General features: G+C 58.8%; 41 protein-coding genes (1 of these 41 running past the window's edge). 30 read left to right on the forward strand and 11 right to left on the reverse strand.

The features are described from left to right. Positions 1 to 252 precede the first annotated feature (252 nt). From KUW67_RS00005 to KUW67_RS00015, 3 genes are all read left to right on the forward strand, one after another. A complete protein-coding gene (locus KUW67_RS00005) occupies positions 253 to 468 on the forward strand; it encodes a DUF2945 domain-containing protein (RefSeq protein WP_224823212.1) in 216 nt (71 codons plus the stop codon). A gap of 29 nt (positions 469 to 497) precedes the next feature. After that, positions 498 to 692: a PLDc N-terminal domain-containing protein gene (locus KUW67_RS00010; protein WP_224823213.1), complete on the forward strand. Its 195-nt coding sequence runs from the start codon at positions 498 to 500 to the stop codon at positions 690 to 692. A gap of 103 nt (positions 693 to 795) precedes the next feature. Further along, a complete protein-coding gene (locus KUW67_RS00015; RefSeq protein ID WP_224823214.1) occupies positions 796 to 1,788 on the forward strand; it encodes a DNA topoisomerase IB in 993 nt (330 codons plus the stop codon). On the opposite strand, the gene KUW67_RS00020 is transcribed toward KUW67_RS00015, so the two are convergent. Continuing rightward, a complete protein-coding gene (locus KUW67_RS00020) occupies positions 1,785 to 3,101 on the reverse strand; it encodes an MATE family efflux transporter (protein ID WP_224823215.1) in 1,317 nt (438 codons plus the stop codon). The genes KUW67_RS00015 and KUW67_RS00020 overlap by 4 nt on opposite strands. Positions 3,102 to 3,377: 276 nt before the next feature. On the opposite strand from KUW67_RS00020, the gene gdhA reads away from it, so the two are divergent. The 3 genes from gdhA (at position 3,378) to KUW67_RS00035 (ending at position 7,494) form a co-directional block, all read left to right on the forward strand. Continuing rightward, a complete protein-coding gene (gdhA, locus tag KUW67_RS00025) occupies positions 3,378 to 4,721 on the forward strand; it encodes an NADP-specific glutamate dehydrogenase (protein ID WP_224823216.1) in 1,344 nt (447 codons plus the stop codon). Beyond that, complete coding sequence (locus KUW67_RS00030; protein ID WP_224823217.1) at positions 4,722 to 6,383, forward strand: acetolactate synthase large subunit; 1,662 nt, start codon at positions 4,722 to 4,724, stop codon at positions 6,381 to 6,383. Positions 6,384 to 6,483: 100 nt separating this feature from the next. After that, positions 6,484 to 7,494, forward strand: a complete 1,011-nt coding sequence (locus KUW67_RS00035) for a serine hydrolase (RefSeq protein WP_224823218.1) — start codon at positions 6,484 to 6,486, stop codon at positions 7,492 to 7,494. A gap of 36 nt (positions 7,495 to 7,530) precedes the next feature. On the opposite strand, the gene KUW67_RS00040 is transcribed toward KUW67_RS00035, so the two are convergent. Next, a complete protein-coding gene (locus KUW67_RS00040) occupies positions 7,531 to 9,138 on the reverse strand; it encodes a choline dehydrogenase (protein ID WP_224823219.1) in 1,608 nt (535 codons plus the stop codon). A 105-nt stretch (positions 9,139 to 9,243) separates the two neighbouring features. Between KUW67_RS00040 and KUW67_RS00045 the strand changes: the two genes are divergently transcribed. The 8 genes from KUW67_RS00045 to KUW67_RS00080 all read left to right on the forward strand — a co-directional run bounded on the left by KUW67_RS00045 (position 9,244) and on the right by KUW67_RS00080 (position 34,075). After that, positions 9,244 to 10,473 (forward strand): TRAP transporter substrate-binding protein, encoded by a 1,230-nt coding sequence (locus KUW67_RS00045; protein ID WP_224823220.1) that lies wholly within the window; start codon positions 9,244 to 9,246, stop codon positions 10,471 to 10,473. A 126-nt stretch (positions 10,474 to 10,599) separates the two neighbouring features. Then, the gene (locus KUW67_RS00050; protein ID WP_224823221.1) at positions 10,600 to 11,268 is read left to right on the forward strand and encodes a TRAP transporter small permease; all 669 of its coding nucleotides are present in this window, start codon (positions 10,600 to 10,602) and stop codon (positions 11,266 to 11,268) included. Beyond that, the gene (locus KUW67_RS00055; RefSeq protein ID WP_224823222.1) at positions 11,268 to 12,626 is read left to right on the forward strand and encodes a TRAP transporter large permease; all 1,359 of its coding nucleotides are present in this window, start codon (positions 11,268 to 11,270) and stop codon (positions 12,624 to 12,626) included. Before KUW67_RS00050 ends, KUW67_RS00055 begins: the two co-directional genes overlap by 1 nt. A gap of 11 nt (positions 12,627 to 12,637) precedes the next feature. Beyond that, positions 12,638 to 13,432 carry an IclR family transcriptional regulator gene (locus KUW67_RS00060; protein ID WP_224823223.1) on the forward strand — a complete coding sequence of 265 codons (795 nt, stop codon included), beginning with the start codon at positions 12,638 to 12,640 and terminating at the stop codon, positions 13,430 to 13,432. 293 nt (positions 13,433 to 13,725) lie between these two features. Further along, positions 13,726 to 14,214, forward strand: a complete 489-nt coding sequence (locus KUW67_RS00065) for an invasion associated locus B family protein (protein WP_224823224.1) — start codon at positions 13,726 to 13,728, stop codon at positions 14,212 to 14,214. Further along, on the forward strand, positions 14,211 to 15,725 hold the full coding sequence (locus tag KUW67_RS00070) for a ShlB/FhaC/HecB family hemolysin secretion/activation protein (RefSeq protein WP_224823225.1): 1,515 nt from the start codon (positions 14,211 to 14,213) through the stop codon (positions 15,723 to 15,725). Before KUW67_RS00065 ends, KUW67_RS00070 begins: the two co-directional genes overlap by 4 nt. 14 nt (positions 15,726 to 15,739) lie before the next feature. Beyond that, positions 15,740 to 16,282 carry an invasion associated locus B family protein gene (locus KUW67_RS00075; RefSeq protein ID WP_224823226.1) on the forward strand — a complete coding sequence of 181 codons (543 nt, stop codon included), beginning with the start codon at positions 15,740 to 15,742 and terminating at the stop codon, positions 16,280 to 16,282. A gap of 9 nt (positions 16,283 to 16,291) precedes the next feature. Beyond that, positions 16,292 to 34,075, forward strand: a complete 17,784-nt coding sequence (locus KUW67_RS00080; protein WP_224823227.1) for a leukotoxin LktA family filamentous adhesin — start codon at positions 16,292 to 16,294, stop codon at positions 34,073 to 34,075. Positions 34,076 to 34,129: 54 nt separating this feature from the next. Here KUW67_RS00080 and KUW67_RS00085 read toward each other — a convergent pair whose 3' ends face one another. Further along, complete coding sequence (locus KUW67_RS00085) at positions 34,130 to 34,426, reverse strand: hypothetical protein (protein ID WP_224823228.1); 297 nt, start codon at positions 34,424 to 34,426, stop codon at positions 34,130 to 34,132. Positions 34,427 to 34,586: 160 nt separating this feature from the next. Between KUW67_RS00085 and KUW67_RS00090 the strand changes: the two genes are divergently transcribed. Next, positions 34,587 to 34,772 carry a PLD nuclease N-terminal domain-containing protein gene (locus KUW67_RS00090; protein ID WP_224823229.1) on the forward strand — a complete coding sequence of 62 codons (186 nt, stop codon included), beginning with the start codon at positions 34,587 to 34,589 and terminating at the stop codon, positions 34,770 to 34,772. 50 nt (positions 34,773 to 34,822) lie between these two features. Here KUW67_RS00090 and KUW67_RS00095 read toward each other — a convergent pair whose 3' ends face one another. Further along, on the reverse strand, positions 34,823 to 36,046 hold the full coding sequence (locus KUW67_RS00095; RefSeq protein ID WP_224823230.1) for a sigma-54 dependent transcriptional regulator: 1,224 nt from the start codon (positions 36,044 to 36,046) through the stop codon (positions 34,823 to 34,825). After that, positions 36,043 to 37,791 carry an ATP-binding protein gene (locus tag KUW67_RS00100; RefSeq protein WP_224823231.1) on the reverse strand — a complete coding sequence of 583 codons (1,749 nt, stop codon included), beginning with the start codon at positions 37,789 to 37,791 and terminating at the stop codon, positions 36,043 to 36,045. The genes KUW67_RS00095 and KUW67_RS00100 overlap by 4 nt, the downstream gene beginning before the upstream one ends. Before the next feature lie 235 nt (positions 37,792 to 38,026). On the opposite strand from KUW67_RS00100, the gene KUW67_RS00105 reads away from it, so the two are divergent. The 3 genes from KUW67_RS00105 (at position 38,027) to KUW67_RS00115 (ending at position 41,178) form a co-directional block, all read left to right on the forward strand. Next, a complete protein-coding gene (locus tag KUW67_RS00105) occupies positions 38,027 to 39,028 on the forward strand; it encodes a DctP family TRAP transporter solute-binding subunit (RefSeq protein ID WP_370634847.1) in 1,002 nt (333 codons plus the stop codon). A 96-nt stretch (positions 39,029 to 39,124) separates the two neighbouring features. Beyond that, positions 39,125 to 39,802, forward strand: coding sequence for a TRAP transporter small permease (locus tag KUW67_RS00110; protein ID WP_224823232.1), 678 nt, complete (start codon positions 39,125 to 39,127; stop codon positions 39,800 to 39,802). Then, complete coding sequence (locus KUW67_RS00115) at positions 39,802 to 41,178, forward strand: TRAP transporter large permease (RefSeq protein ID WP_224823233.1); 1,377 nt, start codon at positions 39,802 to 39,804, stop codon at positions 41,176 to 41,178. The genes KUW67_RS00110 and KUW67_RS00115 overlap by 1 nt, the downstream gene beginning before the upstream one ends. Before the next feature lie 131 nt (positions 41,179 to 41,309). On the opposite strand, the gene KUW67_RS00120 is transcribed toward KUW67_RS00115, so the two are convergent. After that, positions 41,310 to 41,474 carry a hypothetical protein gene (locus tag KUW67_RS00120; protein WP_224823234.1) on the reverse strand — a complete coding sequence of 55 codons (165 nt, stop codon included), beginning with the start codon at positions 41,472 to 41,474 and terminating at the stop codon, positions 41,310 to 41,312. Positions 41,475 to 41,529: 55 nt separating this feature from the next. Then, positions 41,530 to 42,885 (reverse strand): oxygen-independent coproporphyrinogen III oxidase, encoded by a 1,356-nt coding sequence (gene hemN / locus KUW67_RS00125; protein WP_224823235.1) that lies wholly within the window; start codon positions 42,883 to 42,885, stop codon positions 41,530 to 41,532. Between the two features lie 80 nt (positions 42,886 to 42,965). On the opposite strand from hemN, the gene fnrL reads away from it, so the two are divergent. Next, entirely contained in the window at positions 42,966 to 43,691 is a 726-nt protein-coding gene (gene fnrL, locus KUW67_RS00130; RefSeq protein ID WP_304522385.1) for a transcriptional regulator FnrL, read from the forward strand. A gap of 39 nt (positions 43,692 to 43,730) precedes the next feature. On the opposite strand, the gene KUW67_RS00135 is transcribed toward fnrL, so the two are convergent. After that, a complete protein-coding gene (locus KUW67_RS00135; protein WP_224823237.1) occupies positions 43,731 to 44,567 on the reverse strand; it encodes a universal stress protein in 837 nt (278 codons plus the stop codon). A gap of 188 nt (positions 44,568 to 44,755) precedes the next feature. Between KUW67_RS00135 and ccoN the strand changes: the two genes are divergently transcribed. The 5 genes from ccoN to KUW67_RS00160 all read left to right on the forward strand — a co-directional run bounded on the left by ccoN (position 44,756) and on the right by KUW67_RS00160 (position 49,827). After that, entirely contained in the window at positions 44,756 to 46,357 is a 1,602-nt protein-coding gene (ccoN, locus tag KUW67_RS00140) for a cytochrome-c oxidase, cbb3-type subunit I (RefSeq protein ID WP_224823238.1), read from the forward strand. Positions 46,358 to 46,369: 12 nt separating this feature from the next. Further along, complete coding sequence (gene ccoO / locus KUW67_RS00145) at positions 46,370 to 47,095, forward strand: cytochrome-c oxidase, cbb3-type subunit II (RefSeq protein WP_224823239.1); 726 nt, start codon at positions 46,370 to 46,372, stop codon at positions 47,093 to 47,095. Positions 47,096 to 47,107: 12 nt separating this feature from the next. Then, complete coding sequence (locus KUW67_RS00150; protein WP_224823240.1) at positions 47,108 to 47,320, forward strand: cbb3-type cytochrome c oxidase subunit 3; 213 nt, start codon at positions 47,108 to 47,110, stop codon at positions 47,318 to 47,320. After that, positions 47,317 to 48,198 (forward strand): cytochrome-c oxidase, cbb3-type subunit III, encoded by an 882-nt coding sequence (gene ccoP, locus KUW67_RS00155; protein WP_224823241.1) that lies wholly within the window; start codon positions 47,317 to 47,319, stop codon positions 48,196 to 48,198. Before KUW67_RS00150 ends, ccoP begins: the two co-directional genes overlap by 4 nt. Before the next feature lie 363 nt (positions 48,199 to 48,561). Continuing rightward, positions 48,562 to 49,827 (forward strand): GGDEF domain-containing protein, encoded by a 1,266-nt coding sequence (locus tag KUW67_RS00160; protein ID WP_224823242.1) that lies wholly within the window; start codon positions 48,562 to 48,564, stop codon positions 49,825 to 49,827. A 51-nt stretch (positions 49,828 to 49,878) separates the two neighbouring features. On the opposite strand, the gene KUW67_RS00165 is transcribed toward KUW67_RS00160, so the two are convergent. Next, positions 49,879 to 50,250 carry a hypothetical protein gene (locus KUW67_RS00165; RefSeq protein ID WP_224823243.1) on the reverse strand — a complete coding sequence of 124 codons (372 nt, stop codon included), beginning with the start codon at positions 50,248 to 50,250 and terminating at the stop codon, positions 49,879 to 49,881. A 369-nt stretch (positions 50,251 to 50,619) separates the two neighbouring features. Between KUW67_RS00165 and ccoG the strand changes: the two genes are divergently transcribed. From ccoG to ccoS, 4 genes are read left to right on the forward strand one after another with little or no spacing between them, the layout of a single operon-like run. Then, positions 50,620 to 52,032, forward strand: coding sequence for a cytochrome c oxidase accessory protein CcoG (ccoG, locus tag KUW67_RS00170; RefSeq protein WP_224823244.1), 1,413 nt, complete (start codon positions 50,620 to 50,622; stop codon positions 52,030 to 52,032). Between the two features lies 1 nt (position 52,033). Next, positions 52,034 to 52,498 (forward strand): FixH family protein, encoded by a 465-nt coding sequence (locus KUW67_RS00175; protein ID WP_224823245.1) that lies wholly within the window; start codon positions 52,034 to 52,036, stop codon positions 52,496 to 52,498. A gap of 1 nt (position 52,499) precedes the next feature. Continuing rightward, complete coding sequence (locus KUW67_RS00180) at positions 52,500 to 54,692, forward strand: heavy metal translocating P-type ATPase (RefSeq protein ID WP_224823246.1); 2,193 nt, start codon at positions 52,500 to 52,502, stop codon at positions 54,690 to 54,692. Then, positions 54,692 to 54,850, forward strand: coding sequence for a cbb3-type cytochrome oxidase assembly protein CcoS (ccoS, locus tag KUW67_RS00185; RefSeq protein ID WP_224823247.1), 159 nt, complete (start codon positions 54,692 to 54,694; stop codon positions 54,848 to 54,850). Before KUW67_RS00180 ends, ccoS begins: the two co-directional genes overlap by 1 nt. On the opposite strand, the gene KUW67_RS00190 is transcribed toward ccoS, so the two are convergent. Beyond that, positions 54,847 to 55,854, reverse strand: coding sequence for a Gfo/Idh/MocA family protein (locus tag KUW67_RS00190; RefSeq protein ID WP_224823248.1), 1,008 nt, complete (start codon positions 55,852 to 55,854; stop codon positions 54,847 to 54,849). The two genes, ccoS and KUW67_RS00190, sit on opposite strands and share 4 nt — an antisense overlap. Next, positions 55,851 to 56,924: an isocitrate/isopropylmalate dehydrogenase family protein gene (locus tag KUW67_RS00195; RefSeq protein WP_224823249.1), complete on the reverse strand. Its 1,074-nt coding sequence runs from the start codon at positions 56,922 to 56,924 to the stop codon at positions 55,851 to 55,853. Before KUW67_RS00195 ends, KUW67_RS00190 begins: the two co-directional genes overlap by 4 nt. Positions 56,925 to 57,035: 111 nt before the next feature. Between KUW67_RS00195 and KUW67_RS00200 the strand changes: the two genes are divergently transcribed. Both KUW67_RS00200 and KUW67_RS00205 read left to right on the forward strand, forming a co-directional pair. Further along, entirely contained in the window at positions 57,036 to 57,323 is a 288-nt protein-coding gene (locus KUW67_RS00200; RefSeq protein WP_224823250.1) for a putative quinol monooxygenase, read from the forward strand. Continuing rightward, positions 57,323 to 57,671, forward strand: partial view of an N-acyl homoserine lactonase family protein gene (locus KUW67_RS00205; RefSeq protein WP_224823251.1) — the 5' end (the start) only. It continues 446 nt past the right edge of the window; only the first 349 of its 795 coding nucleotides appear in the window; its start codon is at positions 57,323 to 57,325; its stop codon lies off the right edge, out of view. The genes KUW67_RS00200 and KUW67_RS00205 overlap by 1 nt, the downstream gene beginning before the upstream one ends.

Genomic DNA, 57,671 nt, shown 5'->3' on the forward strand with positions numbered 1-57,671 from the left:
CTTCTCGCCGTGGCTCTTACGTGTTCCGGGTTTCTGTCTCATCTCCACTCCTTGGTGGTTACGATGTGCCAGAAACCCTCTCTTATCAAATCAACCTAAACTGTCCCATTGGTGCTGACGTCAGACATTTTCTTCAAGATTTCCGGGTCACCGTTTGCGATGAATGTATCCGGAGAGTGCCTGTTCGCGGGTATCTTGGGAACTTTCCCGATGTCTTCCGCGTTCGTCCTGAAATCAATCGGAGATAGAGATATGGCACATCCGCAGGAAGGTGACACCGTCCAATGGGATTGGGGGAACGGCACCGGCAAGGGTGAAGTGGTCAAACGCTACACCCAGAAGATTACACTGAAAATCAAAGGCACCGAGGTGACGCGCGACGCAAGTGACGACTGCCCGGCCTACAGGATCGAACAGGAAGACGGCGACGAAGTGCTGAAATCCGCAAGCGAAATCGAACGCGCCTGACAGGCGCTGCAAAGCGAAAGGAACATCTCATGGGGATCGAAGTTGCAGGGCTGGGAAGCCTCATTCTGCTGGGTCTGAACATTTGGGCTTTCATTTCCATCATCAGCTCAAGTGAGGGCACGGGCGCAAAAGTGCTCTGGTGCCTTTTGGTCTTGGTGCTGCCTTTGCTGGGCTTCATCATCTGGTTCTTCGCTGGTCCGCGCGCACGCACCCGCGCGGCATAGACCGCACCACTGTCCCACCGCACGGGATCGTCGTTCTGCGGCCCTATTGCCTCGCGCATCGGGCTGCAGGACGTCGATCTCTTTTCATTTGTGAGTGTTGTCTATGAATGTGCCTGCTTCCATTCCCGGACTGACCTATTATCCTGATAATCGTCCCGGGATTGCCCGGAAACGCCGTGGTCGTGGCTTTAGCTACATCGCGCCGGACGGCACGCGGATCGAGGATGCAACCGAGCGGAAGCGATTGGCGGCAATGGCGGTTCCGCCGGCCTATGAGGACGTCTGGATGTCGCCGCTGCCTGATGGGCATTTGTTGGCCACAGGACGCGATGCGGCGAAGCGAAAACAATACCGCTATCATCCTGATTGGACAGCGGCGCGATCAGAGACCAAGTTTGATCAGCTTGGCGCTTTTGGCGAGGTACTTCCCCGGATCCGTCGGTGGATCACCATCAATCTGTCAGAGGATATTGGCGCGCCGCAGACCGCTCTTGCGGCGACATTGGCGTTGCTTGATCGCGGGTCACTTCGGCCCGGTCATCCAGAATATTCGGACGAGAACGGCAGTTTCGGGGCGACGACTTTGCAGGCGCGACACGTAGATCTGATCGCCGGCGGTGTTGCGCTTGATTACACGGCAAAAGGCGGTAAGCGAGTGCAAAAGACGGTGCCCGGTGCCAAGCTGAACCGGGTTCTGGGGCGCATAATGGATTTGCCCGGGGCCGAGCTGATTTCGTGGATCGACGGGCAGGGGGAGCCACGCGCGGTACGATCTGAAATGCTGAACGCGTGTTTGTTCGAGCTGACGGACGGGATTGCGACTGCCAAAACATTCCGCACATGGAACGGCAGTCATGCGGCGTTGAACGTATTGCTGCGCAAGCCGGATGCGACGATCACTGCCTGCGCGGAAGCTGCGTCCGAGCGGTTGCACAACACGCCTGCAATTGCGCGGACCGGATATATTCATCCTGACATTCTGGACCTCGTTGGTGGCGATGCGGCTGTTTTGAAGCGTCTCGAACAGCGCGCGTCTCGGTTTGCCAACGGCTTGCTGCGACAAGGCGAGGCGGAACTGCGCGCGCTGCTTTCCTAGCCGCTGAATGCTTCTTGTAGTGGCACGCGTTTGGTGCTGATCAGACCTGTGCGCTTGGCCATCCAGATAGCAGCAACCACGCTGAGCAAATTGGCAGCGATTGCTGCAGCAAGAACGCCAGTATAGCCGAACAGCCATACGCCGAGCCAAGCGCCGGGCAGGTAGATGGCAAAGACACGACCAATGCTGAGCGACATCGAGTAAAGCGCTTTGGAGCGTGCGTTCATAGCGGCGTTGATCGTGACAACGACACCGTAGCCAAACAGGCTCCAGCTTACGATGCGCAAATATTGCGCGGTAAAGGCTCTTTCCTCTTCCGCCGGTGCGATGAGGCCCGCGATTGGCTCCGCGAAGAAAAAGAGTAGGGTTGCTGCGGCGAGCCCGTAAGTCAGGCAGATGCCCCACGCGCTGAAAAGCGCGGCGCGGGCGCGGTTGTATTTCTCGGCTCCCCAGTTTTGGCCGACGACAGGGCCAATGCCGGCGGAAAGGGCTAAAAGCACCACCAAAGCGACGGATTGCACGCGCGTAGCTGCGCCAAAGCCGGCAACGGCAGCGTCACCCAAGGTCGCCACGGCGGCGGTCACAGCGGCCATGCCTGCAGGGTTGATCGCGTTGGAAAACGCCGCAGGCAAGCCGACATCGCCTATGGTTTTCACCGAGGAAAGCGCACCTTTGGTCGGCGATTTCCCGATACACAGAAGCCCTTTGCGATGCGCCCAATAGATGATGAAGCCTGCACCTGCTGCGCGGGCAATGAATGTTGCAAGGGCGGCGCCGCCAGTCTCCATCGCGGGGACAGGGCCCCATCCGAAAATGAACAATGGATCAAGCGCGATGTTGATGATCGCGACGCCCAGCATTGTGAGGGCAGCGGTTATGCTGTCCCCATGGGCGCGGAAAACAGCGTTGGTGATCATCATCAGCACAAGGAATGGAAAGGACAGCGCCCAGAACGGGGCGTAGTCCGCGATCTCTTTCAGGACCGCATCTGACGCGCCCATCAGCGAAAAGAGCAGAGGCGAAAAGAGCCAGAAGGCCAACCCGACCAGTAAGGCAAGCGCGCCGCCCAAAGCGAAGGCATGCAGCGCGAGGCGGCCCGTAGTCGTCTCGTCTTGGCCCCCACCTATCGCTTGCGATATCGCGCTATTGGCCCCGGCAGAAAGGCCGATGGACAGCGACGTGATCGCCGCCGTGACCGGGTAGATAAAGCCGACCGCTGCCAAAGGTGTGCCGCCGAGTTGGCCTAAAAAGTAGGCATCAGCGATTCCGACGCTTAGCACGCCAAAAATGCCCAGAGACATTGGAGCAGACATGCGGGCGAGAACCCAGAAGACGGGCCCTTGGGTAAGGTCTCGGGATGCCATCAGGTGAGGGGCCGTGTAGACCGGGTCTTAAAAACGGGGGTCATAAATCGCGTCTGCGTCCTTGAGGAATATCATGGGTAATGCATCAGATCGGGAGAGGTTCCGTCCGATGCTAGGATTTCTGTGATGCCGCCCGGGGGCGTGGATGTGGAACCAATGCCGCGCTGGGCACGTTACGTGTAACAGCCTTGGTGCATATCGCATGGGTAAACTCCGGAGTATTAGATGACCGATAGCAGCCGTCTCGTTGAGACTTTCATGGAGAATGTGCGCCGCCGAAACGAAGGACAGGATGCCTTTTTGCAAGCGGTCGAAGAGGTTGCTACCGACGTTCTGACGATTGAGAAGAATGATCCCGGCTTTGCACGGGCGCGGGTGCTAGAGCGTTTGACCGAGCCAGACAGGATTATCGGTTTTCGGGTGACGTGGGCTGACGACAGAGGCGACGTGCAGATCAACCGTGGTTGGCGCGTTCAAATGTCAAACGCGATAGGCCCTTACAAGGGCGGGCTGCGGTTTCACCCGACTGTCTCGCCCTCGATCCTGAAATTTTTGGGTTTTGAACAGGTCTTCAAGAATGCGCTGACGGGGCTGCCGCTGGGCGGTGGCAAAGGCGGATCGGATTTTGATCCGAAGGGCCGCAGCGATGAAGAGATCATGCGTTTTTGTCAGGCCTTCATGCGGGAGCTGTCGCGATACATCGGGCCAGACACCGACGTGCCTGCAGGCGATATCAATGTTGGCGCGCGCGAGATTGGATACCTCTTCGGGGCGTATAAAGCACTCAAAGGTCAGTTTAATGGTGCGATCACCGGCAAGGGCGAAGCATTTGGCGGCAGCGAAATGCGCGTGGAAGCGACGGGCTATGGTTTGATCTATTTCGTCGAGAACATGCTTGAGACGCTGGGTGAAACGATTGAAGACAAACGTATCGTGATCTCTGGCAAGGGGAATGTGGCCACCCACGCCGCCGAGAAGGCAATTTGCGAAGGGGCGAGGGTGATCACGCTTTCAGATACATCCGGCACTCTGGTGGCAGAGAATGGGTTCAGCCAAGAAGCGGTGAAATGGGTGCGTGCGCAGAAAGCAGCGGGGGAGGACGTCTCAGATCCGCCCAAAGACTTGGAGTTGCAGTTCAAGGAAGGTGCGCTGCCATGGGAGGTTGAGGCCGACATTGCCTTACCCTGCGCCACGCAGAACGAGATTGACGAGGACGCAGCAAAGGCGCTGAACGATACGGGAGTCCGGTTGCTGGCAGAAGGCGCAAACATGCCGCTGACCGCCGGGGCGATGCGCAAGATTGGTGAAAGCAATATGCTCTATGCGCCGGGTAAAGCGACCAATGCAGGCGGTGTCGCGATCTCGGGTCTAGAAATGAGCCAGAACGCCCATGGTCGCTTTGACAGCGCCGACGAGGTGGACCGCAGCCTGAAAGAGATCATGGGCAACATCCATGATCGCATCGCGGCAGAAGGGCGCGAAGGCAACCGCATCAATTACCGACGCGGGGCGAATGTGGCCGGATACCGCAAAGTCGCCACCGCAATCAGCGCCTATGGTGTCGTTTAGATGACCGGTGCAGAGCTGCTGGTGCGCTGCCTTTCCGAGGCAGGTATCGACGTTATTTATGGTGTTCCGGGGGAAGAGAATACCGACCTTATGCTGGCGCTTGAGGCATCCGATATTCGGTTTGTGTTGACCCGTCACGAACAGGCGGCCGCTTTCATGGCGTCAGTGTATGGGCGGCTGACAGGCAGGCCTGCGGGATGTCTTTCGACACTTGGGCCTGGAGCGACTAACCTGTTAACGGGCGTGGCGGATGCGACGCTGGATTTCGTGCCGCTTGTTGCCATTACGGCGCAGGCAAACCGGGAACGAATGGCGCTGTCAGAGAGCCATCAGGTCATTGACCTCGAAGCTCTCTTCCGTCCGGTTACGAAGGTCAGCCAGACATTGATGACCGCTCAGGCGATACCCGGTGTCGTCGCCGAAGCGCTCCGTCAGGCATGTGCGCCTCGGCCCGGAGCTGTTCATCTTTCACTTCCCGAAGATGTCGCCGCAGCAGAGGTTACTGCATCGCCCCTGAATGTCCCGGAAACAACACCCCCATTGCCCGCGCCGGGCGCGGTTCTGGAGGCAATTCGCGTGTTGCGCCAAGCCGAAAGACCAGTGTTGATGGTCGGTAACGGTGTCATCCGCGCAGGTGTTTCAAGTACCGTGCAATATCTGGCCGAGGCGTTGAATATCCCGGTCGTAACCAGCTTCATGGCGGCAGGCGTGCTGCCGAAAGAGCATGGTTTGAACATGTTCACACTGGGTCAGCCATTCGTTGATCATATCGACCGTGCTGTGGCACAGTCCGATCTGATTGTTGCAATCGGATTTGATCCTATCGAATATCCTCCGACAAAATTGACGAATAATGGGACAATCCCCGTTATCACCTTGTCAGAGCAGCCTGGGGCTGCTGACGTCGGCTGGCCGCTTAAGGCCGAAATCGTGGGGGGCTTGGCGGCGTCGATGAAGGCGATTGCAGCGGGGCTGACTGGACATGTCTGGAAAGTCTCCGCCGAAATGACAACGGCGCGCGACAAGATGCTTGAGATGCTCGCGAAGACTTCGACCGAAGCCGAGGACAACTCCTTCCGCGCCGAGGATGTTCTGTCTGTGGTTGAGAGCAATCTAAACGCAACGGATGTTATTTTGTCCGGGGTTGGCACGCACAAGATGAAGGTTGCGCGGTCGCTCATTCCAAAACGACCTGGTCAGATGATCATCGCCAATGGTTTGGCGGGCATGGGGCTGGCGTTGCCTGGTGCGATTGCGGCGGCAGAATTGACGCCCGAGGGCCATGTTCTGGCGATCTGTGGGGACGGCGATTTCCTGATGAATGTCCAGGACATGGAGACAGCCGCCAGACTGGGGCATCCGCTGACGGTGATGGTTTGGGAAGATGGTGGTTATGGTCTGATTGAGGCAAAGCAGGAAGACGATACCGATACACATACGGCGCTAGGTTTCTCAAATCCGGACTGGGGCCATCTGGCAAAGGCGTTTGGATGGCAGCATATGCCGGTTGCTCAATTCAAGGATTTGGACGGGGCCCTTAAAACGGCGAAGGCCGCGGACGGGCCGACGCTCTTGACGCTTTGCATCAGCTATTCCGAGCCGCTGCGGGACCGCGTGGAAATGCCCGGGGGTAGCGCGAAAGAGAGCGGTGGATCCCGGTAACTGCGGGATCACAGACATGCGATGTGCTGTGAGCGTGGTTTAGCTATTCTCGCATGTGCTCACGCCTAGATATTTGGCAAGCTCAACGAAAGGATCCTCCATGCCGCGCGTCACGCGTCGTTTGTTTGTCACTGGGGCGACGGCTTGTCTGGCATGGCCTGTAGGTGCGCAAGATGACCCATGGCAGGCTGTGGCTGCGCGGGCTGCTGGGTTGGATCAATGTCATGCATTGATGGTCCAGCAAGGCGGCGTGACCCGGCTTCAAAGCGTATTTCGCGGTCCAGCTTTGGGGCGGGTTGTGCCGGTCAAGTCCGTATCGAAAACGCTGGTCGCTGCGCTGACGGGTGCCGCGCTGGACCGGGGAGAATTACCGTCGATTGAAGCGCGACTTGGCGATGTGGCTCCGGCGCTGATCCCACGCGGTGTCGACCCCCGTGTGGCTGAGATCACCGTGGAAGACCTTGTTACCATGCAAGCCGGGTTGGAGCGTACATCAGGGGTCAATTACGGGGGCTGGATCAGTAGCCGCGATTGGGTCGCCGATGCGCTGTCGCGTCCTTTCGTGGCGGAGCCGGGCGCGCGGATGCTGTATTCGACCGGTTCGTTTCATGTATTGGGCGCGGTGTTAAGCGCGGTTTCGGGTGAGAGCTTGCTGACCCTTGCGCGGGAGCGACTTGGGCGGCCTTTGGGGATTGATCTCCCGGCTTGGACCCGCGATCCGCAAGGCCGCTATCTGGGCGGCAACGAGATGGCGCTGAGCTTGCCGGACATGATCCGGTTTGGCGAGATGTATCGTCAGGGCGGGCGCTGGAATGTCACGCAGGTGCTGAGCGCCGATTGGGTTGCGCGGTCTTTGCAGACTCACACACGTTCACCATTTTCTGGGCTTGATTATGGATATGGCTGGTTTTTGGGACGCGCGGGCCGGGACGACTATGCGCTGGCGCGCGGCTATGGCGGGCAGATCATCTGCATCGTGCCAAGCCTTGATCTGACGGTGGCGATCACATCTGACCCGACGCGTCCGGCCCGCAGCGGTGGGTATTTCGGTGATCTGATGGGTTTGATTGAAGACGCCATCCTTCCCGTAGCGCGTGATGGGATGGCATAAGCCGCGACGCCTTTCACAGGGCTATCTTCGTTTAGTTTAAGCGCTTTCACGGATCAGATCAGACACTTTTTCGCCGATCATGATGGCGGGCGCGTTGGTGTTGCCCGACACGATCTCGGGCATGATCGAACAATCCGCGACGCGCAGCCCCTCGACCCCGTGCACCTTCAAAGCCGGGTCGGTTACCGCATCCTTACCGGTGCCCATTTTGCAGGTTCCGGTCGGGTGGTAAATCGAAACGCTGTTATTGCGCGCCCAATCCAGTGTGCCGTCGTAATCCTCTATAGCAAGGTCCGGCTTGGGGCGGAACTCTTTCGCAATTTTCGAGCTGAGTGGCGCGTGTTGCGCGATGCCGCGGGCGATGTTGATGCCGTCCACGATGGTTCGGCAATCGGTCTCGGTCGACAGGTAGCGTGGCACGATCTTGGGGTAGGCTTTCGGGTCTGGTCCGCTGAGTTGAATTTCGCCCCGGCTTTCCGGGCGTAGCTGACAGACCGACATCGTGAAGGCAGAAAACGGGTGCACCCCTTCGCCCGGGCTGTCGGCAGACCACGGCTGCACATGGAACTGGATATCAGGTGAGGCCAGATCGGGTCGCGTTTTCATAAAGCCGGTCGCAAGGCTGGCCGCCATGGTCATGGGTCCGGCGCGGAAAAGAGCGTATTTCAAGGCGATCCGCGCCTGATTGTAGAGGCTGCGGACCTCGTCATTAAGCGTAGGCTCGTTGCACTTATAGACCAGACGGGCCTGCAGATGGTCCTGCATGTTCTTACCGACGCCGGGCAGGTGGTGGGCCGTCTCGATGCCATTGGCTTTAAGCTGTTCGCCGTCGCCAATACCCGAAAGCATCAGCACTTGGGGCGAGTTGATCGCCCCGCCACACAGCACAATTTCGCGCTGGGCGGTGATGGTTTGCACCGCGCCACTTTTGTCAGTGTAGGACACGCTGACCGCACGTTTGCCCTGCATATTTACCTTGGTGACCTGGGCGTTGGTCACGATCTGAAGGTTCTCGCGGCTGCGCACGGGCTTGAGATATGCGACTGCGGCACTGCAACGCCGCCCGTTTCTGGTCGTCAGTTGGAAATAGCCCACGCCTTCCTGCTCGGCCCCGTTGTAATCCGGGTTGAACGGATAGCCCGCAGCTTGGGCCGCCGCGACCCATGCGTCGCAAATCGGGCGCTGGATGCGCATGTTGGAAACCGCCAGCGGGCCGTCATCGCCGTGAAACGCGTCTGCCCCGCGTTCATTGTTTTCCGCGCGTTTGAAAAGCGGCAACACCTCGTCCCAGCCCCAGCCTGTATTGCCCATCTGACGCCAGCGATCATAATCCTCGGGCTGGCCACGGACATAGAGCAGCCCGTTCAGTGACGAAGACCCACCCAGCACCTTGCCGCGCGGCCAGTCGATGGAGCGCCCGTTCAGACCAGGATCTGGTTCAGTTTTATAGCACCAATCCACCTTGGGATTATGCATCGTTTTGAAATAACCGACGGGAATGTGAATCCATGGATTCGTATCTGCTGGTCCGGCCTCAAGCAGCACAACGCGGGTCTTCGGATCGGCGCTGAGGCGGTTTGCCACAACACAACCAGCCGATCCGGCCCCCACCACGACGAAATCTGCATCTTGTTTTGCGTCCACGGTCTTTTTCCTCCCAATTGGAAAAAACCCTATGCAGAACGTGAAAGCTCTTCTAGTCTTTTCTGAGACGTTACGTCTCAATAATTGTCAAAATGGGAGGACAACATGGGAATTTACGATCGCGTAAAAGGTGTGTCACGCCGAGATTTCTTCAGGATCGCAGGGACTTACGGCATGAGCTCCACGCTCCTGGCTGCAGGCACCTTCGGTGGGGCAATGACAGCAGCTAACCTCGCAAAAGCTGCGGAATCAACCTACAACAAGCGCTTCTCGAAGGAGGCCAAACACACGCTGAAGTTTGGCGCGGCTGGTTTCAACCCGCAGAACCTTTTGATTGAACGCGCAGGCTGTCTTGAGTTCGCCCGCGATCTTGAAGAGCGCACGGATGGCGAAATTCGCATCGAATTCATCGGCAATAACCAGATTTGTGGTCAGCTGTCCTGTGTTGAAAAAGCCCAGCAGGGTATCATCGACATCTATGCCGCATCCACCCAAAACTCTGCCGGTGGTGCGCCCTATCTGAATGTGCTCGACTATGCGTATATGTTCCGCAGCCGCGCGGACCAGTATTACTTCATGTACAGCCCGGAATCGCAGCGCATCCTGCGCGAGCCGTTTGAGCAGCGTCATGGCCTGAAGTTCCTGTTCACCCACGCCGAATTGCGCGGGATTATGATGGGTCAGAACTTTGCCGACAAGCCGACGGTGACGAAGCTTGAAGACATCATGGGCACCAAGAACCGTGTGACGGGCACCCAGCTGGGCCGGATCGCGATGGAAGCGCTGAACCTCAACCCGGTGCCGGTGGCATGGGAAGAGACGCTTGACGGTCTCAAGCAGGGTCTGATCGACGGTGCGGAAACATGGGCTTCGGCTGTGGCTTATGCAAACATGTCTCCTGTGGTTTCGCAGTGTGTTGACCTGCGCTTCTTCTGCGGCACCGAGCACACGGCGATGACCGCGTCGACCTTTGACAGCCTTGGTGGCGACTTGCAGGACGCTGTGATGGAATCGTCATATCTGACACAGGTTCACGTTCAGGCCGCCAACGAGGCCGCCCTTGTGAACACTGTTGGTCACTCGACCCCGCAACTGCCCAACACGATCTTTGCGCAAAACGATGTACGCGTCGCGAACCTGTCGGACGAAGAGGTGCGCAAGGCCGAAGAGATGTGTTCGCCCGAGTTCCAGCCGCAGCTGTGGGAGCAGTGGCGCGAGCGGATCAACGGCTGGGCAGGTGGCATTGACACCTACCAGGACATCTACAACGAAGTGCGCAACAACCCGCACACACTGGCTGAAAACGTCGAGCCGCGTCGTTGGTGGAAAGGCTAAGTCTAGCCTGCTGAAAATAATGCTAGCCCCACCGCGTGCGGGGCTGGCATGCTTGCCTTCAGATAAATTGCAGATGTGGAAGACCGATCTAATCCGGCGCGCATCTCACATGGGAGGAGGGACCTCATGTCCGTATTGTCCGACTTCGGTACGCTGATGGCGGCCTTTGGCAGTCAGGATTCGTTCGAAATCCGAAACGCATTGCGCCCGCAGACGATGTACGTGATCGGGGCGGTCTTCCTGTTGATCTCTGGGCTTGTGATGGCTTGGATTTACCACCGCGTTCCCGTGATTGAGCGGTATTTTGAGCGCACAATTATGGTGACAAGCTATCTGGCGATTGCCCTGATCATCTTCTGGGGCGTGATTGACCGCTTTGTCTTTTCCAACCAGCAGCCGTGGTCTACGACGATCCCCCCGTTCCTGTTCATGGTGATGGCGTGGTTTGGCGCCGCCTATAATATCCGCGTCCGCACCCATCTGAGCTTTTCCGAGTTTCGCACGATGATGCCGCGCACTGGCCAGTTCTTCTGCTTGTGCATCGACTTTGTGCTGTGGTTCGGCTTCGCGTTGATTTTTCTGGTCACGACTCTTCGCGTAGTCGCCCTGTCGGCGTCAAACTTCCAGATTGTGCTGGGCACCGACAACACCATGCAGTGGTGGTTCATCCTTGCCGCCCCTGTTGCCGGGGTTCTGATGGCCGCGCGCGCCGTTGAAAACCTTGAGGACGACATCAAGAACTACCGCACCGGAAAGCCCTTGATTAAGCAAGCTGTGATCGGGGGGGATGTCTGATGGCTGACGGAACGCTTATCACGCTGATCTCTGTCGGGGTCACCTTCCTGTTCATGCTGGGTGTGCCGGTCTTTCTGGTCATCGGCTATTGGGTCATTGGCTGCTCGTTTGTGCTGGGCCTCACGCTTGACAATATGGGTGCCGAGTTACTCAACGTTTTCAACAAAGGCTTTGCGCTGCTCGCGATGCCGTTGTTCATCCTGACGGGGGACTTGATCAACAAATCAGGGATTGCCCGACGGCTATCCGACTTTGCCTATTCGTGTCTGGGCTGGCTGAGGGGCGGTCTTGCGATGGCCTCGCTAGGGGCTTGTGGTCTGTTCGCTGCGATCTCGGGCTCAAACTCCGCCACCACGGCGACCATCGGATCGATGCTGCATCCTGAAATGGTCAAAGGTGGCTACGACGAACGTTTTTCGGCGGCGACGGCTGCTGCGGGCGGCACGGTGGGGATCATCATCCCGCCGTCGATCATCTTCATCGTCTACGGTTTCCTGATGAACCTGCCGATTTCAGACCTCTTCGTGGCGGGCATCATCCCCGGCGCGCTGATGGTTGTCGGCATGCAGCTCGCCTGCTGGATCATCTGCCGCATCAACGGCTGGGGGTATCTGATCCCACTTCAACTGAACCGCGTTCTGAAGACCGCGTTTGGCGCGTGGCTGGGCTTTTTTGCAATCGGTCTGGTGCTTTGGGGCATTTACACCGGCAAGTTCTCCCCCACTGAGGCGGCTGGTGTGACCGTTGGTTTCTGTATCATTGCGGGTCTGGTGTCTTATGTCATCACCAACACGCTGGGCCTGAAATCCGGCAAAACCTGGGAAGAAAAATCCTATGCCGAACAACTGGTTGTGGAAGGTTTCACCCTCAAGCAGATCCCCGGCATCACCATGCGCTCGGCTGAGATCACGGGTATTCTGGCGCCGCTGATCGCGATTTCGGTCGTAATGCAGCAAATCCTGTCGCTGCTCGGTGCTCAGCAGGTTATCGGTGACTTCGTGACATCCATGGGAGGCTATTATGCGGTCCTATTCACGGCGATGGTCATCGTTTTCTTTTCGGGCATGGTGCTAGAGTCGCTGCCGGTCACCATCATCTTAGCGCCTATTTTGGCGCCAATTGCGGCCAGTGTGGGCGTCGATCCGATCCATTTCTCGGTGATTTTCCTTGTGGGCGCTTCAATCGGGTTCATTACGCCACCTTATGGGCTTAACCTTTACGTAGCGTCTGGTGTGACAGGCGTTCCGTATTTCAGGTTGCTGCGTTACACGGTGCCCTATCTGTTTGCGTTGATCAGCGTTTGGTTCCTTGTTGCGCTGACCCCGGATCTTGCACTGGCGCTGCTGCCCAACCGTTAAGGCCTTACCCCATGCCAGATGACCGTTTGATAAACGAGCCTGCGCTGGAAACGAAAGACCAGATACCGACAACTTTGCGGCTTCTGGTGTTGATCGAGGAAGTTGCGCAGGCGGGGGTGCCTCTGACCCCCGTTGCGCTGTCCGAGGCCCTTGGCCTGCCCAAGCCGACCATTCACCGTTTGCTGACCACCGCCGAGGCGGAAGGTTTCTTGCAGCGTGACGTGGATGGGCGGTCTTACGGGCCGGGCAAGCGGATGCGGTGGCTGGCGTCAAACACGCTGTCGTCACAACGCATCCGCACGGAACGTTTGATGATCATGAAGGCGTTGGCCAGGGAAGTGGGCGAGACCTGCAATCTGGCGGCTCCAGGGCGCTACGGGATGGTCTATCTCGACCGGGTTGAGACGCACTGGCCGCTGCGTATTCAATTGCCGGTGGGCACGCAGGTGCCGTTTCATTGCACCGCAAGCGGCAAGATGTATCTGTCGTCGTTGCGGCCTGACAAGCTCGAGCGGCTGATCGGTTCGCTTGGGTTGGAACGCCATACGGCTCAGACGTTGATCGATCCTCAGGCACTTCGGGATGAGCTGACTTTGACCCGCGAGCGCGGATATTCCACCGATGACGAAGAGTTCATGGAGGGCATGACAGCCATCGCTGTGGCGATCCGGGACACGCAAAATCGGCTGCTCACAACCTTGTCTTTGCATGCCCCGATGCAGCGCAGTTCGGTCAAAGGACTGGTGCGGCATTTTGCGACGCTAAAGGATGCGGCACTGAAGCTGGAACAGCTTGCGCAAGACTAGTCTTGGCGTGATTCCCCACGACGCTTGAACGGTATTCTCTTTTAAGTTGTGAGAGGTCCTTGAGCGCTTTACCTACACGTCATCGGCAATTTTCCGCTTAACGTATTGATACTACTAAAAAACCGTCCTTTGCCGAACATCATAGATGTGAGCAGGACAGTACACGTTAACTAAAATCTTTATAAAACCTTAAAATTCCTTAGAAATTTTAATCTCATCGCGTATTATGCCGCCGATAGCTCAAGTATTTCTGATTATGGATTTGCCGAGTAACAGCGACATGACGGAGGGTCATGGCTCGTATGAAGTGTATTTTACAGACTGGCCTTGCATTGGGTCTTTGTCTTTTTAACTCGGGTGCTCTGCTGGCGTCAGAGCCTGAAGCGTTTCAGGATTGGTCGGTCGTTTGCCAGAACGAGATCTGCATTGCATCGCAAACCAACTATGGCCCGCAGGAAACGTGGCTGGCCACGGTGCGTTTGCGTCAGGAGATGGACGGCTCTGCTGCCGTTCAAGTGCTGGTGCCGGCGGGTGTTCATCTGGGCTCAGGCCTCTATGTGCAGCTCAACGCGGGCAAGCCGGTGGAAGTGCCTTACGTGACCTGTTCGGCCGAGAGCTGTCAGGCCGTGGCGCGCCTATCTGCGGACACGCTAGATGGCTGGAAACGCGCGCGCGCGGTATCCATGCGCTATCGCCCGGCGCTGAGCGCCCCGCCAATTGCGTTTGATATCTCGATGATGGGCGTGACCGCCGCGTTGCAACAGACAGGCGAACGCGGATGAGCATGTGGCGTATTTTCTGCATGGCGTTTGCGCCATGGTTTGCTCTGACCGGAGCAGCGTTTGCGCAGAGCTTCCAGATCAAGGGGATCGAGTTCTCTGACAGCGCCTATCTGAGCGATGCTGACTTACAAGCGATCGAGCTGCAGTATGTTGACCGTCCCTTGGTCTTCGCCGATCTGGAAAAGATGCTGGGCGATGTGCAAACGCTTTATTCCCGCGCGGGTGTTTTGACGGCTCAGGCGCTGTTGCCGCCGCAAGATGTCGAAGATGGAATCCTCAAAGTCTCGCTGGTCGAGGCGGATATTCAAAGCGTCGCGATTGACGGGCTGGACCGAACAAACCCCGCGTTCCTGCGCCGCACGATCAGTTTGCGTGAAAACGAGCGCCCGGATTTCGATCAGCTTGAGCGTGACCTGCGCATCTATGAGGTCATGCACGACATTCGCCCGCGCCTGTCTTTCGCGCCGGGTACCGAGGTTGGCACGACAATCGCAACGATTTCCGGCGAAGAAACCGATCCGTTTACCTCGACCTTCTCGCTCGACAATTTCGGACGCGAGGAGACAGGGGAGCTGCGCGCGGCATATTTCGGGCGCTGGACAAGTGTGACCGGCGTGCGTGACACGCTGTCATTCAAGCTGCAACGCTCTGAGTCCTCGCAGAGTTTCTCGGCCGGGTATTCACGACCTGTCGGCCCTTATAGCGGGCGCGTGGAAGCGACGCTGTCTTACTCGGACGCTGAAGTCATCAACGGACCGTTTCAGGCACTTGAGATCCTATCGGAATCCTCAGGCGCGACGTTATCTTATCGCCAGCCGTTCCGGGTCGGCCCGTTCAGTCATTGGACGTGGGAAGCCGGGCTCGCATATGAGACCTCTGAATCCACACTACTGGGTCTGACTTTCAGCGACATCGAAATTCAAGAGTTTTACGGTGCTGTCAGCTATACTGAACGCGCCGAAAACTACGTGATCAGCGCGACGGGCGGCTTCCGGGTTGGCGAGGCGGATACCGCGCAGATCTCGGAAACGGAAGGCAGCTATGCGCTGCTTTATGGCTCGCTTGCCTATACGCGCCCTCTTGGGAAAAAGCTGCTCTTTGAGACGAATGTTATCGGGCAATATGCCGAAGGTGAAAACCTGCCGGTGGCGCGGCTCTTTACGGGCGGTGGGCCGGATATTCTGCGTGGCTATCCCAACAATGTGCGCAGTGGTGACAGCGGTTTCGTCGCCCGTATGCAGATCAGCGGACGCGAGGCGATCTCTCTGGGTGAGAGCGATTTCAAGGCGCGTCCTTTTGGGTTTCTTGATGTCGGGCTGATCGTGCCGTTCCGCCCCGACGGGGGCATTGAGTCCGACCAGGATTTTCTGGCCTCTGCCGGCGCGGGCACGCGGATCAGCTACCGCGATAACGCCAGCATGTTGCTGATGGCGGGACTGCCTTTGCGAGAGACGCTTGGGTTCGAAGATGGCGAAGCAACGGTATATTTTGGATTGGATTATACGTTCTGATGGAGACACGACGCGTGATAAGAAAGCTCTTTTTGTCTTTCGGCCTGCTGACCGCATTGGCCGCAGCGCCTGCCTTGGCGCAAGAGACCGAGGCGGAGACTGACACTGATTTAGCCAACAACACGGCTTTCGGGGATTGGGTTGTCAGCTGTCAGGCAGCGACCGTACAGCGCAATATCTGCCAGTTGGTGCAAGTCCAGACTTTGCGCGACACCGGGCAAATGCTGGCGCGATTTGTGGCACTTCCGGTTGAGGATGGTGCGATCTTGCTGGCGCAAATGCCGATGGGCGTCTACCTGCCGGGCGGTGCGGTCTACCGCTTCGCCGAAAACGAAGATCTGGAGCAACGCGAGATGATCTGGCAGCGCTGCTTGGGCGAAGTGTGCGAAGCCGCAGCACCGCTGGACACCGATGAACTGGCGCTTTTTGCCGAGCATGATCAGATTCTCGTCGGCTTTCGGATGCGTGCCGAGGACGAGCCGATCATCCTTGGCGTCGACATTTCGCGATTCAATGAAGCCCTTGAGGCGCTTGAACGCGCCAACACGCAGGAATAGCGCCCTTAAATGACTGACACCGCAACATTCACCCCAAAGCTGCGACGCATGCCGTCGCACGCCGCGCGTTTGCTCGCGGCCGGGGCTGTCGTTGCGGCGTCTTTTGCGGGGCAGGCCGATGCCCAGATGATCGTGACCGACGGGGTCTCCGCCACACTGGTGGACACTAACGGTAACATCACGGATATCACGACCTCCACTGTGCGGGACGGATCGGCCTTCAACACGTTCAGCAAGTTTGATGTGGATGCAGGCAAAACCGTCAATGTCTATCAGCCGGGCTCCGCGCAGCGAGTGATTAGCGTGGTGAATGGTTCTGCCGCGTCGATGATAAACGGCACGCTAAACGGCCATATTGGTATCCCCGGCGCGTCAACAATTGGTGGCAACCATTTCTTCGTAAACCCCAACGGATTTGTCGTAGGCGCAGGCGGTGTCATTAACGCGGGCAATCTGACGCTTTCGGCGTCCAGCCCCGATTTTGCCGAAGATCTGCGTGATTATGCGGGCGGTGGTGTGGTTGTCGGCACCAATCCGGTGACCGCTTTGCTGGCAGGCGAGGAATCCCTCACTGGCGGTGGCGATATCGAGGTTTACGGCCGGATCAACGCGCGCAAATTGGATTTGCGGGCTGGGGCGCGGATGGTGCTGAACGGCAATATCATCGTTCAGGAAAGCAATATTGCCCCTGCGTCTGGCACGATCAAGCCTGCCGTGAACCTCAAGGGGATGCCCGTCGCGGGCGGCGCAGTCCTTGAAGGCGGCAAGTTGCGCATCCTGTCCAAAGGCGACATGCAGCTGCGCGGGAAAATCACCGCAAAGCGCAATGGTTCTGGCGGGTTGGTTGAGGCGCAGACGGAAGGCAATCTGAATGTCTCTGCCTCGATTGATGTCGAGGGGCGCGGCAACGGCCCGCTGAATACTGACTCTGGCTCGGTTGTGCTCTTTGCCGAAGGCACTGCCGTGATCGAGCAAAGCACAAAGATCGAAGCACGTTCGGTTGCGGGCGATGCTGGCTTCTTCATGTTGACATCCGAAGGGGACGCAACCGTCTCTGGCAAGTTCGACATGGGCGTCGATGGCTCCGGCGATGTGGGCGAGATCGTCCTGCGCGGCCCAAATGTGACTGTCGACGGCACACTGAACACCTATGGCGGTGATATCGCGATTCAGGCGGCGCAAACCGATAATCCGGCGACGGTTACAGTCACGACGGGCAGCGTGATCAACACGCGCCAAGTGGCCGATACACAGCCGACAGCGACACCGCCTTTCACCGATGGCGATCCGGTCAATGACCCCCTGACCGGGGCGTCGGGCGATTTGTTGATCACCGGCAATGTGATCAACGTGCAAAGCGGGGCCACGCTGCAAGCCAGCGCGCCCGGTGCCGACCAAGGCGGGATGGTGGCACTTCTGGCCAGTGATCAGATCACCCGTGCCGTCTGGGCCATTGATGTGCCGACCTCGACCGCGACGATCAATATCGACAGGGCAGTGATCGATGGCGGTGCGATCATCGTGAACGCGGTCGCGCGCGCGACCAACACGATCGAAACGCTCGCTCAGGAAGAGGCGATGGCCGACAGCCCACAGACGGCTGAGGCTAAGCTGGAATCCTTCCTCGACGAGGCCGAGGTTCTGATTACCAACACATTCAACCGGACGGTTGATACAGTAAATCGTATTTTGCCGGTGCAGGTTGCGGTGCAGAATGCGACCGCGAAGGTGACGGTCACCAACAGCACATTGACGGCTGGTGGCAACTGGAAAAACGCCGATCAATTCGCCGATACCACCCAAAAAGCTGATCTGGCAGACAGTGGCGCCTTAACGGCAGCGGGACTGGGGCGCGAGCAGTTTACCTTCCTGAACGACCGCAACCCGCTTATTCCAAGCCCGTTGCCAACGCCTTTCGATCCGGTTGACGGGGTCGTCGATATCGCGGTGAATCTGCCATCCGCTTTCGAGGCAACAACCGACAGCATTCATATCCATTCGCATGCTGAAACGGTCGTCAATATCTCACCCGTCTCATTGGGTCTTGGCGTTGCCGTGTCGGTGACAGATACCGACAGCCGCACCAAGATCACCAACAGCGCTCTGACCGCGGCGACAGGCAATATCAACGTGCTCAGCACTGCCTCCGAGACCTCGTCGATCACGTTGAACCCCAAGAAAGCACCGGGCGCTGCACCATCTGCAATCAAGGATATTGCGCTTGGGATCATCGTGGCGAACCGGTCGCTGACAAACCAATTGAAGATTGGAGGCGGCTCGATCACTGCGACGGATGGCACGATCCGGGCTGCGGCTTTGACCGGCAAAAACCACGTTCAGTCGATCACGTCCAATGCGGGCAAGGACGGCAAGTTCGGCTTGGCGATTAACTTGGATATCAACACCTCGCTGACCGAAGCGGCGGTGGGAGGCACGATCACCGCGCGTAGCGGGTTCGATCAAGACGCCGAGACGCTCTATTTCGCCAAGAACCACACGACAGCTGCGACGATGGGGATTGGCTCTGTCGCGTCGGCGGCGCGAAAGAACAGTGCAGCCTATCAGCAGGCCCAGGCTTTCCAGAAGCAAATCCGCGGGAAATCAACGACTGGCAAGGCCCCGACATCCACCAAGGTGTCTTGGGGTGGCGGCGTTGCGATTGATCTGCAACTGGACAATGACCGCACCTACGCGTCCTTGGGCGGAAAGTACCGCGATCTGGACAATAACGAAACACTGACGGAAATCGGCCCGGCCATCGTTAACGTCTCCGCCGGGGCGGTTGATGTGAACGCGAGCACGCGCTTTGCCGCCCCGGTCGAGGGGGGCACGAAGCTGACCCGCAATGTCAGCGCAGCGATGGGTAAGCTTACGCAGTCGCTGAAAAAAGAAGCTCAGAAGAAGGGCATCTCCGAGGATCAGCTCAAAGGTGATTTCGAGAATGCTGTGATGATGACCGTGTCGGTCAGCTCGATGGTCGGTGACACACAGGTCGAGATTGGCGCAGGCGCTGATATTCAAAGCGCTGGTGCTGTCAATGTCGGCGCGCTGACGCGCTATCCGAATACAGATATTCCAGGCGATATCAGAGCCTTGTGGCTTGATTTTACCGATCAGGTGAGCGCGTATAGCCCGGTCGGTGTCCTGAACGACAATCCCGCTGATGACATTCCTCCAGCGCCGCCCGATCTGTTTGCGGTGCTGAATCCATTGGCTTATCTGACGACCGAGACAAAGACGAAAAGTGTCTCGCCCGGTGCCGGGAGCACAGATGGCAATACGGCGACGGATAACGGCAAACCCAAAGCCGAGGATCAGAAGCTCGCCATCGGTCTATCCGTCAACTACTTCTCGACCGATAACACCACGACAGCCGTTGTGCGCGATGGGGCCACGATCAATCTGCCCGCCGCTGATGTCGAGGTCACGGCCAAGTCCGAAGCGTTCTTTACTCATGTCTCGAACCTGCCCAAGTCGAACCCGCTGAGCGGGGGCGAGAAGGTCAATGATGCCGTCGGCGGGGCGATTGATCTGGCGCGCGCCAAGAACCTCACGACAGCCCTGATTGAAAACGGTGCCGATATCACCGCGCGTGATCTGAAGGTCGATGCGGAGACGAAGGTCACTCAAGGCACCTTGGCCTATTCCGGCGGCTCCTCGAGCAATATCGCCATTAACGGCGCGATTGCGGTCAACATTCAGGAAAGCACGACCCGCGCCCGGATTGGAGAGGCGGCAGACATCACCGCGCGTGACATTCGGGTCGAGGCGCATGACAAGTCGGTCAATTGGGGCCTGTCCGGCGCAATCTCAGGGTCCGAGAATACAGGCATCGGCGTCTCTGGTGTCGTGAACTTCGCCACGCGCGAGGTCTATGCTGGGATCGGTCCCGCAACCGGTGTCGCCGCTGTCACGCCGACAGCTGATCCATTCATCTCAGCGCGCAATGTCACGGTCTTTGCGGACAATCAGGCGCTTGATATCGCTGTTTCCGTCGCCGGGGCCAAGGTTGCTGGCGGCACGGCGGAAGAGCCGGAACCAGCCAATAACGAGAATAACGAAGATACGATTATTCCCAGCTGGCTGTTCTCGGATGACGAAGACGATGCGCTGCAAGACCAGAGCAATGTCGACACGCCGGAAGATCAGCAAGGTAACCGCCGCAAGACCGGGTGGAGCGTCGCTGGCGCGGCCTCGGTCAACCTTGCCTTGGGCAATAAGACAATTGCGGAGGTCGCGTCTCCGGGCACGATTGACCTGACGGGCAATCTTTATGTCGCCGCGCAAAACAGTGGCGTAGGTGTCACTGTTGGCGGTGCGGTTGCCGCAGGTTTGAACAAGACCCAAGACACAAATGCGCTGGCCGGGGCCTTTGCGGTGCATGTGGACACGCGCGAGGTACACGCGCGCATTCTGGACGCGACGATCACGGCGAACCGGGTTGACGTTTATGCTTATGATCGCGCGACCGTTGCCAATATCGCCGTGGGCGGGGCAGGCACCTCCAAAGGCAATGCGGCGGTTGCTGGATCGGTCGCGGTCGCGGTTCTCGATGGCGCGACCGAGGCAACGCTCAGCGGTACCATCACCAGTGTAACCGATACGATCGCGCGCAGCCGTGACGATTCCCTGACGATCGGCGTGGCCGGGGCTGTGTCGGTCAATATGTCGGCCAATAACGGGTATGGGGTCGGGCTTGGCGTGGCCGTGAATACGGTCAATCGCAGCGCGATCACGCGCATCCTTGCAGGCACGCAGATCACCACAAATGCGTTCAACGCGACCAGCGACGCCAATCAGGATATCTACGGCTTTGGCACCTCTGTCGGTGTCGGCAAGACAGGCTTTGCAGGCTCTGTTTCCGTCAACACAATCACCGGCGGCGCGAAGGTTCTGATCGGCGCCAGCACTGGCGCGCGCACGGCGATCAACGCGACCTCTGTCGCGGTGGCTGCGCGCGAGACCAACACGATCTTCTCGCTTGCAGGTGCGTTGTCCGGCGGGCGCGCGGCCGCGATTGGGGCTGCAATTTCCACGAATGTCATCGTGGCAGGCACCGAAGCGTCGCTTTTGCAGACCGATTTGCGCGAGCGTGATGCGGGTAACATGCTGGGGCTCGTCTCGGTCAACGCGGCCTCGTCGAGCGACATCCGCAGCTGGTCTGTCGCCGGTGCGGCCAGTGGTAATAAGGTTGCGGTTGGTGCGGCTCTGTCGGTCAATGTCATTACGGCAGACAGTTCGGTTGATCTGACCGGATTGAACATCGGCACCGCGGATACAATCACGCTGAGTGCTTTGAACGGTCGCAAAATTTTCGCGCTGGGTGGCGGCGTCGCTGGATCAGGTCGTGGCGCTGCTGGGTTTGCCGCCACGATCAACGTGATCTATGGCAACGACACGCTGGTGACGCTGAATAATGCGTCGGTCGACTCGCGCTCGAACGTGACTGCAACGGCCACTTCAAATGGTGAAATCAAATCTGCCGCCGTGGCGATCTCGGCCTCGGGCGACAAGGCCTCTGGTGGCGCGATCACAGTTAATGTGACCACTGCTAAGACCGGCATCTCTGCGAACAACGCCACCCTTGCAGGCGAGACAGGGATCATTCTGACCGCCACGGACAGTGCAGCGATTAACAGCCTGGCAGGTGGGGCCGCCTTTAGCGGCGGCAACGCCGTTGGCGCGGCGATTTCCGCGAATTTTATTGCCCATGAGGCATCAATTGTCTCCAACGCGGGTAGCTTCACGACGCTGAACGGCGATGTGACGGCCTCCGCCTCCAACACCGCGAAACTGAAAAGTGCCGCGATTGCGCTGGGCGCGTCGGGCAATAATGCGATCAGCGGCTCTATTGCGATTGGTGATATCGGCAATACCACCAAAGTCGCGCTGACCAATACCAGTATCGACGCGGGCACCGGGGCGGTGACACTCTCGACCAACAAAAGCTCCGAGATCGGGATCCTATCCGGTGGGGCTGCGGGCGGTGGCGGCAATGCGTTTGGCGTCGCGCTGACGGTTGCGACAATTCATGACGGTGTCACAAGTGATCTGGCTACGGCCAATACAGTCACGGCAGGCAATTTGGCCGTGACGGCGGCCAATAGTGCCAAGGTTGAGGCTTGGGCGGTTGCTGGGGCCGGTGGGGGCTCCAACGCGGGCGCAGGATCGCTGGTCTATACGCAAATTGGCCGCAAAACCGCCAGCGGGCCGACGGTCGATCCGATTTCCGGTGACACGGGGCAAGACCCGGTTGGTGACGCGCAAACCACGGTCAAGACAAGCCGCGACGATGGTGTGTCCGCCCTAAATACGGCGCTAGGCCGCAATGATCTGCAGATCAATCTGAACAGCGAAGACGTGACCCGCGCGCGGGTGCAATTGACTGATCCAAACGCATCTCTGGGTGATGTGACGATCACGGCGACGGATAGCTCGACCACGTCTTCGCGGGCGGGCGCGATTGCCATTGGTGGCAGCAATGGCGGGGGCGCGGCGCTGACCGTGAACCTGCTGCTTGGCACGACCGAGGCAGAGCTGCTTTTGCCAACTGTCACCAATCTGGCTGATGCCAATCAGATCGGAAAGATCGCCCTGAACACGACCCAAACCGGATCTATGAACACATGGGCCGTTGCGGGTGGCGGCGGCGGCACAATCGGCGGCTCGGGCTCTATCATCGTGAATGTGATGAACCGTCGCGCGGCTGCACGGATTGCATCGTCTGGCGCTGGGTCTGCGGTCAATACCGGGATCGAGGATGTCGCGGTCACGGTCACCCAAAGCGGTACGATTGATGCCTTTGCGGGTGCTGTCAGCGGGGGCGGCACAGGGGCGGCAGGTGGTGCGATTGCAGTGAACGTCATCTCGGATAATGCCGCAGCGGATATCGAAAACACGACCCTTGATCTGCGCGACAGCGCAGCGGTGGCAGCTAACCCCTTGGCGGGGGCGGGCGATGTGACGCTGACTGCCAATCAGACCTTCAACGTGAACGCCAACTCCGGCGCGGGTGCGGGCGCAGGCTCGGGTGCCTTTGCTGGCAGCTTCTCGGTCAATGTGGTGGACGGAGAGGTGCGCGCCAAGCAATCGGGCAACACGCTCTACGTCGGCGCGCTGACCCAACGCGCAAAGGCGACCAACACGCTGGGCGTGATCGCGGGCGCGGTGGCCGGTTCCGGTGGTGGGTCTGTTGGCGTGGGCATTGGCACGAACGTGTCCCGCTCGACAGTGACTGCAGAGGCGCTGGGTACGACCATGCGCGCGGGTGATGCTGTCCTCCTTGAGGCCGACGCCAATACCCGGATGAACAGCCTTGCCGCCGCAGGGGCCGTTGGCGCGGTGGGCGTGACGGGCACGGCGGTGGCCAATTCAGCTATTAACACAGTGCGCGCGCGGCTTTCCGGCGGATCGGATGTCGCGACCCGAGGCACAGCGATCCTTGATGCGCGCGCCAGCACGATTGTCGGGCTTCAAGGCGGAACAAACAGAACGCCGTCGATTAATATGAGCTTCGCGGGCGGCGGCACGGTGGGCGTCGGCGCGGCTGTGTCGGTGAACACGACCGAGAACGATGTCGCCGCGATCGTTGATGGCGATTCCTCCGTCACTGGTCTGGGGTATTCGACTGCCGTTCTGAACGGCGTGGCCCGCCGGGGTGTGGCGATCAACGCACAGGTCTCGGCCACGCAGAATATCGTGACGGCGAACGGGGCCGTCGGCGGCGTAGCTGGGGTCACGGCGCTTTTCGCGTTCAACAAGATCAGTGACAGAGCACGGGTTCTCATTGGTGGCGCGGGTGCGAATAATCGCGGCACGGTTAATGCCTTGACCCTTGCCAGCGCCATCACCGAGCTGGGGACAGGCACCGCAAATGCGGGTCAGGATGCCTATCTGCGCGCTGATATCTCGAACACGTTGGACAGCTTTGCGTTTACCGCTGCGATCGGGGCCAAGGCGGGTGCCGGGGCGGCCGCCAGCACCAGCTTTGTCGACAGTACAGCCGAGATCGCATTGACCAAATCGCGCGTCTACGCGCAGGACAAAGTGACCGTGGCGGCCCGCGCCAAGACCGATCTGGAGACCTATGTCGCCGGTGTTGGCGGCGGTTTTGTGGGCGTGTCAGCCAGTGCAAACGTGAACCGGATCGCCAGCCAGGCGCTGGTGTCTGTGCTGGGCTCTGACATTGACGCAGGCGGCGCAACCGGTGCGTCCGGCTCGAATGTCACGATCACCAGCGATGTGGACAATGACGCAACAACTTTTGTAGGCGGCGTGGCTGCCGGTGCGGTTGGTGCGGCAGGTGCCGCGCTGGTCAATCTCTTCGAAAGCAGCTCGTTCGTTACGGTGGCCGCGTCCGGCACCGAAAACTCGGCGATTACTGCAAGCGGCACCGCAACGCTGGATGCAACGACCGATCTGAACACCTCGGCCTTGGCGATTTCCGGCGCGGGCGGTGGCTTTGCCGGAGCCATTTCCGCCAATGTGACGTTGGCTGAGTCCAAAACAAAGGTTGAGGTTGGTGCAAATCAGGTCGTCCGTGCGACAGGCGCTGTGACCCTGAATGCCAATGAGGCAATCAATATCAGTGGCACTGTCGGCTCTGTCGCTGTGGGAGGGGTTAGCGTCGGGGCATCGCTCGATTACGCGCGCTTTGGCGGCTCGGTTCGGGTCGTCACCGGCAATGGCGCGCGGGTGCAGTCGCAAGGCAATGTCAATCTGTTGGCCAGCAGTTCCCGCGCTATCGGGTCGTCCGTGGTTGTGGGCTCTGTGGGTGGTTCGGCTTTGGCGGCAGCGGTCAGTCTGGCTTCGGTCGGTGCTACCGCGACCGACAGCGATGCGACAACGATGCTGGGCGATGTGAACAGCGAATTGAATGGCTCGCAGGATGGTACCAGCGGAAACGCGAGCAATGATCGCAGTTCAGCCGGAAAGCTGACTGCCTATGCCGGAGGCGCGGGATCAGCGAGTACCGTCAAGGCCGAGCGTCGCGGGATCAACGTTCTGGCAGGCGCATCTGCAGACCGGATCGCGGTAGAGATCGGCGGCGGAAGCCGGATCCTTGCTGGTCAAAACCTGACGACCACAGCCACAGCGACCACGTCGCTGAAGCAACTTGGCGGTGCGTTGTCTTTGAGTGCCTCTGCCGGTGTGGTGAGCGGCACGGTTGTGTCCAATGTCGGCACGACTGCGATTGTCAGCGTCGGCGCCGGGGCCAATGTTCTGGCGGACCGCACCATCACGATGACGGCAAGCACGGGCGGGATCAGCGGCCGCGATAGCGGCAACGTCATTACGGCGGATGCAGCAACGGTGGGGGCCTCTGCCGGGATTGCCGCTGGCGTTGGTGTTGTGACCGCCAAGCTGAGTGGCAGAGCTGAGGTCAGCCTTGCCAATACCGCGACCGTGGGCGGCAACTCGCAAACCTTGGCCAATGCTTTGAACATCAATGCCACCCGCAGCGACACGGTCGATGCAGAGGTCTACAATCTCACGCTTGGCTTAGTCGGGGGTGTCGGCGCTGCAGTGGTCACGGCAGAGAACACAGGCGTTGCGCGGGTCCGTATCGGCACCACTGCGGCCACACCCGCCAATGTCTTCGCGCTGAACCTGAGCGCTTTGGCGCAGGATACGGGGCGTGTAAAAGCGAAGGCCGTCGGCTCCACCGGTGGGATCGGGATCGCTTTGAACGGCGTGGTCTCAACCGCGCGCAACAATGCCAGAACAGAGGTGTTGTTCAACGGTGCCAATATCGCGGCCACTAACATTACCGTCACCAACGACAACCGCGCCCGGTCCGAGGCAACTGCGACCGGCGTTGCGGTGGGCGCGGTGGCTGTCGGCGCCTCTGTTGCGCGCAGCTCGACAAATGCTACCGCGTTGACGCAGGTAAACGGCAATATCATCGCCTCCAATATCAGCTTTGTGACTAAGGTTAGCGACGCGTCGGGCCGCAATTCCTATGCCAGTGCGAAATCGACCGCAGGGGGTTTCCTGTCGGGCAGCGGCGCGGATGCGCGGTCTTATCTGAACTACAACGTGCTGACCGAAGTCGGGGGCAACATCGCCGCCAGCAATACTCTGACCATTCTCAGCGATGCCGCAGGAGCAAGTGCGCAGTCGGATGCCAGCGGCAAGCTGGGCGGTGCCGTTGCGATTGGTGTCGTGATTTCCCACGCAGGGCAGGGCGGTAGCGGCAACCCGATCAGTGGGGCCAATGTCACAACGCGCATCAAGGACTTCGCGACGATCTATGCGGGCGGCGTTGGCCGGATCGAGGCGTCCAATTCTCCGGATATTCAGGCTTACTCCGAGGCCGGTTCGGGTGGTGTCCTGTCGGGCTCCGGGTCCGAGGGGCGTCTGACGCTGAACAGTGTCACCCTGACCGAGATCGGACGCCGCGGCACCACCAGCACGGGCGACGCCATGGGGGTCATGGCCGATGATCTGACGATCTCGGCCGCGCATCGCGCTGATTTGCAAGGCAAGGTCGACAGCTCGAACGCCAGCCTCGTGGGCGCGTCGGGCGCGGATTACCGGACACGGGCCGATGCGAAGGTGGACCTGATCTTCAAAAGCAATTCACTTGTGCAAGCAGGAGAGATCAACATCTCTGGCGTGAATGCCATCAAACGTCCGCGCAATGGCTGGAATGTCCAGTCCGGCTCGGGCGGCGCGCTGGATGTGGCGGCGATGGTGTCGAAAGTGGATGTCTACGCGGACATGAACATGACCTTTGCAAATGGCGCGAAGGTTCAGCAGGTTTCGCGCGCCAGTGACAACCGCCCGTTCGCCATGGGCCTCTTTACCGATATCGAGCTGATTGACCGCCAGCGTCTGGACAGTGGTGGCGCAATTGCCATTCCGATCGGCAACAGCGACGTAATCGTGCATCGCAACAACGCGATCATCACGATCAATAATGCCGATATCCTCGCCACCGGCGATCTGACGATCTATTCGGGCGGCGATGCCAATTTGTTGTCCGAAGTAGATACCAAATCCTACGGTCTGGCGGGGGCTGCATCTTCGCTAACGGATGCCGATTACAACGCCGATCATTCAATCTTGATCCGGGCCGGTGCGAAGGTGGAGTCGCTGGGCAATGTGACGATCAAGTCGGGCCATGGCCGCAACGGTCAGCAAACCATCAAGGTCAACGCCGAAAGCCGCGTCTACAACAAGACCGCGATCCCGATCAAAACGCGCCCCAATGCCGACGCGTTCTCGAATGTGAAAACCCAGGTGAATGTCGCCGCCGGGGCTGAGGTTCTGGCCGTGCGCGATGTGAACATCTTTGCCGAGGCCGGTAATCAGACTGTGCGCGGTTACGGGCGCGGCAAGGATTTCTACCGCGAGATCCTTGCAGCCATTGGCAGCTTCTTCTCGAACCTTGTGGGTGGCGGTGATCTGAGCCTCGATATCATCACCGGAAGCTCCACCAAGACCCAAGACAATGGCATCGTGGTCAACGGTCTGGTGCGCGCGGGCTCGCGCAACCAGCAGGTGCTGTATCTCGATGCGGGCAACAACCTGCGCAACGACGTGCTGGGCTTCAGCAATGATCTGGCGCAGGACATCACCTATACGATCACGCCGAACGTCAACGCGGCGGCGCAATTGCAGCAGCGGATTGATCTGATCCAAAGCTGGCTGGACAATACGGGTCTAAACAAGGACCCAGAAGCCGTCGCCGCTTGGAACTCGGAAATTTCGCAGTTGCGCATCCGTCAGGCAGCTGCGGCCTCCGAGGTTGGTGACAAGATTTCGCTGGGTCCGATCCTGGCGGTGGAAGGCAATATCAACCTGCGGTCCGACTATGTGAAAGGCGCGGCCACCGGATTGTTGAAAGCACCGGGTGATGCGCTGGTGAAGGTTTGGATCCGCTCGGACAGCTTCCTTGAAGTGGGCGACATCACGATCCCCACCGCCGAGGGCGGTATCATTCGCTATAACGATACGGTTGTGAGCACGCCCGACGACATCAAGGCGCTTTCGACCCGTAAGACCGGACCGTTCGACTTCAAGATGGAATCCGCCGCCAGCAGTGATAGCCCATTGATCGAGGTCGTGACCTTTGGCGAAAACCTTGGCACGCTGACGGTTGAAGGCGATCTGCTGAACCGGCGCGGTACGATCCGGTTGCGGTCGAACTTTGGTGATCTGGATGTTCGCGGCGACGTCAGCGGACTGGATGTTGACCTTTACGCGGGCCGCGACTTTATCTTTGGCTATATTCCAGGTGTGCGAAACTCAGGCGGTGACCCGCTGGCCACCTATGGCAACCAGTTTGCGTTCCGCGAGTGGTTGTATCGGAACACCACCGAATTGGGCGGCTCCATCCGAAATATCGGCGGTGGGTTTGGCCCGTTTGGAGTAGCGACCGTCAAGCAGCAGCCCAGCACGTCAAGCATTGTGGCTGGGCGAAATGTCTACATCACGGCTGACATGATTAACATCAACGGCCTGATTCAGGCCGGTCGGGGCAGCTATAACGTCAAGCTGGCAGCAGCGCTTGATACCGAGATTGCAGGCATCCGGAACACTAAGACCACTGGTCTGACAACACTTTACAATCCGGCAGAGCCCTTCGTGCCGGGTGTCACCTATCGCAGCCCACATATCAGCGGCGACACTTTCGTGAAGTTCAACCACGAGACCCAGAAGGTCGAAATCTCGCCGATGATCGTGCAGGGCGGCAATATCAACATCGTCGGCAAGGTCATCTCGACCGGTTCGGGTATTCTGCGCGCCCTTGATGGCTTTGGATCGGTCATCGTAGATTCCGATATCCTAACCGATGTCGTGATCAAGCGCGTTGACTTGGGCACCTCGGATATTGTGGGCGCAGGTCTGGAAGGCACAGTGCGGATCACCGACACGTCCAAACTGCGCAATGGCAATATCAATGACCCTGAACCGTTCCTGACGACCGAGTATCGCCGCATCGGCACGCAATTGCAGGAATGGAATACGGCGACGTTCGACATCGTGACAGATGTCTATGCGACGACCGACCCCGTGACGGGGGTTGTCGATCCCGAGGGCCTCAAGATTGATCGCGTCGTGCCGACAAACCTCGTCAACGTGTCTACCGCTGCGTCTGGTCGCGTGGGCACCTATAACCCGGTGGCCAACCGCGATCTGATCTATGTGAAAGCCGAAGAGACGGTCAAAGAGCAGGACATCACCAAGTGGACCTTCTACATCTTCAACGACAATAAGATTTGGGAGGCCACGGCGACCAAGCCTGAGGAAGTCGCCTCGCGCAGTGATATCACGTCTGACCTCGGTCTTGCTCCCTATCTTGGCAGCACCCTTCGCGATGGGGCCAATAATCCTTATGACTATTTCTACGCTTTTGAGTCTCGGCGCGTCTCATTTAATGTCAAAGAAGAGGTGACCAAAGTCACGAATGTTGGTGGTCTTGGCTTCATTGGCGGTTGGGTCGCAGAGCAACGTCTGCGCACAACGACAACCCGGCAACTTTATAAGCACCGCCTCAAAGCAGATTACGGCATCCGCATCGAATTTGACGGGCGCGACACGGGCTTTCTGGATCTTAAGAGCAAAGGCAACCTGATCCTGTCGGACACAGTGTTGAATCAGTCCGGGACCAGCACCTTCACCTCGGCACAGCGGTCTGTTCAGACGGCGTCCAAGCAGGTGCGGATCAACACCGCCACGACAACGATCACGGCGGATGACTATATCAACGGTCTTGAAGGCGCGTTCCGTCTCGATCAGGTGGATGGCACATCCCTGACCGCCAGCGCTAATTTTGGCATAGATATCAGAGAAATGTCGGGCGACATGAATGTAAGTTCCGTCTCGGCTCTTTTGCCTGTCGTGACAGATGGAACGGCTATTCTGGGTAAGGTGAAGTTGCAGGCTGAGGGCAGCATCCTGAACGCCAGCGCCGGGACAGCCGTTTCGGGCAGCTCGATTGATCTGCTGGCGGAGTCCGGCACAATCGGTACCGATGCGAAGGCTCTGACCATTGATACGCAAGGGGGCCGTTTGGTCGCCAAGGCCAATGGCAATGCCGCGATCACGGAAGTTGCGGGCGATCTGCTGCTGAACCGTGTCGAAAGTCAAACCGGCAATGTCACTCTGCGCGTGCCGGATGGCAGCGTGCTGGACAGCAACGACATCGAACAGCGCGACATCAAGACTGAGGCTGAGTTGTTCAATCTTTGGGAAACGGAACTGGGCCTCTATGGCGCTGGTCTGACAGCCCGGGGAGACGCACAGGTTGCGGCCCTCAAAGCGGAACGCGAGCGGGAGTTCACTGCGTATTGGGATGCGCGTCAGGCTGCTGGCGGTGCTGAGGTGACATTCACGTTGGATGCTGCCACCGAGGCCTCGTTGCTGTCGGATACAACGCTGGATGACGGCACAGTCGTTGAAGGCTGGAGCCAGGCACAACTGGACGCCTACAAAGCCGAGCGTGAGGCGCTTTATACCAAATGGAACGGTGACTACCTCGTCTGGGATGTGAGCGCCCCACCGTCGCGCACAATCGACTACACTCCTGACGTCGCTGAAATTGCCGCGATCAAAGATGGGATCGAGTTCACGCAAGAACAGTTGCAGCGCTCGATCCGTGACAGCCTCGTGCGTCAGACAGCCGATACGCAAATTCGGATCGAGGATCCTAATGTCATCGCGCTTGGCGACATCACAATTGAGGCCCGCGACAGCGTGGGTGAGCTTCTGGATCCATACGTCCTGACCAAGAAGGCCGATGGCGATCTGACCGCAGAAGATTTGCGCCGTATTTCGGCGGCAGATGCGGCTGATATCGTTGTGGATACCGCCAACGACGAAGTGCGCATCACTCAGCGCGACGATGTGAATTTTGCGTTCAGCGGCGTTGATGCAGATGGTCGCGCCTCTGGTAAGTTGCGCATCAAGACCGACAGCGCCGAGATTTTCCTTGGCTCGGAAGGGGCTGCGCAGATTGCGACGGTCGATTCCGCGACAGATGTCCAGATCAAGACCGATGGCCTGATGTCGCAAGCCCAAGACGGAACATGGGCTGTGCGCGGCTCTGCGATCCTGCTGGAAAGCGGCAATCAGGACAACCCGCTGGATAATCCATCCATCGGTGAGGCCAGCGCTCCGCTGACGGTCAATGTACGTCCGGGTGGCAGCGTGACGGCGCGGGCGGGCAAGGACCTGTTCCTGAGCGCCCCCGTCGGGGATCTACCGCTGGCCAGTGTCTTTGCTGCCGACAATGCTGTGCTGACCTCCGTCGGGGCGATTACCGATACAATTGGCGCAGACGTGGCGCGGATCATTGCGGATGACATCACTCTGGATGGTGAGACCATCGCCACCAACACTGCGCAGCTTGGCCTGACGATCAATGACGCAACCAATGGTCGTGTGCGCATCACCTCGGTCGGTGACAGCTTCGTCAAAGCCCATGGCGTGCTGCCGCTGGAGGCCGTGCGCATCGGCAAAGGGGGGCGCCTTGTTGCGACCGAACGCGCGTCGCTACATGGTGCGGATACGGTTCAGTTTGGGACCACAGCAACCCTCAAGCTGGAGTTTGCCAAGGGTCTGGGCAACACCGCATCGACTGGCACGGATATTACCGGCGGCACGCTTGACGTGACCTCAGGCGGGGCCTTTGGCACAGCAGCCAAGCCGCTGACAACTGGTCTGACCCAGCTTAGCTACGGCTTCACAGGCACTGATCCAACGCCGCTTTATGTCGAAGAAACGGACGATCTGCGGGTTGAAACCGTGACCCAAGGCACAAATGCGGGGTCTCAAACATTTATTGAAGCAGCGGGCGATATGTCTGTTGGCACAATTACCAGCGGAGCCGAAGTCCGCCTGAAAGCGCGCAACATCACCGAGGCCCGCGTCACCGGCACGCGGGTTCAGTTGAACGCCGCAGAGAGCCTTGGCGTGCTGTCTGCGCTCAACATCACCTCAGATCGCTTCTTTGCTGAGGCAATCGCGGGCGACGCATGGCTGCAACTGACGGGCCGGGCGACGGAGATTGAAGAGATTGACGTTCAAGGTGCGGGCAAGACGCTCCGTTTGACGGCCGATATCCCAGTGACGCTGCTGGCAGGTCCGGGCATCCAGACCAACGCGGGTGACATGACGCTGGTGACAAAAGACGTGACTGCGCGTGCGGATATTAACAGCACCGGAGGCAATGTTGATCTGCAGACCACAGGTGATTTCACGCAAGTGGCAGACACCAAGCTGTCGTCGGGTGCAGGCACTCTGAAAGCAACAATCAGTGATGATCTTGTCGTCGGCACGTTCGAAAGCCTGAATGCGACCGCGACGGCGTTTGATCTGACCGTTGGCGGCACTGTGTTCCGCGCGCCCAATTCAAATGAGATCAACCTTGTGGCCAATTCGGTCGGCTCTCAGACCAAACTCGACTTCGGTGCGGTTGATCCGGTCGGCCCCGAAGGATTGCGGACAGCGTTAAATGACCTGACCGCGCTCGTGCGCACGGGGGATCTGCACTTCAAGGAAGAGGACGGCGCGCGTCTGCGGGACATCAAAGCCACCGGTGGCGCGATTGATATCTTTGCAGGTGGTGATCTGACGCTGAACACTCTGGAAGCTGGCCCCGGTGCGGCGATGACGATCTCGTCTGACGGGTCGATCAAAGGCACGGGCACGACGCTGTCGGGGGGGGGTGTACGCCTCTTTGCATTCGGTGGCGCGCTCACTGGCGAGACAGGCGACACGTTCACGGGCGATACCGCGTCCGGTGTCACGACCTACTTCGTAGCCCGCGATGATCTGCGCTACACCGAGCTTGCTGGCGATCTGCGCACCGGCTTTGCGCTGAGCGACCGGGGCAATCTGGAACTCAAGACGGTCAGCGGCACACTCACGACCGGCATTCTGGGCGCGACCGGCGCTGTGACACTCACCGCAAATGGGGATCTGAACGTCAATGTCATTGGCCGGGTGCAGGTTGATCTAGCGGACGAGGATGCCCTGCAGCTCATCAATCCTGAGCGTTATGGCCGCCGTCTGGCCCGCTCTCCGCGTGCTGTGACACTGACGGCACGCCCGACAAATGCGACCATCACCGCAGGGCTGATCAACGTCAAACGCAACTTGACCCTGCGGGCCGATCAGATGGACGTCTACGCCTATGATGCGACGGCCAAGGACGGGCTACGCGCAGTTGTCGAAGATCCCAATGGCAGCTTTGCCGAGAACGTCGATATCCGCTTTATCGGCGATGGCCCGGTTCTCTTTTTTGCTGATCCGTTTGCCTCTGTCCGCCCGCGCGTCGCAGGCCGCTTGGCCAAAACTTCCTCCAGCACCGTGACGCTGACGCGCGCGCGTCTGGGCGCGCCCAGCGATCTGGACAACCAGATCACCCATGCCGGTCCGCGCTTCGTCGGCAAGAACATCATCATCAATGGCGATATGCGGTTCCGTCAGCGCAGCTTTGATCTATTCGCGCACACGGTATTCCGCAGCACATCCACGATTGATGACACGCAGATTTTTGCGGTGAACGGTGGACGTCTGAGCTTCGATATCGAAGACGAGATCACGCTGATCACGAAGGATACGCTGCAGCTGAACCGCAAGCTGGGCGGTGTTGATCTAAACGGCGGGCAAGGATTTGTGTATGAAGTCGGGGTGGAAACGGGCATCAAAGCGGATCCGTTTATTCGCGATCGCCGAGCACCTGGTACAACCGGCTTTATTTTCAATGACGACAGCGATGAGCTGTTCGGTCTTGATGAGGAAGTTATCAAACTGCCCTTGATCGTGGCATCCTTGCCGTAAACAAGAAAGGCCCCGGACATACCGGGGCCTTTGCTCATACGTTACTCAGATCGCTTAGTTCGTCGCGGTGTCACCTTCGGGAGGTGTCACCTCAAGACCGGGAACGCTGATCGTCTCTTCATTGCTGCTGACTTCTACGTCTACATCAGGCACATCGACAGTCACTTGCTCTTCGGTCAACGAGATCGAACCAGTTTCGGCGGTGAATTCGGGCAGATTGCCCCCCTCGACATTCACATCAACGTCCGGGAGGCGTGTTTCCTCGGTCTGGTCGATATCCACCATGTAGATGCCACCGGCGACAACCAACGCCGCCACGACGAGACCTGTTGCTGCAAGACCCTTGTTCATATTCTTTCTCCTTAGACGTTTTGATGCCCAAATTTGGGCGGCTCGAGGCACAAACTGAGAGACCGCGAAAAAAGTTCCGAAACGATTGTTCAAGGCGATCCGGGAACTCTGGAGCGGTTGCGCGAGTTAAGTTGGCAATCGATCACAACGGAGCAAAACAATGGAATATGGTATTCTGGGCCTGCTGGTCCTCATCGCAAACATCTACGCAATCATCCAGATCTTTTCGTCTGGCGCATCGACCGGAGCCAAAGTGATTTGGACGCTGGTCATCCTGATCCTGCCGGTCGTGGGCTTCATCGCCTGGCTTGTGGCAGGCCCCAAATCGAGCGCCGCCACCGTCTAAGGTTGGTATGATTTTTTCAGAAAAAGCCGGGCCAATGCGCCCGGCTTTTTTTATGCGCGACGATAGTCTTTGGGGCGCAGCCCATGCCGGGCAAGCTTGTCGTAAAAGGTCTTGCGGGGCAGGCCCAACGCTTCGGCCGCTTGGGTCGCCTTGCCGTCCTTGCGCCGTAGCGTGTCGATCAGGATCACGCGTTCAAACGCGTCCATCTGTTCGCTCAACGAAGTTTCAGCGGCGAAGGGCTGCTCTGTCAGACCCAAAGCAAAAGAGTTCGCAAAGCTACGCAACTCGGCCAGATTTCCGGGCCAGTCGCGGGTCAGAACTTCGGTGAAAAGGCCTTCGGGAATGACCGGCATATCACCATTCATCGACCGCACGGCCTGCCGCACCAGCCCTTCAAAAATCACTCGCAGATCACCTTTGCGCTGTGCAAGGGTCGGTACTGTGATCTCCATCAGATTGAGTGTGAAATACAGCTCTTCACTAAGCCCCGCATCGCGCAACTGCATCAGATCGAGCGTGCTGGACGTGATGACCCGCAACTGCGGATGTGCTTCCATCAGGCTGAGAAGCTGAACCATCTGTGTCGGCGTCGCGGCTTCCAGGTTTTTTAGAGAAAGCGTGCAGGGCAGGGTGGGGATATCCAGAGTGGTCAGCGCGTCATCTGCTGCGCCGCGCAGGGATAGCCCGATTTGCATGTCGCGGTCCGCCGAAAGCGCGTGCACGGTATAGGCTGCCAACCGTTTGCCCGAGCCTGCAGCACCATTGATATGTAGATGCACGGGTAATGCAGCGGCCCTGCGCAAGGCCTCGCGCAAGGTATCAATCACGGGCGCATCACCCGGAAAATGTGTCGCCGCTGCATCGGATCGGCGCAGGCGCGCCTCAGTTGCGCGGTTTTTAAGCACCAGCTTGCGATGCTCCAGCGCGCGGTTGAGAACCTCAACCAGATGATCCGGCGCACAGGGCTTTTCGAGAAAGTCATGCGCCCCCTCCGACATCGCGCGCACTGCGGTCGGCACATCGCCTTCACCGGTCAGCAGGATCACCGGCAGATCGGTGTCGCATGCTTGCGCGGCGCCCAAAACGTCAAAGCCGTCCTTTCCAGGCATGCGAATATCGCTAAGGATCACGCCGTCGAACTGGGCGCTGATATGATCCACAGCTTCGATATAGCTGGCGGCTTGGGTGACCGTGATATCTTCCAGCTCAAGGGTCTGGGCGACGGACGCGCGCAAAGCGGCGTCATCTTCGATCAACAATACGGCTTTGCTCATGACGCCTCACTTGCGTGCAGGGTGACGCGGAAGCCTGCGCCACCGCTTTCCAAATTACGGGCCGACAGATCGCCGCCAAAGCTACCGATGATCCCATAGGAAATCGACAGACCCAGCCCGAGACCTTTGGAGGCACCTATATCCTTTGTGGAATAAAACGGTTCGAAAACGCGGTCCGGATCGCTGAGACCCGCGCCCGTATCGCGGATATCAAGGCTCACGGCTTTGCCGTCGCGCGTGATTTCCAACGTAATCTCGCGGGTATCCTGATCACTCATCGCATCCATCGCATTGCCGAGCAGATTAACGATCACCTGTTGCAGTCGCACTTGACCGCCCATGACCCAGACGGGGCCATTAAGCCCTGCGCGCTGAACCGTGACGCGCTTTTTGTCGAGCCGGTCACGCACAAGGCCGAGCGCCGCCTCGACCACAGCGTTGAGATCAACGGGCTCAATGGGGCCGGGTTCTTTGTGAGCAAAGGCGCGCAGATTGCGGATGATCCGGCTCATCCGGTCGGTCTGGGCCGAGATCGCGCCAAGATTTTCGATGGCTTTTTCTGGGTGGTCCCGATTGATGAATTTCTGCGAGTTCGCCGCGAAATTCTGAATGGCGGCAAGGGGTTGGTTCAGCTCATGGCTGATAGCGGCAGACATTTGGCCCAAGGCAGATAGCTTGCCCGCCTGTACCAGCTCGTCCTGGGCCTGACGCAATTGCCCGGTGCGCTCTTCCACGCGGGCCTCAAGCCGCGCATTCGCGGCGGCCTCGATCTCCAACTGATCGGACAAGCGCTGACGGCGTTGGGCAAGCAGGAACAACACAAGCCCGATCACGGCGAGCAGCGCGGCGGTCAACATCGCTTGCAGGCGGGCAGAGGCATGGGTCGTGGCGGTCGAGATGAAGACGCGGGCGGTCATGTCGATCTGTGGCAGGGCGCGGGTCAGCACAAGCGAGGCACTGGGCAGAACGCCGGTGACCGATTGGGTCCAGATTTCATGAGGGCCAAAGCGGGTCTTCTCGTGATCGAAGAAGGGTAGGATACGGTCGGCGGGGTAGTGGTAGGGCGCGGGCTTTGGGTCGCGCATTCCCCCATCCCGGCGCAGGATCAGGCCGGGGCGGTTCGATGAAAAGACCACGTCGTTTTCATCAAAGAAGGCCACCACGTCCTCGTCGATGCGCCACTCAAATTCGAGCTGCGCGATATCTACTTTCACCACCACAACGCCCTTGGGCCGCCCGCTGGCCGTATGCACGCCGCGCGCCAGGAAGAAATCGCGCGTGTCGTCGGAAACCTCGATGGCGTGGAAGACGCCCAATGCGCCAGACATCGCCGCGACCACATCGGGGCGCGTGGCGAAATTGCGGTCCAGAAAGCTGACAGGTTCCTCGTAATCCGAAGAAGCAATCACGGTGCCATCCGGATCGAGGAGATAGATGTCGTCCGCACCCGAGGTCAACGCGGCCGCCGCAAGCAGTTCGTGAGTGCCCTCGACCGGGCGATCGCGCAGGGCGCGAATCACGTCGGGGTGACGCGCAAGGTAGTTGGGCAGCTCTCGGTAGTTTTCCAATTGGCCCAGTAGACGGTCTGATGCCTGCGCGAGGCGAATCGTTCCGGCTTGGCTTAACTGTCTGATATCGTTGTTGAATGACAGAAGGTAAGACGCTGCCGTCAGAGCCCCTGAAAGGACCAGGAACAGGATCAACGGTACCCCCGGCAGGCCCAAAGAGAATCGATTCGATTTCATGTTGTGCGAAACATCGCACTTTTTCGGGTAAGCGCCTATGGGTCGTGCGGATATCCGCACAAAATGCTGCACTCGACATTCAAAATTCGGTTCTAACCTTTTGGAAAGAAACAGAATATAGCGCTATCTCAGGGCGCCCTGTTGCAATGCGAGGCTCCGGCGGCAAATCTAGATCCCGTATCGGTCAAGAGGAGTTGGCCGAACAGGTATGAACAGCGTTTCTTGGGAGGAAACCATGAAAAACCTAATGAAAGCGGCTTGCGTCGCCGCAGTCGCTCTGGTTCCCGGTGTTGCATTTGCAGCCTGTGACGACGGCGAAATGGTCATCAAATTCAGCCACGTGACCAACACCGACAAACACCCCAAAGGCATCGCCGCGTCCCTGCTTCAGCAGCGCGTCAATGATGAGATGAACGGCACCGCCTGCATGGAAGTGTTCCCCAACTCGACCCTTTATAACGACGATAAAGTCCTTGAAGCGATGCTTCAGGGGGATGTTCAACTCGCCGCACCGTCCCTGTCGAAGTTCGAGAAGTTCACCAAGCAGTTCCGCCTGTTTGATCTGCCCTTTATGTTCAAGAACATCGAAGCAGTGGATGCATTCCAAGCGTCCGATAATGGTCAGGCGTTGAAAGACAGCATGCAGCGCCGCGGCCTTCAGGGGCTAGCCTTCTGGCACAATGGCATGAAGCAGATGTCGGCCAATGTACCGCTGGTTAGCCCGATGGATGCGGAGGGTTTGAAGTTCCGCGTGCAGTCGTCTGATGTGCTTGTAGCGCAGATGGAGGCCATCGGTGGATCGCCCCAGAAAATGGCATTCTCGGAAGTGTATGGCGCGCTGCAGCAGGGCGTTGTGGACGGTCAGGAAAACACTTGGTCCAACATCTATGGCCGCAAGTTCTTTGAAGTGCAGGACGGCATCACCGAGACCAATCACGGCATCATCGACTATCTGGTCGTGACCTCCGTGGACTGGATGGACAGCCTTGACCCCGCCGTGCGTGATCAGTTTCTCACGATCGTTGGTGAAGTGACTGAAGCCCGCAATGGCGAAAGCTTCAACGTCAACCAAGAAGCCCGTGAGGCCATCATCGACGCTGGTGGCACCATTCGCGAGCTGACACCTGAGCAGCGCGAAGAATGGGTCTCGGCTATGAAGCCGGTTTGGGAACAGTTCGCCGGTGACGTGGGTCAGGACATGATCGACGCCGCACAGGCTATCAACGCGGGCATGTAAGCCACTGTTGAACCAACGGGCAGGGGCGTGCCATCGGCGCGCCCTTTCTCATAAATTCTTCAAAAATAACCATCCGAAAACGGGGGTGTGGGGACAATGAATAGCGGACAGAGTTCCGGAAAAACCGGCTTTATAGACCAGATCGAGGAGACGCTGATCGCGCTTCTTCTGGGCATGATGACCCTCGTGACATTCGCAAATGTCGTGGCGCGGTTCATGAACTCAAACATCCTCTGGGCGCTCGAAGCGACAGTCTTCATGTTTGGCTGGCTTGTGCTCTTGGGCGCATCCTATGCTGTCAAGAAGCACTCTCATCTGGGTGTGGATGCCATCGTCAACCTGTTGCCCCCGTCTGGGCGCCGGACGCTGGCGCTGATCTCTGCGGGGGTCTGTATCATGTTCTCGTTTTTGCTGCTCAAGGGGTCCTACGATTATTGGGCGGTCTTTGCCGATCTTCCCCCGACCGAAGGCCGCTGGTTCCCGCTGGGATTTGCCGAGAACTTTCGTTCGCAATCCTTCTATGAGGTCGATGACATCCCGATGATTGGCGCGCTGCGCTTTCTGGAGGGTTGGATCAACTACGGCGACGCCTACGAGAAACTGCCGAAAGTGGTGCCCTATCTGGTGATGCCGCTCTCCATGAGCTTGCTACTGTTCCGCTTCTGTCAGGTCGCCCTGCAAATCTGGCGCGGAGAGGTCGACCGGCTTGTTGCCTCCCATGAGGTCGAGGACGAGTTGGAAGAAGTACGCGCGAGCCACGGGGAGAAGCTGTAATGGACGTCGCTCTCCTCTTTGGGATGATCATCGGCCTGCTGCTGCTGGGCGTGCCAATCGCCGTCTCGCTTGGCCTGAGCTCGACCCTGTTCCTGTTGATCTATTCCGACAGCTCGCTGGCCTCCATCGCACAGACCCTGTTTGAGGCGTTTGAGGGCCACTTCACCCTGCTGGCGATCCCCTTTTTCATTCTTGCCTCGTCTTTCATGACAACAGGCGGTGTGGCGCGGCGGATCATCCGATTCTCCATCGCTTGCGTGGGCCATCTGCCGGGCGGCCTCGCCATCGCGGGCGTCTTCGCCTGTATGCTCTTTGCCGCGCTGTCGGGCTCGTCCCCGGCCACAGTGGTGGCCATCGGCACAATCGTCATCGCGGGTATGCGGCAGGTGGGCTACACCAAGGAATTCGCCGCGGGCGTGATCTGTAATGCAGGCACGCTGGGCATTCTAATCCCGCCGTCCATCGTGATGGTGGTCTATGCGGCTGCGGTCGAGGTCTCCGTCGGGCGCATGTTCCTTGCAGGGGTCATTCCCGGCCTTCTGGCAGGCTTTATGCTGATGGTCACGATCTACATCATGGCGAAGGTCAAGGACCTGCCGAAAGGGGAATGGAAAGGTTATGGCGAGATCTGGCGCTCGGGCCTGAACGCCGGGTGGGGGCTGTTCCTGATCGTCATCATTCTGGGCGGTATCTACGGCGGTATCTTCACCCCGACAGAGGCCGCTGCGGTCGCCGCCGTCTATTCCTTTTTCATCGCGTGCTTTGTCTATCGCGACATGGGGCCGCTGGCGACAGACGGTCCGGACGCGAATACATCGCTTTTGAAAAAGCCTTGGGCTATCGTGACAGCGTTCGTGCACCCGGACACCAAGCGGACCTTGCTGGATGCGGGCAAGCTGACGGTAACGCTGCTTTTCGTCATCGCCAACGCGCTGATCCTGAAGCATGTGCTGACGGATGAACAGGTGCCGCAGCATATCGCCTCTGCGATGCTGGGCGCGGGCTTCGGGCCGGTGACGTTCCTGATCGTCGTGAACATCATCTTGTTGATCGGTGGTCAGTTCATGGAGCCTTCGGGCCTTCTGGTCATCGTCGCCCCGCTGGTCTTCCCCATCGCGATTGAGCTGGGGATCGACCCGATCCATCTGGGTATCATCATGGTCGTCAATATGGAGATCGGGATGATTACGCCGCCGGTGGGTCTCAACTTGTTTGTGACCTCAGGCGTGGCTGGAATGCCGATGATGGCCGTCGTCAAAGCAGCACTTCCCTTTCTTGGGGTGCTCTTCATTTTCCTGATCATGGTCACCTATATCCCGTGGCTATCGACCTATCTGCCCAACTCGATCATGGGACCAGAGATCATAACGCGATAGAGCATCGGGGCCTTGCTGAGCGAGGCCCCGGATCACGTCCGGGGCAGGTCGCGCTGGACTTGTGCCGTGTGATGGGAAAGGCAATCGACGTTGCAGTCTCAGACATGCTCTGGGCGTTACGTAGGCCGCGTCTAGCCGCCATAGACCATCGCAGCCAGATAGGGCAGGGCTGTTGCGGCAAGGACGCCGACAGCGGCGCCAACAGCAAGCCGGGGGCCTCTGCCGCCCAGTTTCGGGGCAAAGAGGCTCAGCACGGCGCAAACCACCGCGTAAAAGATCAGTGTGAGCGGATCCATGCCTCAAGCCTAGCCATTTCGCGCCACGGGTCAAACCCGCTACCAAAGGCCGTGCTTAAATTGCGGGCGAATGCCCTGTTTTTTCGGCTTCATAAGGGTCCAGGCCCTTGGCGATCACGCGCGCCAGGGGATGACCTTCGGGTCGGATCGAAAACTGCGTCGACGTCAGTTTGACGACTTGGGCGAAATCCTTGGCCAAAGGCGCAAGCCGGGCATGCAAGTCCTTGCGCGGCTCGTCCAGTGCTTTCGAGAGATGTTCCAGGTCAATCTTGAAATCACACATCAGCGCTTCAATCATCGCCCCGCGGATGGTGTCTTCCCGGGTCAGCCGATGGCCCTGCGCGGTCGAGAAATGGCCAGCTTCAATGGCGACCTGATGGGCGGCCGTGGCTGGCGCGTTATGCGCGTAGCCTTGCGGGTATTGCGAGATGGCCGAGGCCCCGACGCCGATCAGATAAGGCGCGCTGTCCTCGGTATAGCCCTGAAAGTTGCGCCGCATGGTGCCTGCGTCTTGGGCAAGGCTCAGGCTGTCATCAGGATGAGCGAAATGGTCGATGCCGATCTGGCGGTAGCCGTCCCACTCAAAAAGCTGGCGCGCGGTCTCGAAGAGCTCTAGCCGCGCCTCGTTGGAGGGCAGGGCCTCGGACGGGATGAGCGCTTGGCGTTTGGCCATCCACGGCACATGCGCGTAGCCAAAAAGCGCAACGCGATCAGGGGCGAGCGACAGCACGCGCTGCACCGAATCCGCGATGCGTTCGGTCGTCTGGTGGGGCAGGCCGTACAGGATATCCATGTTCAGGCTGGTAACGCCCGCATCGCGCAGCATTTCGACAACGTCGCGCGTATCGGCATAGCTTTGAATGCGCCCGATGGTTTCCTGAATGAACGGATTGAAATCCTGCACCCCGATAGAGGCGCGGGTCATGCCAAGGCGGACCAGCGCATCAATCCGGGCGCGATCAACTTCGGTCGGATCAATCTCGACCGAGACCTGCGCGTCCGTGGTCAGTGGACGGAAGTCGCGTAAGCAATCGCTCAGCTCGTCGATCATCTCGGGCTCAAGCAGGGTGGGCGTACCGCCGCCAAGATGAATATGGCTCAGCTTCACTGATTGCGGGATCGTGTCCGAGACCATTTTCAGTTCGGCCTTAAGCACGTTCAGATAATGCCGCAGCGGTCGCGCCGAGGCCGTGCCTTGGGTCCGGCAGGCGCAAAACCAACACAAACGGCGGCAATAGGGGATATGCAGATAGAGCGAGACAAGAGCGTCTTCCGGAATCGCCCCCATCCACTCTGCAGCATCCTGCGGGCCGATATCCTTGTTGAAATGATTTGCCGGCGGGTAGCTGGTGTATCTTGGCACACGAGCGTCAAATAGCCCTAGCTGACGAAGTTGAGGTGTCGCGCTCATTAGCTTACGCTCCAAAGTTGTAAGGCATGGGACTTGCCTTGATAGCCACAATAAAAAGGGGCCTGCGACCGATGCAGACCATGGATACTCTTGAATGTTCGGACTGTCCGATCCGCCATAACGCGGTGTGCGCCAAATGCGATTCGCAGGAGTTGGAGGTTCTTGAAGAGATCAAGTATTACCGCCACTACGAGCCCGGCCAGACAATCTGTTGGGCGGGTGATGAGATGGGGTTTGTCGCCTCTGTCATCACCGGTGTCTGCACGCTGAGCCAAACGCTTGAGGATGGCCGCACGCAGATGGTCGGCATGCTGCTTCCGTCCGATTTCATCGGTCGACCGAACCGCGAAAGCACGCCCTACGACGTCATTGCGATCACCGAGATGACCCTGTGCTGCTTCCGGCGCAAACCGTTTGAACGTCTGGTGCATGAAACGCCCCATATCAGCCATCGCCTTTTGGAAATGACGCTGGATGATCTGGATGCCGCGCGCGAATGGATGCTGATCCTTGGTCGCAAGACCGCACGCGAGAAAATCGCGAGCCTGATCAACATCATCGCCCGACGCGAGGCCGCTGTTGGGCTGGTGCCGCACAGCTCTAACATTGTCGTCGATTTGCCCCTCACCCGCGAGGCGATGGCCGACTATCTTGGTCTCACACTGGAAACCGTCAGTCGCCAGATCTCGGCGCTCAAGAAAGACGGAATCATCCATCTGGAAGGCAAGCGCCGCATCACGATCCCCGATCTTGAAGCCCTGATTCAGGAAACCGGCGATGATTATGACGGCGGGATGATCTCCTGATCCGGTGATCCGAGCGGGATATGCGGGCGCGATTGTCACTTAATGCGCCATGAACAAGGGTAAGCGGCTGACTTTGAGCATATGCCGCGTCGCCCCGCCAAAGATAGCTTCGCGAAAGCGGGAGTGGCCGTAAGCGCCCATCACAATCAGGTCTGCATTGATGTCGGTGGCGTGACGCATCAGCGTATCGCCCAACTGGTTCGTGGTCTGGGCCAGCACTGATATCTCGGTCTTGACCCCATGGCGTGCAAGCATCTGCGCGACAGACCCACCAGGGTCCGAGCGGTCATGCCCGTGTTGCGGCGGATCAATGATGCACAGCGAGACGATATCGGCAGCCTTCAGCATGGGCAGCGCGCGGCGCAACGCGTTCAGCGCTTGAGCGCTGTCGTTCCACGCTACAACGATGCGGCGAAATTCCGGAAGCGACTGTCCATCCGGCACCACCAGCACAGACGCGTGGCCCGAGAACAGGGCCGCTTCCAGCACGGCGGGGGCGGTCTGATCGCTGTATTTGCCGTAGGGCTGCCCGGCGACGACAAGATCGCTGAACCGGGTGCGATGGGTGACATAGGCCGCCAGGCCTGGCTGCGACACAACAGCCGCATGCACGACCGAGCGCAGGCCCAAAGGCTTTACCACGGCCTCTGCTGCGCGCTGCAGCTCACCGGCCTGTTGCTGGGCGCGTTCCCAATCCGTGGCCAGAACCTGCGGCGAGGTGCCAAGGCTGTAGGCGTCCAGATGCGTATGATCAATGCCGGCACAATAGACGTCCAGATGTGCGTCTTGCGCCCGTGCAATCGACACCGCAGCCGCCAACGCAGAGGCGTCGGCCTCGGAGCTGGTCATCACGGTGGAGATTGATCGGTATTGCATAGCTCACCTCATTAGTTCGAATGCTGTCCCCAGTGTGGGAAGGCGCATCCGACCCCGCCATGACATCAATCAGTTATTCCCTGCGCTGGCCTTGACATGGATCAAGGAAATTCCATAGGCGGAGTGCCTAAAAGGCCCCATATACCGGGCCCGATCTTTGTGCCCGGAGCTAACTAGGGGACATTAAGATGTGGAATTACATCAAGGTCAGTGGTTTAGGGCTGACCGCTCTCCTTGCCGCGATAGCCGCCAACTATGCGAGAGATGTGCCGTATATGGTGCATATGATCATCGTGATGTTGGTTGCGGCAGGGCTGTTTATTTGGGCCGTGCGTCAGATCGACGAACCTGTTGGTCCAGCACCCACCGGGTATATGGATGACGTGATCCGGGCAGGCGTGATTGCCACCGCCTTCTGGGGCGTGATCGGTTTTCTTGCTGGGACATTCATCGCAGCACAGCTCGCTTGGCCGGGCCTGAACTTTGAATGGGCTCAGGGCTATGCGAATTTCGGGCGTCTGCGTCCACTGCACACCTCGGCGGTGATCTTCGCCTTCGGTGGTAACGCGCTGATCTGCACCTCGTTCTACATCGTGCAACGCACCAGTGCCGCGCGCCTTTGGGGCGGCAATCTGGCGTGGTTTGTCTTCTGGGGTTACCAGCTCTTTATCGTTCTGGCGGCGACCGGCTACCTTCTGGGGGCCACGCAGTCGAAAGAATACGCCGAGCCTGAGTGGTATGTGGACCTGTGGCTGACCGTTGTCTGGGTCGCCTATCTGCTGGTCTTCCTTGGCACGCTTCTCAAGCGCAAAGAGCCGCATATCTACGTGGCCAACTGGTTCTTCCTGAGCTTCATCGTCACCGTGGCGATGCTGCATATCGTGAACAACCTGAGTGTCCCTGTGTCGATCTTCGGCTCGCGTTCAGTGCAATTGTTCGCCGGTGTGCAAGACGCGATGACCCAGTGGTGGTATGGCCATAACGCGGTGGGCTTCTTCCTGACCGCAGGCTTCCTTGGGATGATGTATTACTTTGTGCCGAAACAGGCCGAACGGCCCGTCTTCAGCTACAAACTGTCGATCATCCACTTCTGGGCGCTGATCTTCCTGTATATCTGGGCCGGTCCGCACCACTTGCACTACACCGCACTGCCTGACTGGGCCTCGACGCTTGGTATGGTCTTCTCGATCATCCTGTGGATGCCGAGCTGGGGCGGTATGATCAACGGTCTGATGACGCTGTCTGGCGCATGGGACAAGATCCGCACCGACCCGATTATCCGGATGATGGTTGTCTCCATCGGGTTCTACGGCATGTCCACATTCGAGGGTCCGATGATGTCGATCCGCGCTGTGAACTCGCTGTCGCACTATACTGACTGGACCATCGGTCACGTCCATTCCGGCGCACTTGGCTGGAACGGCATGATCACCTTCGGAGCGCTCTACTTCCTGACGCCACGCCTGTGGAACAAGTCTGGGCTGTATAGCCTGAGCCTGGTCAGCTGGCACTTCTGGCTCGCCACGATCGGCATCGTTCTCTATGCCGCCTCGATGTGGGTCACGGGCATCATGGAAGGCCTGATGTGGCGGGAAGTGGACGCACAAGGCTTCCTGGTGAATTCCTTTGCCGACACGGTTGCTGCGAAGTTCCCGATGTATGTCGTGCGGATGTTGGGCGGACTGCTCTACGTCACGGGCGGGGTCATCATGTGCTATAACCTCTGGATGACCGCGACGCGGGGTCCTGCGAAAGAGCAGGCCACCCCCGTCATGGCTCCGGCTGAATAAGGAGGAGCCAGAATGGGAATCCTAGATAAGCATAAAGTCCTAGAGACGAACGCCACGCTTCTGCTGGCAGGCTCTCTGTTCGTGGTCACCATCGGCGGCATCGTCGAGATCGCACCGCTCTTCTACCTCGAAAACACCATCGAGGAAGTGGAAGGGGTGCGGCCTTACTCCCCGCTGGAGTTGACCGGCCGTGAAATCTACATCCGCGAAGGGTGCTACGTGTGCCACAGCCAGATGATCCGCCCCATGCGGGACGAGGTCGAGCGTTATGGCCATTACAGCCTGGCGGCGGAATCGATGTATGACCATCCGTTCCAATGGGGCTCCAAACGGACCGGGCCAGACTTGGCCCGGGTGGGCGGTCGTTACTCGGATGAGTGGCATGTGGATCACCTTGTCGATCCGCAATCCGTGGTGCCGGAATCGATCATGCCGAAATACGGCTATCTGGCCGACACGCTGATCGACGGTGAATATGTGGGCGACCTGATGGCGACACACGCGTTCGTCGGTGTTCCCTACACCGAAGAGCAGTTGGCCAATGCCGGTGCCGATTTCCGCGCACAGGCTGATCCTGACAGCGATTGGGACGACATGGCCGAACGCTACCCCAAAGCGCAGATTCGCAACTTCGATGGCGCGCCGGGGATTTCGGAAATGGATGCGCTGATCGCGTATCTTCAGATGTTGGGCACGCTGGTCGATTTCTCGACCTTCACGCCTGATGCCAGCCGGTAAAGGAGCACGGATATGGACACCTATTCCCTTCTCCGCGAGTTCGCAGACAGCTGGGCGCTGCTTGGCCTTGTGATCTTCTTTCTAGGCACAATTGTCTGGGCGTTTCGCCCCGGCAGCACCCGGGTTTACCGTGACACTGCAGACATCGTGTTTCGCAACGACGACGGCCCGCTCGTCGACGAAGGCGGAGCCGGTGGTGCAGCTTTGTCGGAGGACGACAAATGAGCAAAAACGACAATAACCAGCCCAATGATCCGGATACCACCGGCCACAGCTGGGACGGAATTGAAGAGTTCAACAACCCGCTGCCCAAATGGTGGCTCTGGACCTTCTATGCCTGCATCGTCTGGGGGATCGGCTACACCATCGCCTATCCCGCATGGCCACTGATCGAGAAAGCCACACCCGGCTTTCTGAACTACTCGACCCGTGGTGAAGTTGCAGATGAAATCGCCGCCGTCGAGACCGCCAATGAAGGTCTCAACATGCAGTTGGCTTCTGCTGATCTGACTGTTTTGCCCGAAAACACCGAACTGCATAATTATGCAGTGCAAGGTGGCCGCGCCCTTTTTGCGGCGAATTGCTCGCAATGTCATGGCTCTGGTGCTGCAGGTGGGGTGGGGTATCCCAACCTGCTGGACGATGACTGGCTTTGGGGCGGCGATGTCGACACGATTGCTTACACCATCACTCACGGAATTCGGAATGAGCAATCGCCCGACAGCCACTGGTCGGAAATGCCGGCCTTTGGTGAAATCCTAGAACCCGAGGAAATCGAAACCGTGGTCAGCTATGTCCAGTCGATTTCGGGCCAGGAACATGACGCAGCTTTGGCTGCGGCGGGCGAGGAGATTTTCCTCGACCAGTGTTCCGCCTGTCACCTCGACAGCGGCATGGGGGAGCCCAGCCTGGGCGCACCGAACCTGACCGATGCGATCTGGCTTTACGGTGGTGACGCCGCAACCCTGACCGAGACGATCACCTATTCGCGCTTTGGCGTGATGCCGGCCTGGTCTGAAGAGTATCGTCCCGGAACCGGTTTGTCGGAAGCCGAAGTGAACGCATTGGCCGCCTACGTCCACCAGTTGGGTGGTGGTCAGTAAAAGAACAGCCGAAGCCTCCCGGCGAGGAGGCTTCGGTTTACTTTGCACATGCAGTCCTCCGAGCGAGGGTATGTGCAAACGGGACTGGCGCGCATTGGCTATCTGCGCGCCAGTCTTTTGTTTTTTGTGCCCCAGAAAGCGGGACCAGGTAAAGAGATCGGCGCGGATATTCTGGCCGCATTAAGATTGGATTCACGATCTGGCGACTAAAACAGGACAGCCTCGTCCCTGTATAAGAATCTCGCTTTCATGGTTATAGCCACCTCACCGATCGACCCCTCTTTTACTTTTGCGGCAAGCCGAAAACGGGCACGCACAGGCTTTTTGCGTCACGCCCTGCGGCTTAGACGGGTGCTTTTAGCCGTGGTTCTGATCGTGCTTGTGATCGTGCCCATTGATCTGGCCTATGGTCTGTTTGATTTGTTTTATTCGGTTGAACGCCCCCCGCGCACCCACCCCGTCACCGTTGTCTGTATTCTGTTTGGTCTTGCCGCAACGCTAGCACACCGCCCTTTTGCAAAAACCACGCAGATTGAATTCGCTCTTTGGGGCGGTGTTGTTCTGGGCGTATTGGTCCAACCGATTGTCGCCATGTGGCTGGGGTATAGATGGCCCGATGTGCCGCTGGGCGCGATGGGCAGCAATACAGCGACAAGTCTTGTCCTTCTTGCCGTCGGGCAAATGTTGCGCCTGAAAACGGCAAACACGGGCTTTTATCTGATCAGCGCGGCACTGTTCTTGCCTGCGGTCGGCCTGAACGGCGTCTTGATCGGAAACCACAACTTCTTTGGTGAAATGTCTTTGCTGACGGCACTTGGCATTCTTGGCTTGGCTGGCGCGAATGTTGTGGGGTTTGTCCGCCACCGCAGCATCCGGCTCCTTGTGCTTGATTCGATGCCGGGGCGGCTGTTGCGACGTCACATTGCGTTGTGGCTTTCGCTTGCGATTGTCGTTCCGGTTTCCTTGCGCGTTGTGGGTATCGGAGATTCCTACGGGTTCTCCTTCATCTATACAGCGCAGATGACAACCGTGCTTTTGGGCATTCTCTATTTTGGTCTGCGGTATTCAGATATGCTTGAGAAGTCACGCTTTCTGGAATGCAAGCTGCTGCGCGATGTCGAGACGGACCTGCTGACAGGGGCGTCCTCCCGGCAAGCGGCCCATTCGTTCTTCAACGAGCAAGGCTGGCGCGGGCCGATGGCTGTGATCTTGCTGGATCTCGATCACTTCAAAGCGGTCAACGACACGTTCGGACACGCCGTCGGAGACGAGGCCTTGCGGTTCACCTATGGCTCTTTGCGCGAAGGGCTGCGTCTGAATGACATGGTCGCCCGCTGGGGCGGGGAGGAGTTCTTGATCCTGATCCCGATGGCAGCAGGCATTGATGTTCAAGCGCGTGCCGATACCCTGCGCCGTCGAATTGAAGAGGCGTCCAAAGCAAACAAGGATTTGCCGTCGCTGACCGCATCTTTCGGCGTTGTCATCTCTGAGCCCGGCACGTTCGACCAGCTTGATCCGCTGATCGAGCAAGCTGATGCGGCGCTTTACCGTGCGAAAAGAAAAGGGCGCAACACCGTGGAAATGGCTGCGCCCCACGGCGGTGGAAAAGGCAACGCAAAAGCTGCGTGATTGGTAACAAACCGCATTATCAATCGAAATCGCAGTTCCTGCCGTTTGGCACTATTTCACCGTGATACGCACCTGATCGCCATGAATCTTCACAGTTTCACGGCCCGGTCGATCGGCGACGAAAATCGTCTCGTAGGCAGGTGTCCACCCACCGCAACCACCACTGCGCCGAACGCCTGGTTTGCCGAACACGATATGACCGGTCTTCAAGTTCGCGTCGAGGTTTTGCTTGCTCTGTGCAAGAACAGCTTTCGTCGGCAGCGCGCCGCAATCGCCCCGACGGCCATGCACGACGATGGCTTGTCCCACCTCAAGGGTAATCCTGTCGCGGAACTTGATCTTGTTTGAGCTGTCTGCGAGCACCGGAGTCGCGGCCGTCACGCTGCACAAAATGGCGACGGAAAGTGATCTTATAAGTTTCATAGTATCTACCTTCTAATCAGGGACTCAAATATTGACTTTTGCGCTGCAGGGCAGGCCAATTTTGATAAGAAAAGGCACTAAATAGGCAGGCTCAAATATAGATCTGTGGCGTCAATTTGTTCTGCCGTCGCGATCCTGCCAGCATCGCCGTTCTACTGCGCTGACTGCAATGGAATTGTGTCGTAACGACTGCGGTCTGTCACGTATTTTATGCCGCCAAGTCCCTCATATTAAAGTAAGCATCCGAGTCCATGGATTTGACCCATGTCAAAGACCAAATGCGCCGATTCCGCGACAACCGAGGCGAGACGACGATAGCCAATCGCCGAAAACACGTAGCCAATTGTAGCCAACAAGAAAGGATCTCTTATGAGTTCCGAAGAAGCGCCATCTCTCTACGCTGCTCGAGAGCCGGTTTTTCCGCGTAAAGTCAAAGGCCCATTCCGTCAGATGAAGTGGATCATTATGGCAGTTACGCTGGGCATCTACTACATCACCCCTTGGCTGCGCTGGGACCGGGGTCCTGCGCTGCCTGATCAGGCTGTCCTGATTGATCTGGCCAATCGCCGCTTTTACTTTTTCATGATCGAGATTTGGCCGCACGAGTTCTATTTCGTCGCGGGTTTGCTGATCATGGCCGGTCTCGGGCTGTTTCTGTTCACCTCAGCGCTGGGCCGTGTCTGGTGCGGCTATGCGTGTCCGCAAACTGTCTGGACGGATTTGTTCATCGCCGTAGAGCGCTGGATCGAGGGCGACCGCAACGCGCGGGTACGTCTTTGGAAGGCGAAATGGGATCTCAAAAAGGTTCGTCTGCGCGCGATGAAATACGCAAGCTGGATCGTGATTGGTCTTGCGACGGGCGGGGCTTGGATCTTTTATTTTGCGGATGCGCCTACTTTGCTGCGCGATCTTGTAACGCTGCAAGCCCATCCGGTCGCCTACACCACGATGGCCATACTGACAGGCACGACGATCCTATTTGGCGGCATCGCGCGCGAGCAGGTCTGTATTTATATGTGTCCTTGGCCCCGCATTCAGGCTGCCATGATGGACGAAGACACCATCACCATTGGCTACCGCGAATGGCGCGGAGAGCCGCGCGGCAAGAAGCATGATGGAACGACCGGCGACTGCATCGACTGCATGGCTTGCGTGAATGTTTGCCCCGTCGGTATCGACATCCGCGATGGTCAGCAGATGGAATGCATCACTTGCGGTCTGTGCATTGACGCTTGCGATGACATTATGGCCAAGATCGGCAAGCCGCGTGGTTTGGTGGATTACTTTGCGCTCAAAGACGAAGTGCTTGAGCGGGAAGGCCAACCGCCCAAGCCCGTCTGGAAGCATATCCTGCGCCCGCGCACCATGCTCTACACAACGCTCTGGTCGGCCGTTGGAATTGCCATGGTTGTGGCACTATTTGTCCGCCCCGAGATCGAGATGCGGGTTTCACCCGAGCGTAATCCGACCTTCGTGACCATGTCCGATGGCTCGATCCGCAACACCTACGACATCCGTCTGCGCAACAAGCACGGCGATCCACGGCCCTTCCGCTTGTCGCTCACCTCGGACGCGCCTCTGCGTATTCAACTGGAAGGTCAGGACGAACTGACCGTGATGGTCGGGCCGCAAGAAACCTTCGCGCAGCGCGTCTACGTCACGGCTAAACCCGGCACCGAGGCTGCGCAAACCGATCGGACCGATCTGCGCTTCTGGGTCGAAGACCTCGACAGCACGGATCGCGCCTATACCGACACAGTATTCAATGGAAAGGAACGTTAAGATGCCTGCACGCGAAATGGCGCCCTTCACAGGTCGCAAAGTCTTTCTCTTCACGGCCTCCGCTTTCGCACTGATCATCGCGGTGAATTTCTTCATGGCCTATAGCGCTGTCTCGACCTTCCCGGGGCTTGAGACGAAAAACAGCTATGTCGCCAGCCAGAAATTCGATGCCGACCGCGCCGCGCAAGAGGCACTGGGCTGGACTATCGACGCCTCGGTTCATGACGATGTGCTGTCGCTGAGTGTTACCGATAAAGCCGGGCAGCCGGTTGAGCTGGCCGATCTCAGCGCCACCTTCGGGCGCGCCACATCGGTCCGGGACGATCAGTCACCGGACTTCCGCTACGAGGGCGGTCTTTACAAAGCCGATGTGCATAATGCTCCCGGCAACTGGAACCTGCGCATGGTGGCGAAAGCGGCTGACGGCACCGAATTCCGCCAGCGCGTTATCGTGCATATTCGCTGATATGAGCGTCGCCGAAACCCCCTCAGCGGCTGCATGCCCCGGTTGCGTCGCACTGCCCACAGGCAATGGCGCATTGGCCAAAGCAATGGCCGAAGGCCCGGTGCGCAAGGTGCATCTGTCGCTGCCGTCCATTCATTGCGCCGCCTGTATCTCAGGTGTCGAGAATGGGTTGATGCAGCTTGAAACTGTCCATGCCGCGCGTGTGAACCTGACCCGCAAACGCGCGGAGGTGACAATTGACCGTGATGCCGAGGTGGAGCCGTTGTTGGACCATCTGATCGGCTACGGGTTTGAGGCTTATGCGCTGGATGGTGCAACCTTGCAGGCCTCTGACGCTGACCGTGCCGCGCGCGATCTGCTGATGCGCCTTGGCGTTGCAGGCTTTGCAATGATGAATGTCATGCTGCTGTCTGTGGCTGTCTGGTCTGGAGCTTCTGACGCGACGCGCGATCTATTCCACTGGATTTCGGCGGCCATCGCGATCCCGACGATTGCGTTTTCGTCGCAACCGTTCTTCAAATCCGCCTTCATGGCGCTGAAAGCGGCGCGGTTGAACATGGATGTGCCGATCTCGCTGGCGATCCTTCTGGCCGCTGGCATGTCGATTTTTGAGACGTCTGTTTCGGGCCACCATGCGTATTTTGATGCCGCACTTTCGCTGACCTTCTTCCTCCTCGCCGGGCGGTATCTGGATCAAAAGACCCGCTCAACCGCGCGCTCCGCCGCTGCGGAACTGGCCGCTATGGAGGTGCCTTACGCCTTGCGTCTCGACGCGGACGGTCACAGCCGTGTGCCGATTGGCGAAGTGGTTGTGGGCGACACACTTCTGGTGCGGGCAGGGGCCAATATCCCCGTGGATGGCACCGTTCTGAAAGGGGCCTCCGAGTTGGACCGCGCGTTGCTCACCGGCGAAACCGATCCGGTTGCCATCACCGCGGGCGGCACCGTGACAGCCGGGGAGGTCAACCTGACCGGCCCGCTGGAGATCCGCGCCGATGCGGTGGGAGAAGATACTGTGCTTCACTCGTTGGCCTCGCTCGTTTCCATCGCGGAGGCGTCGAAGTCCCGCTACAACTCACTTGCGGACCGTGCTGCGAAAATCTATGCGCCGGTCGTGCATCTTCTGTCACTGGGCGCATTCATCGCGTGGATGTATATCTCGGGCGGTGACGTGCGATTGGCGCTGGGTATTGCGACCGCGACGCTTATCATCACATGCCCGTGCGCACTGGGTCTTGCGGTGCCTGCGGTCTCGACCGTGGCGTCGGGGCGGCTTTTCCGCAAAGGGTTGTTGATCAAGCACGAAACGGCGTTAGAGCGTCTGGCCGAGGTCGACACGGTCGTCTTCGATAAGACTGGCACGCTGACCGAAGGCCGCCCTTTGCTGGACGCGCCAGAGGCGATCCCCGCGACAGCTTTTTCCGTAGCGATGGCGCTGGCCGAAGGCTCCGCTCATCCGTTGGCAGCGGCGATTGCCCAATCGGGCCGCGCGCATGGTATCGTCCCCGCTGATCTGACTGATATTGTTGAAAAACCGGGCTACGGGATCGCGGCCAAATGGGGCGGTAAACCCGTCCGCCTGGGCCGCGCGACGTGGGTTGGCGCCGATGCGTTGCCCGCCACGGCGAGCTATCTCGACGTGGATGGAACGATCACGCCCTTCACCTTCTCGGATCGCTTGCGCACCGGGGCTGCCAAGCTGCTCGACGCGCTGCGTGCGGATGGCTTTCAGGTACAACTGCTTTCTGGCGACACCAGCCCAGCGGTTGAGGCGATCGCAAGAGAGCTGGGCATCGCAACATGGCAAGCTGACATGCTCCCGATGGAAAAAGCAAACCGGGTCAATGCGTTGCGCGACGAAGGCCGTCGTGTCTTGATGGTCGGCGACGGCTTGAACGACACCGCCGCCCTTGCGGGCGCGCATGTGTCCTTGGCCCCCGCATCGGCGTTGGACGCGGCCCGCGTGGCTGCTGATATGGTGCTCGTCAGCTCTGATCTGAGCCATACACTTGACGCGATCCGCATCGGACGATCTGCCAAACGCCGAATTCTTGAGAATTTCGGGATGGCCGCGACCTATAACATGATTTCGATCCCGATTGCCGTGATGGGCTTTGCCAGCCCATTGGCTGCCGCGTTGGCGATGTCGACCTCGTCGATTTTGGTGTCTCTCAATGCGTTGAGGGCGCGCTGATGGATGTTCTGGTGTATCTTATCCCGGCCTCGCTGATCCTCGGCGGACTCGGACTTGCGGCTTTCTTCTGGGCGCTCAAAAGTGATCAGTTCGATGATCCCGCAGGCGACAGTCGCCGCATCCTGTCGGATGAATTTGACGATAAACCAAAGGGTTAAAGCGTGATCCGCATATGTGTATCGGCAGAGCGATAGATCGCCTCTTCGACCTCGATGACACGCAGATAATCTGCTGCGAGGTTTTCAAAAGCGGCCCCAGATCGTAACGCATCGACAACATGGGTTTGCAGCGCATGGACGCAATCGCCCGCAAATCCTGGCCAATCTTGCGCTTGCAAAACGCAGCGCGGCTTTAAAGCGCCGAAGTCACGCTGCCAAAGCGTGCCATCGCCCATAAGCTTCAACGTCCCGCGCGTGCCTTCGACCAAGGCTTCGCCAAGTGTCATCCGGTGGTTTTTGGCCGCGTGATCCAAATGCCGGTTTCCATCGAAAAGCGCGCGCACACCGCCGTCAAATCCAAAGATCACATGCCCCGCATCCTCGCCTGTAACGACAGGGTTCAGGCTGCGCAGATCGGCATAAACATCGCGAATTGGCCCCAACAGAAAACGGAACGTATCGACCCAGTGCACCGCCGTCTCGTGGATCAGCAAACGTGGCATCGTCTGGAAGTAGGGCTGCCGATCCAGATAGGCCTCTGGTCCTTGCCCATCGCCTGTGCGCAGGCGGAAGGTGACTTGTTGCACATCCCCTAACTCTCCGCATTGCAGGATTTCCGCAATGCGTCGATACCACGGCTGAAATCGAAAATTCTCATGCACGATCAGTGGGATCGCTGCGTCTTCCGCGATCTTGGAGGCGGTTTTCGCCTCCTCCAGACCAGCGCAAAAGGGCTTTTGGCAGATGATGGCCCGGACGCCCGTTTCGCAGGCTAAACGGATTGCTTCCAGATGGCCCGAAGGCGGGATCGCAATGTCGAGGATGTCGGGGCGGGTCGCGTCTAGCATCGGCTCCAAAGCATCGAAGCTCTCGACGCTGGACAGGCAATTCGCCGGGTCTAGATCGGCCTGGGCCACCAATTGCACGCCGTCCATACGCTGCCAGCTTTCCGTATGAAAGCGGCTGAAATAGCCTGCGCCCAGAACAGCAACGCGCAAGGTCATAAGGCGCTGAGCACCGCTTCTGCGGCAGCGTCAGTTCCTGCGGAGCCGCCCAGATCGCGGGTCATGACGTCGCCTTTGGCGATCACCTTGCGCACCGCCCCATCCAACCGCGCGCCATCCGAGACCATGTCGGCATTGCTGGTTCGCAGGCCCAGCCAATCCAGCATCATCGCGCCGGACAGCATCATCGCGAACGGGTTGGCCACACCTTTCCCTGCAATATCGGGCGCTGATCCGTGGCAGGGCTGAAAAACCGCATTGTCATGCCCGATATCCGCAGATGGGGCGAGGCCAAGACCCCCCATCAAACCCGCGCCGAGATCAGAGAGGATGTCCCCGAACATGTTTTCTGTCACCATGACGTCGAAGGCCCAGGGTTTTTCGACCATCCAAAGCGCCATCGCGTCCACATAGGCGTGATCGCTGGTCATGTCCGTGTGCCCGGCAGCCACCTCGTCAAAGACTTCGCGGAAAAAGGCGAAGGCACGGAAAACATTGGCTTTATCGACACAAGTGACCCGGCCCGTGCCGCGCCCTGCCGCTTTACGTTGCTCCGCCAGCGCGAAAGTGAAGCGGAAAAGATCCTCGCTGGTCTTGCGGGTGATCTGCAGGGTCTCACGTGCGTAATCCTGCGTCACCTCTCCACACCCCTGGGTGTGAAACAGCCCTTCGGTACTTTCGCGGATCAAGACGAAATCAATCTCATGCCCATCCAGTTTTAAGGGCGTCGGCTGGCCTTCGGTGACCCGCACAGGGCGAACTCCTGCGAAAAGATCCAGCTTTAGCCGGATGTCGATCTGTGGTGTGATTTCCGTGCCGTCAGGATACCGGACACGTGGCAAGCCCATCGCAGACAACAAGATCGCGTCAGAGGCACGCGCCGCGTCAATCGACGTATCTGGCAGCGCGTTACCTGTTTGCTCATAATGCCCGGCACCGGCGGGGAGGACCTCGTAGTCGAGCGTATACTTGTCGCCAGCCAAGTGGGTCAGACAGCGCATCGTTGGCGCCATGATCTCTGGTCCGATCCCATCGCCCTCGAAAACAGCGATCTTGTATGCGGCTGCCATCTTGTGTCTCCCCATCGTCATGTGAGCGCAAACAAGCCGTAAAAGGCGCTGAAAAGCAAGGACTTGTCTTGACGTGCGTTTCGCCGTTCACTGGCGTGCAGGAGGATGGCGATGTTCGTGATAACCGTGCAGTTTAAGGTCAAGCCCGCGCATCTTGAGGCGTTTTTGCCTTTGATGCAGGCCAATGCCGCACAATCTGTGGCGCAAGAAGAGGGCTGCCATCAGTTTGATGTGTGCCAAGACACAGACGCGCTTGAAACGGTATTTCTCTACGAAGTCTATCAGGATGAGCCCGCGTTTCAGGCGCATCTGGCGTCTGCGCATTTCAGAGCATTTGATGCCGCAACGGCGGATATGATCGCGTCCAAAACCGTTCAGAGCTACGAAAGGTTGTCTTGATGACCGAATGGAGCGTTCACGCCATCAAATACGCGGACCGTAACGCGCGGACGCGGGCGGATAGTTTTGTCTTTGACGACAATCACGACGCACCTCATGCGATGGACTATTTCATCTGGGTACTTCGCTCTGGCGACGACGTCATTTTGATCGATACGGGCTATGACGCGGCAGAAGGGCTGAGCCGAGATCGCCCCATTCGCCGCGATCCGGCCGAGGCCTTGGCACCGCTGGGCCTGAAGCCTGAAGACATCACCACGCTGATCGTGACCCATCTGCATTACGACCATGCGGGTGGGCTTCATCTGTTCCCCAATGCAACGCTGCATCTGCAAGCGGCGGAAATGG

The sequence above is a fragment of the Cognatishimia sp. MH4019 genome (assembly GCF_020177595.1).
Classification (GTDB): domain Bacteria; phylum Pseudomonadota; class Alphaproteobacteria; order Rhodobacterales; family Rhodobacteraceae; genus JAHTBL01.

Coding starts and splice junctions, on each gene's coding strand:
- KUW67_RS00115 (WP_224823233.1), top strand. CDS start 39,802: ATGGACGTCGCTCTCCTCTTTGGGATGATCATCGGCCTGCTGCTGCTG.
- KUW67_RS00165 (WP_224823243.1), bottom strand. CDS start 50,250: ATGAAACTTATAAGATCACTTTCCGTCGCCATTTTGTGCAGCGTGACG.
- ccoN (WP_224823238.1), top strand. CDS start 44,756: ATGTGGAATTACATCAAGGTCAGTGGTTTAGGGCTGACCGCTCTCCTT.
- ccoG (WP_224823244.1), top strand. CDS start 50,620: ATGAGTTCCGAAGAAGCGCCATCTCTCTACGCTGCTCGAGAGCCGGTT.
- KUW67_RS00070 (WP_224823225.1), top strand. CDS start 14,211: ATGAGCATGTGGCGTATTTTCTGCATGGCGTTTGCGCCATGGTTTGCT.
- KUW67_RS00135 (WP_224823237.1), bottom strand. CDS start 44,567: ATGCAATACCGATCAATCTCCACCGTGATGACCAGCTCCGAGGCCGAC.
- KUW67_RS00045 (WP_224823220.1), top strand. CDS start 9,244: ATGGGAATTTACGATCGCGTAAAAGGTGTGTCACGCCGAGATTTCTTC.
- KUW67_RS00190 (WP_224823248.1), bottom strand. CDS start 55,854: ATGACCTTGCGCGTTGCTGTTCTGGGCGCAGGCTATTTCAGCCGCTTT.
- ccoS (WP_224823247.1), top strand. CDS start 54,692: ATGGATGTTCTGGTGTATCTTATCCCGGCCTCGCTGATCCTCGGCGGA.
- KUW67_RS00085 (WP_224823228.1), bottom strand. CDS start 34,426: ATGAACAAGGGTCTTGCAGCAACAGGTCTCGTCGTGGCGGCGTTGGTT.
- hemN (WP_224823235.1), bottom strand. CDS start 42,885: ATGAGCGCGACACCTCAACTTCGTCAGCTAGGGCTATTTGACGCTCGT.
- KUW67_RS00150 (WP_224823240.1), top strand. CDS start 47,108: ATGGACACCTATTCCCTTCTCCGCGAGTTCGCAGACAGCTGGGCGCTG.
- KUW67_RS00090 (WP_224823229.1), top strand. CDS start 34,587: ATGGAATATGGTATTCTGGGCCTGCTGGTCCTCATCGCAAACATCTAC.
- KUW67_RS00195 (WP_224823249.1), bottom strand. CDS start 56,924: ATGGCAGCCGCATACAAGATCGCTGTTTTCGAGGGCGATGGGATCGGA.
- KUW67_RS00030 (WP_224823217.1), top strand. CDS start 4,722: ATGACCGGTGCAGAGCTGCTGGTGCGCTGCCTTTCCGAGGCAGGTATC.
- KUW67_RS00065 (WP_224823224.1), top strand. CDS start 13,726: ATGGCTCGTATGAAGTGTATTTTACAGACTGGCCTTGCATTGGGTCTT.
- ccoO (WP_224823239.1), top strand. CDS start 46,370: ATGGGAATCCTAGATAAGCATAAAGTCCTAGAGACGAACGCCACGCTT.
- KUW67_RS00120 (WP_224823234.1), bottom strand. CDS start 41,474: ATGGATCCGCTCACACTGATCTTTTACGCGGTGGTTTGCGCCGTGCTG.
- KUW67_RS00175 (WP_224823245.1), top strand. CDS start 52,034: ATGCCTGCACGCGAAATGGCGCCCTTCACAGGTCGCAAAGTCTTTCTC.
- KUW67_RS00005 (WP_224823212.1), top strand. CDS start 253: ATGGCACATCCGCAGGAAGGTGACACCGTCCAATGGGATTGGGGGAAC.
- KUW67_RS00095 (WP_224823230.1), bottom strand. CDS start 36,046: ATGAGCAAAGCCGTATTGTTGATCGAAGATGACGCCGCTTTGCGCGCG.
- fnrL (WP_304522385.1), top strand. CDS start 42,966: ATGGATACTCTTGAATGTTCGGACTGTCCGATCCGCCATAACGCGGTG.
- ccoP (WP_224823241.1), top strand. CDS start 47,317: ATGAGCAAAAACGACAATAACCAGCCCAATGATCCGGATACCACCGGC.
- KUW67_RS00200 (WP_224823250.1), top strand. CDS start 57,036: ATGTTCGTGATAACCGTGCAGTTTAAGGTCAAGCCCGCGCATCTTGAG.
- KUW67_RS00180 (WP_224823246.1), top strand. CDS start 52,500: ATGAGCGTCGCCGAAACCCCCTCAGCGGCTGCATGCCCCGGTTGCGTC.
- KUW67_RS00100 (WP_224823231.1), bottom strand. CDS start 37,791: ATGAAATCGAATCGATTCTCTTTGGGCCTGCCGGGGGTACCGTTGATC.
- KUW67_RS00035 (WP_224823218.1), top strand. CDS start 6,484: ATGCCGCGCGTCACGCGTCGTTTGTTTGTCACTGGGGCGACGGCTTGT.
- KUW67_RS00055 (WP_224823222.1), top strand. CDS start 11,268: ATGGCTGACGGAACGCTTATCACGCTGATCTCTGTCGGGGTCACCTTC.
- KUW67_RS00050 (WP_224823221.1), top strand. CDS start 10,600: ATGTCCGTATTGTCCGACTTCGGTACGCTGATGGCGGCCTTTGGCAGT.
- KUW67_RS00080 (WP_224823227.1), top strand. CDS start 16,292: ATGACTGACACCGCAACATTCACCCCAAAGCTGCGACGCATGCCGTCG.
- KUW67_RS00105 (WP_370634847.1), top strand. CDS start 38,027: ATGAAAAACCTAATGAAAGCGGCTTGCGTCGCCGCAGTCGCTCTGGTT.
- KUW67_RS00110 (WP_224823232.1), top strand. CDS start 39,125: ATGAATAGCGGACAGAGTTCCGGAAAAACCGGCTTTATAGACCAGATC.
- KUW67_RS00015 (WP_224823214.1), top strand. CDS start 796: ATGAATGTGCCTGCTTCCATTCCCGGACTGACCTATTATCCTGATAAT.
- KUW67_RS00010 (WP_224823213.1), top strand. CDS start 498: ATGGGGATCGAAGTTGCAGGGCTGGGAAGCCTCATTCTGCTGGGTCTG.
- gdhA (WP_224823216.1), top strand. CDS start 3,378: ATGACCGATAGCAGCCGTCTCGTTGAGACTTTCATGGAGAATGTGCGC.
- KUW67_RS00060 (WP_224823223.1), top strand. CDS start 12,638: ATGCCAGATGACCGTTTGATAAACGAGCCTGCGCTGGAAACGAAAGAC.
- KUW67_RS00020 (WP_224823215.1), bottom strand. CDS start 3,101: ATGTCTGCTCCAATGTCTCTGGGCATTTTTGGCGTGCTAAGCGTCGGA.